This is a genomic window from Roseobacter sp. FCG-D35, assembly GCF_033436665.1.
In the GTDB taxonomy this organism is placed as follows: Bacteria; Pseudomonadota; Alphaproteobacteria; order Rhodobacterales; family Rhodobacteraceae; genus JAWQFO01.
The window spans coordinates 80,564-137,291 of record NZ_JAWQFO010000008.1; the positions used below are offsets into that span (position 1 = coordinate 80,564).

Annotated in this window: 47 protein-coding genes and 1 pseudogene (1 of these 48 only partly in view); 29 read left to right on the forward strand and 19 right to left on the reverse strand. The window is 66.1% G+C overall.

Going from position 1 to position 56,728, the window contains the following annotated elements; translation table 11 throughout:
- Positions 1–100: 100 nt before the first annotated feature.
- Positions 101–1,131, reverse strand: a pseudogene (locus tag R5H30_RS17555) (trans-3-hydroxy-L-proline dehydratase).
- Positions 1,132–1,288: 157 nt separating this feature from the next.
- Between R5H30_RS17555 and R5H30_RS17560 the strand changes: the two are divergent.
- The 4 genes from R5H30_RS17560 to R5H30_RS17575 all read left to right on the forward strand — a co-directional run bounded on the left by R5H30_RS17560 (position 1,289) and on the right by R5H30_RS17575 (position 5,578).
- Entirely contained in the window at positions 1,289–2,707 is a 1,419-nt protein-coding gene (locus tag R5H30_RS17560) for a homospermidine synthase (RefSeq protein WP_318329879.1), read from the forward strand.
- 77 nt (positions 2,708–2,784) lie between these two features.
- Positions 2,785–3,867, forward strand: coding sequence for a histidinol-phosphate transaminase (hisC, locus tag R5H30_RS17565; RefSeq protein WP_318329880.1), 1,083 nt, complete (start codon positions 2,785–2,787; stop codon positions 3,865–3,867).
- Positions 3,868–3,869: 2 nt separating this feature from the next.
- The gene (locus R5H30_RS17570; RefSeq protein ID WP_318329881.1) at positions 3,870–4,790 is read left to right on the forward strand and encodes a prephenate/arogenate dehydrogenase family protein; all 921 of its coding nucleotides are present in this window, start codon (positions 3,870–3,872) and stop codon (positions 4,788–4,790) included.
- Entirely contained in the window at positions 4,787–5,578 is a 792-nt protein-coding gene (locus tag R5H30_RS17575) for an extensin-like domain-containing protein (protein WP_318329882.1), read from the forward strand. The genes R5H30_RS17570 and R5H30_RS17575 overlap by 4 nt, the downstream gene beginning before the upstream one ends.
- Here the strand turns inward: R5H30_RS17575 and R5H30_RS17580 are convergent.
- Positions 5,575–6,576 carry a DUF2125 domain-containing protein gene (locus R5H30_RS17580; RefSeq protein ID WP_318329884.1) on the reverse strand — a complete coding sequence of 334 codons (1,002 nt, stop codon included), beginning with the start codon at positions 6,574–6,576 and terminating at the stop codon, positions 5,575–5,577. The genes R5H30_RS17575 and R5H30_RS17580 overlap by 4 nt on opposite strands.
- Before the next feature lie 65 nt (positions 6,577–6,641).
- On the opposite strand from R5H30_RS17580, the gene R5H30_RS17585 reads away from it, so the two are divergent.
- The 3 genes from R5H30_RS17585 to R5H30_RS17595 all read left to right on the forward strand — a co-directional run bounded on the left by R5H30_RS17585 (position 6,642) and on the right by R5H30_RS17595 (position 10,456).
- Positions 6,642–7,172, forward strand: coding sequence for a gamma-glutamylcyclotransferase (locus R5H30_RS17585; protein ID WP_318329885.1), 531 nt, complete (start codon positions 6,642–6,644; stop codon positions 7,170–7,172).
- A gap of 74 nt (positions 7,173–7,246) precedes the next feature.
- Entirely contained in the window at positions 7,247–8,473 is a 1,227-nt protein-coding gene (locus R5H30_RS17590) for a biopolymer transporter ExbB (protein ID WP_318329887.1), read from the forward strand.
- 3 nt (positions 8,474–8,476) lie between these two features.
- Entirely contained in the window at positions 8,477–10,456 is a 1,980-nt protein-coding gene (locus R5H30_RS17595) for a peptidoglycan -binding protein (protein ID WP_318329888.1), read from the forward strand.
- 1,078 nt (positions 10,457–11,534) lie between these two features.
- Here R5H30_RS17595 and clpA read toward each other — a convergent pair.
- Both clpA and gloB read right to left on the reverse strand, forming a co-directional pair.
- Positions 11,535–13,856, reverse strand: a complete 2,322-nt coding sequence (clpA, locus tag R5H30_RS17600) for an ATP-dependent Clp protease ATP-binding subunit ClpA (RefSeq protein WP_318329889.1) — start codon at positions 13,854–13,856, stop codon at positions 11,535–11,537.
- A gap of 179 nt (positions 13,857–14,035) precedes the next feature.
- Entirely contained in the window at positions 14,036–14,803 is a 768-nt protein-coding gene (gloB, locus tag R5H30_RS17605; RefSeq protein WP_318329890.1) for a hydroxyacylglutathione hydrolase, read from the reverse strand.
- 63 nt (positions 14,804–14,866) lie between these two features.
- On the opposite strand from gloB, the gene R5H30_RS17610 reads away from it, so the two are divergent.
- From R5H30_RS17610 to ptsP, 8 genes are all read left to right on the forward strand, one after another.
- The gene (locus R5H30_RS17610) at positions 14,867–15,601 is read left to right on the forward strand and encodes a methyltransferase domain-containing protein (RefSeq protein ID WP_318329891.1); all 735 of its coding nucleotides are present in this window, start codon (positions 14,867–14,869) and stop codon (positions 15,599–15,601) included.
- Positions 15,602–15,912: 311 nt separating this feature from the next.
- Entirely contained in the window at positions 15,913–16,473 is a 561-nt protein-coding gene (locus R5H30_RS17615) for a F0F1 ATP synthase subunit delta (RefSeq protein WP_318329892.1), read from the forward strand.
- Complete coding sequence (gene atpA, locus R5H30_RS17620; RefSeq protein ID WP_318329893.1) at positions 16,474–18,012, forward strand: F0F1 ATP synthase subunit alpha; 1,539 nt, start codon at positions 16,474–16,476, stop codon at positions 18,010–18,012.
- 15 nt (positions 18,013–18,027) lie between these two features.
- Positions 18,028–18,906, forward strand: coding sequence for a F0F1 ATP synthase subunit gamma (locus R5H30_RS17625; protein ID WP_318329894.1), 879 nt, complete (start codon positions 18,028–18,030; stop codon positions 18,904–18,906).
- A 19-nt stretch (positions 18,907–18,925) separates the two neighbouring features.
- Positions 18,926–20,350, forward strand: coding sequence for a F0F1 ATP synthase subunit beta (atpD, locus tag R5H30_RS17630; RefSeq protein ID WP_318329895.1), 1,425 nt, complete (start codon positions 18,926–18,928; stop codon positions 20,348–20,350).
- 12 nt (positions 20,351–20,362) lie between these two features.
- Entirely contained in the window at positions 20,363–20,788 is a 426-nt protein-coding gene (locus R5H30_RS17635) for a F0F1 ATP synthase subunit epsilon (RefSeq protein ID WP_318329897.1), read from the forward strand.
- A gap of 657 nt (positions 20,789–21,445) precedes the next feature.
- The gene (locus tag R5H30_RS17640) at positions 21,446–22,684 is read left to right on the forward strand and encodes an aspartate kinase (protein WP_318329898.1); all 1,239 of its coding nucleotides are present in this window, start codon (positions 21,446–21,448) and stop codon (positions 22,682–22,684) included.
- A gap of 47 nt (positions 22,685–22,731) precedes the next feature.
- Positions 22,732–24,972 (forward strand): phosphoenolpyruvate--protein phosphotransferase, encoded by a 2,241-nt coding sequence (gene ptsP, locus R5H30_RS17645; protein WP_318329899.1) that lies wholly within the window; start codon positions 22,732–22,734, stop codon positions 24,970–24,972.
- Between the two features lie 6 nt (positions 24,973–24,978).
- Here the strand turns inward: ptsP and R5H30_RS17650 are convergent, their stop codons facing one another.
- On the reverse strand, positions 24,979–27,033 hold the full coding sequence (locus R5H30_RS17650; protein ID WP_318329900.1) for an ATP-binding protein: 2,055 nt from the start codon (positions 27,031–27,033) through the stop codon (positions 24,979–24,981).
- 329 nt (positions 27,034–27,362) lie between these two features.
- Between R5H30_RS17650 and R5H30_RS17655 the strand changes: the two genes are divergently transcribed.
- The 5 genes from R5H30_RS17655 (at position 27,363) to R5H30_RS17675 (ending at position 33,091) form a co-directional block, all read left to right on the forward strand.
- The gene (locus R5H30_RS17655; protein ID WP_318329901.1) at positions 27,363–29,150 is read left to right on the forward strand and encodes an ABC transporter transmembrane domain-containing protein; all 1,788 of its coding nucleotides are present in this window, start codon (positions 27,363–27,365) and stop codon (positions 29,148–29,150) included.
- A gap of 147 nt (positions 29,151–29,297) precedes the next feature.
- On the forward strand, positions 29,298–31,193 hold the full coding sequence (locus R5H30_RS17660; RefSeq protein WP_318329902.1) for an acyl-CoA synthetase: 1,896 nt from the start codon (positions 29,298–29,300) through the stop codon (positions 31,191–31,193).
- Positions 31,194–31,306: 113 nt separating this feature from the next.
- Entirely contained in the window at positions 31,307–31,948 is a 642-nt protein-coding gene (locus R5H30_RS17665) for a hypothetical protein (protein WP_318329904.1), read from the forward strand.
- A 95-nt stretch (positions 31,949–32,043) separates the two neighbouring features.
- Complete coding sequence (locus R5H30_RS17670; protein ID WP_318329905.1) at positions 32,044–32,646, forward strand: DNA-3-methyladenine glycosylase I; 603 nt, start codon at positions 32,044–32,046, stop codon at positions 32,644–32,646.
- 16 nt (positions 32,647–32,662) lie between these two features.
- Complete coding sequence (locus tag R5H30_RS17675; protein WP_318329907.1) at positions 32,663–33,091, forward strand: acyl-CoA thioesterase; 429 nt, start codon at positions 32,663–32,665, stop codon at positions 33,089–33,091.
- Between the two features lie 7 nt (positions 33,092–33,098).
- Here the strand turns inward: R5H30_RS17675 and R5H30_RS17680 are convergent, their stop codons facing one another.
- The 8 genes from R5H30_RS17680 to R5H30_RS17715 form a co-directional block, all read right to left on the reverse strand.
- Positions 33,099–34,748 carry an ABC transporter ATP-binding protein gene (locus R5H30_RS17680; protein ID WP_318329909.1) on the reverse strand — a complete coding sequence of 550 codons (1,650 nt, stop codon included), beginning with the start codon at positions 34,746–34,748 and terminating at the stop codon, positions 33,099–33,101.
- Complete coding sequence (locus tag R5H30_RS17685) at positions 34,745–35,557, reverse strand: ABC transporter permease (RefSeq protein ID WP_318329910.1); 813 nt, start codon at positions 35,555–35,557, stop codon at positions 34,745–34,747. The genes R5H30_RS17680 and R5H30_RS17685 overlap by 4 nt, the downstream gene beginning before the upstream one ends.
- 94 nt (positions 35,558–35,651) lie before the next feature.
- Positions 35,652–36,608 carry an ABC transporter permease gene (locus R5H30_RS17690; RefSeq protein ID WP_318329911.1) on the reverse strand — a complete coding sequence of 319 codons (957 nt, stop codon included), beginning with the start codon at positions 36,606–36,608 and terminating at the stop codon, positions 35,652–35,654.
- Between the two features lie 13 nt (positions 36,609–36,621).
- Entirely contained in the window at positions 36,622–38,211 is a 1,590-nt protein-coding gene (locus R5H30_RS17695; RefSeq protein WP_318329912.1) for an ABC transporter substrate-binding protein, read from the reverse strand.
- A 112-nt stretch (positions 38,212–38,323) separates the two neighbouring features.
- Positions 38,324–40,318 carry a CocE/NonD family hydrolase gene (locus R5H30_RS17700; protein WP_318329914.1) on the reverse strand — a complete coding sequence of 665 codons (1,995 nt, stop codon included), beginning with the start codon at positions 40,316–40,318 and terminating at the stop codon, positions 38,324–38,326.
- A gap of 113 nt (positions 40,319–40,431) precedes the next feature.
- Positions 40,432–40,878 carry a D-aminoacyl-tRNA deacylase gene (dtd, locus tag R5H30_RS17705; protein ID WP_318329915.1) on the reverse strand — a complete coding sequence of 149 codons (447 nt, stop codon included), beginning with the start codon at positions 40,876–40,878 and terminating at the stop codon, positions 40,432–40,434.
- Positions 40,878–41,582 carry a nitroreductase gene (locus R5H30_RS17710; RefSeq protein WP_318329916.1) on the reverse strand — a complete coding sequence of 235 codons (705 nt, stop codon included), beginning with the start codon at positions 41,580–41,582 and terminating at the stop codon, positions 40,878–40,880. Before R5H30_RS17710 ends, dtd begins: the two co-directional genes overlap by 1 nt.
- On the reverse strand, positions 41,579–42,703 hold the full coding sequence (locus R5H30_RS17715; protein WP_318329918.1) for a TFIIB-type zinc ribbon-containing protein: 1,125 nt from the start codon (positions 42,701–42,703) through the stop codon (positions 41,579–41,581). The genes R5H30_RS17710 and R5H30_RS17715 overlap by 4 nt, the downstream gene beginning before the upstream one ends.
- 114 nt (positions 42,704–42,817) lie before the next feature.
- On the opposite strand from R5H30_RS17715, the gene R5H30_RS17720 reads away from it, so the two are divergent.
- Both R5H30_RS17720 and R5H30_RS17725 read left to right on the forward strand, forming a co-directional pair.
- Entirely contained in the window at positions 42,818–43,015 is a 198-nt protein-coding gene (locus R5H30_RS17720; protein WP_318329919.1) for a hypothetical protein, read from the forward strand.
- A gap of 3 nt (positions 43,016–43,018) precedes the next feature.
- Positions 43,019–43,477, forward strand: a complete 459-nt coding sequence (locus tag R5H30_RS17725) for a host attachment family protein (RefSeq protein WP_318329920.1) — start codon at positions 43,019–43,021, stop codon at positions 43,475–43,477.
- A gap of 11 nt (positions 43,478–43,488) precedes the next feature.
- On the opposite strand, the gene R5H30_RS17730 is transcribed toward R5H30_RS17725, so the two are convergent.
- The 5 genes from R5H30_RS17730 to R5H30_RS17750 form a co-directional block, all read right to left on the reverse strand.
- The gene (locus R5H30_RS17730) at positions 43,489–44,616 is read right to left on the reverse strand and encodes an SPFH domain-containing protein (RefSeq protein WP_318329922.1); all 1,128 of its coding nucleotides are present in this window, start codon (positions 44,614–44,616) and stop codon (positions 43,489–43,491) included.
- 24 nt (positions 44,617–44,640) lie between these two features.
- On the reverse strand, positions 44,641–45,603 hold the full coding sequence (locus R5H30_RS17735; protein ID WP_318329923.1) for a DUF2927 domain-containing protein: 963 nt from the start codon (positions 45,601–45,603) through the stop codon (positions 44,641–44,643).
- Between the two features lie 6 nt (positions 45,604–45,609).
- Complete coding sequence (locus R5H30_RS17740; protein WP_318329924.1) at positions 45,610–46,806, reverse strand: toxic anion resistance protein; 1,197 nt, start codon at positions 46,804–46,806, stop codon at positions 45,610–45,612.
- 27 nt (positions 46,807–46,833) lie between these two features.
- Entirely contained in the window at positions 46,834–47,718 is an 885-nt protein-coding gene (locus tag R5H30_RS17745; RefSeq protein WP_318329925.1) for a 5-bromo-4-chloroindolyl phosphate hydrolysis family protein, read from the reverse strand.
- 239 nt (positions 47,719–47,957) lie between these two features.
- Positions 47,958–48,848 (reverse strand): pseudouridine synthase, encoded by an 891-nt coding sequence (locus tag R5H30_RS17750; RefSeq protein WP_318329927.1) that lies wholly within the window; start codon positions 48,846–48,848, stop codon positions 47,958–47,960.
- Between the two features lie 62 nt (positions 48,849–48,910).
- Here R5H30_RS17750 and R5H30_RS17755 point away from each other — a divergent pair, with 62 nt between their 5' ends.
- On the forward strand, positions 48,911–49,360 hold the full coding sequence (locus tag R5H30_RS17755; RefSeq protein WP_318329928.1) for a nucleoside deaminase: 450 nt from the start codon (positions 48,911–48,913) through the stop codon (positions 49,358–49,360).
- Between the two features lie 16 nt (positions 49,361–49,376).
- Here the strand turns inward: R5H30_RS17755 and R5H30_RS17760 are convergent, their stop codons facing one another.
- Positions 49,377–50,063 carry a metal-dependent hydrolase gene (locus R5H30_RS17760; protein WP_318329929.1) on the reverse strand — a complete coding sequence of 229 codons (687 nt, stop codon included), beginning with the start codon at positions 50,061–50,063 and terminating at the stop codon, positions 49,377–49,379.
- A 172-nt stretch (positions 50,064–50,235) separates the two neighbouring features.
- Here R5H30_RS17760 and rpiA point away from each other — a divergent pair, with 172 nt between their 5' ends.
- The 6 genes from rpiA to R5H30_RS17790 all read left to right on the forward strand — a co-directional run.
- Positions 50,236–51,021: a ribose-5-phosphate isomerase RpiA gene (gene rpiA, locus R5H30_RS17765; protein WP_318329930.1), complete on the forward strand. Its 786-nt coding sequence runs from the start codon at positions 50,236–50,238 to the stop codon at positions 51,019–51,021.
- Positions 51,022–51,103: 82 nt separating this feature from the next.
- Entirely contained in the window at positions 51,104–52,564 is a 1,461-nt protein-coding gene (locus tag R5H30_RS17770) for an FAD-dependent oxidoreductase (RefSeq protein WP_318329931.1), read from the forward strand.
- Between the two features lie 75 nt (positions 52,565–52,639).
- Positions 52,640–53,866 carry an FtsH protease activity modulator HflK gene (gene hflK / locus R5H30_RS17775; RefSeq protein WP_318329932.1) on the forward strand — a complete coding sequence of 409 codons (1,227 nt, stop codon included), beginning with the start codon at positions 52,640–52,642 and terminating at the stop codon, positions 53,864–53,866.
- Entirely contained in the window at positions 53,866–54,990 is a 1,125-nt protein-coding gene (gene hflC / locus R5H30_RS17780; RefSeq protein WP_318329933.1) for a protease modulator HflC, read from the forward strand. The genes hflK and hflC overlap by 1 nt, the downstream gene beginning before the upstream one ends.
- On the forward strand, positions 54,990–55,187 hold the full coding sequence (locus tag R5H30_RS17785; protein ID WP_318329935.1) for a DUF2065 domain-containing protein: 198 nt from the start codon (positions 54,990–54,992) through the stop codon (positions 55,185–55,187). Before hflC ends, R5H30_RS17785 begins: the two co-directional genes overlap by 1 nt.
- A gap of 257 nt (positions 55,188–55,444) precedes the next feature.
- Positions 55,445–56,728: the 5' portion of a Do family serine endopeptidase gene (locus R5H30_RS17790; RefSeq protein WP_412105151.1), read on the forward strand. The gene runs 120 nt beyond the window's last position; 1,284 of the gene's 1,404 nt are visible here — the first part of the coding sequence; the start codon lies at positions 55,445–55,447; its stop codon lies off the right edge, out of view.

Genomic DNA, 56,728 nt, shown 5'->3' on the forward strand with positions numbered 1-56,728 from the left:
GGCCTTTTCTTGTTTCGGGCGTTGGCGGGGGCGCTGCCCCCGGCGCGCTGCGCGCACCTCCCCCGGGATATTTTCGAACCAGAGAAGGGCCGAGAGCCGGCTAGGTCTCGCGGGGCCAGGTGTCCGACAGGCGATAGCCCTGCGGGTAGGGGTCGTCGGGGTCGAGCATGTGCTGGTGGGTTCGGTGATCCAGGCGCGGCCGCTGATCTCGGGGCGGATGGCGGCGCGCACGCCGACCCGAGCGGGGCCGAGAATGCGGCCGTGGAATTCCGACCCGATGATGGAAACGCCGGTGAACCGGTCGGCTTCGCCCATCTCGCCGCGGGCCGCGAGCAGCGCCATGCGGGCCGAGACGGCGGTTCCGGTCGGTGAGCGGTCGATCTTGCCGGGGCGGATCGCGACAACGGATTTTGCGCGCAGGTCCGGGCCGTCACGGGTTACCGGCCCGGCGAAAAGGCAGAAGGAATGGTGACGCCAGTCGGGCTGTTCGGTATGTGCAAAGGCAAGCTGGTCATTGGCCGCGGCGGTGATGCGCATGCCGATTTCGGCGATGGCGCGGGCGTTTTCCGCCTCGAGCGGCAGGTCGAGTGCCGACGGGTCGACCACGACGAAGCTGTCGCCGCCGTAGGCCGTGTCGACGGTCAGGGTGCCGATCCCCGCGACCTCGAGCGGGACTGAGAGGCTGTGCGCGAAGGACGGCAGGGTCTCGAGCGTGATGCGGTCGGCCTTGCCGTTGCGGCAGGCGGCGGACACCCGGACCAGACCGCCGGGGGCTTCGAGCACCATGTCGGTCACCGGCTCGCGCATCGGCACGATCCCGGTGTCGAGCAGGACCGTGGCGACGCAGATCGCGTTCGAGCCGGACATCGGCGGCGTGTCCTCGGGTTCCATGATGATCCAGGCGGCGTCCGCTTCCGGGTGGCGCGGCGGGACCAGCAGGTTGACATGGCGAAAGACGCCGCCGCGCGGTTCGTTGAGTACGAAGGCGCGCAGCGCACCGTCTTCGTGGATCCAGCGGCGCTGGTCCCAGAGGGTTTCACCAGGCGTCGGAGCGACACCGCCGACGATGACGTCGCCGACCTCGCCTTCGGCATGGGCCGACACGACGTGGATGATCTTGGAACTGCGCATGTGGGTCCCTCGCAACGTTTCGCACGAGGCTGGGCTGCGCGCGCCGCCGTTGCAAGCCACCCTCGACCGCAGGGTCGGGACCGTCCCGGCGTTGACCTGCGGGACCGGCTCGGGCATCAGCGAAGGCGATCCGGATCAATCCCAGGAGGCCAGACCCATGACCACCTATCCGACCTACGGCCGCATCGACGGCCCGATCGCGATCATCGGCTTCGGCTCGATCGGGCGCGGCACGTTGCCGCTGATCGAGCGGCATTTCGACTATGACGCCGACAAGCTGGTGGTGATCGAGCCCGACCCGGGCGTGCACACTTTCCTCGGCCAGCGCAAGATTCGCCATCTGCAGACGGCGATTACCAGGGAGAACTATCGCGACGTGCTGGGCCAGGTCTTCGCCGAGGGGCAGGGGTTCTGCGTCAACCTCAGCGTCGACACCTCGTCGCTCGATATCATGCGGTTCTGCCGCGAGATCGGCGTGCTCTACATCGACACGGTTGTCGAGCCCTGGGCGGGCTTCTATTTTGAGACCACCGAGAACGCCGAGCGCACCAACTACGCGCTGCGTCAGAAGGTCCGCGACGAGAAGGCGGCCAACCCGGGCGGCCCCACGGCGGTGTCCTGCTGCGGGGCCAACCCGGGCATGGTGAGCTGGTTCGTCAAGGAGGCGCTGCTGACGCTGGCGAAGGATACCGGGCGCGAGGGCGACGCCCCGACTGACCGCGCCGGCTGGGCCGGGCTGATGCAGACGCTCGGCGTCAAGGGTGTGCACATCGCCGAACGCGACACCCAGGCGCGCCGGACGCCGCGGCCGCGCGGTACGTTCGTCAATACCTGGTCGGTCGAGGGCTTCATCGCCGAGGGATTTCAGCCTGCCGAGCTCGGATGGGGCACGCACGAGACCTGGATGCCGGAAAACGCGCATGGCTACGACACCGGCTGCCAGGCCGGCATATGGTTCGAGCGCCCGGGTGCGATCACGCGGGTGCATACCTGGTGCCCGACGCCAGGGCCGCAGTTCGGGTTCCTAGTGACGCACAACGAGGCGATCTCGATCAGCGACTACTACACGGTCGGGGACCCAGGCGCGCCGGAATTCCGGCCGACCTGCCACTATGCCTACCACCCGTCGGACGACGCGGTGCTGTCGCTGCACGAGATGTTCGGATCCGGTCGCCAGCAGACCCGGCACCACATTCTCGAGGCGGACGAGATCGTCGAGGGGATCGACGAGCTGGGCGTGCTGCTCTACGGGCACGAGAAGAACGCGCTCTGGTACGGCTCGCGCCTGTCGAACGCCGAGGCGATGGAGCTTGCACCCTACCAGAACGCGACCGGGCTTCAGGTCACCTCGGCGGTGCTCGCGGGGATGGTCTGGGCGCTGGAGAACCCGACGGCGGGCATCGTCGAAACCGACGAGATGGACCACGCGCGCTGTCTCGAGGTGCAGCGGCCCTACCTGGGGCCGGTTGAGGCGCATTACACGGACTGGACTCCACTGCAGGACCGCTGGGAGCTGTTTCCAGAAGACATCGACGAAAGCGACCCGTGGCAGTTCAGGAACGTGCTGGCAAGCTAGGCAGATTGCCCCGTGACAACGCCTGCGCCGCGATCTAGAGACGACGCGGGACAAGAGGTGAACAGGAAGACCCGCAAATGAATACCGCCATTCGCCCGCAACCGGGGATCATGGACATCGCGCTCTACAAGGGCGGCGCGAGCCATGTGGCGGGGGTCGAGAATGTCGTCAAGCTGAGTTCCAACGAGAACCCGCTTGGCGCGCCCGACGCGGCGGTCGAAGCCTACCGGCGCGCCTCCTACAACCTGCACCGCTATCCGTCGGCGGATCATGCGCAGTTGCGCGCGGCCATCGCCGAGGTGCACAGGCTCGATGCCGAAAGGATCGTCTGCGGCGCGGGCTCTGACGAGATCATCGCCTTTCTCTGCCAGGCCTACGCGGGTCCGGGGATGGAGGTGCTGCACACCGCGCATTCCTTCGGCATGTACCCGATCTCGGCCCGCGCGGCCGGGGCGACGCCGGTCGAGGTGCCGGAGCGCGAGCGTGTCACCGATGTCGACGCGCTGCTTGCGGCCACCACCGAGCGGACCGCGCTGGTCTTCATTGCCAATCCCAACAATCCCACCGGAACGATGATCGCCGCCTCCGAGATCGCGCGGCTGGCCGACGGACTGCCGAAACAGGCGATCCTGGTGCTCGACGGGGCCTATGCCGAATATGTCGAGGGCTACGACGGCGGCGCGTCACTCGTCGAGAGCCGCGAGAACATCGTGATGACCCGGACGTTTTCGAAGATCTATGGGTTGGGCGGCCTGCGGGTCGGCTGGGGCTACGCGCCGGCGGCGATCGTCGAGGTGCTGAACCGCGTGCGCGGGCCGTTCAACCTGTCGAATGCCGCGCTGGCGGCGGCCGAGGCGGCGGTGCGCGACACCGGCTGGACCGAACACTGCCGGGCCGAGAATGCGCGCTGGCGGACCTGGCTGGGCGATGCGCTGGCCGAGGTCGGGGTTCCGTCGGACGTGTCGCTTGCCAATTTCGTGCTGGCGCGGTTCTCGTCGCGCGACGAGGCCGAGGCCTGCAACCAGCATCTCATGGCCCAGGGTCTTCTGGTGCGCCATGCCGCGAGTTTCAACCTGCCCAACTGCCTGCGCATTACCGTGGGCGACGAAAGCGCCTGCCGGCGCATCGTGCACGCCGTGCGTCAGTTCAAGGACGGCTGAGCATGTCCGTTATCTATGACCGTGTCGCCCTGATCGGGCTGGGTCTCATCGCGTCTTCGATGTTCTGGGCGATGCGGCGCGCGGGCGTCGCCGGTGAGGTGGCAGGCTATGCGCGCAGCGAGGCCACGCGCGAGACGGCCCGGCGGATCGGGTTGTGCGACCGGGTCTGCGACACCGCCCGCGAGGCGGTCGAGGGCGCGGACCTTGTTGTCCTGTGCATCCCTGTCGGCGTCATGGGGGACGTGGCGCGCGAGATCGCCCCGGCGCTCAAGCCGGGTTCCACGGTCACCGATGTGGGGTCGGTCAAGCGCGACGTGATCGACAACGTGGCGCCGGAAATTCCCGATGGCGTGCATTTCGTCGCTGGTCATCCGCTGGCAGGCACCGAGCATTCCGGTCCCGAGTCAGGCTTTGCCGAGCTTTTCGACAATCGGTGGACCTTGCTGATTTCCGCCGATGACACCGACCCCCAGGCCCTTGCGAAGTTGCGGCGCTTCTGGGAGGCTCTTGGCGCAAATGTCGAGGAAATGGACGCCGACCATCATGATCTGGTGCTCGCCGTGACCAGCCATGCACCGCACCTGATCGCCTACACGATGGTGGGCGTGGCCGACGACCTGCGCCGCGTCACGGACAGCGAAGTCATCAAGTATTCGGCGGCGGGCTTTCGCGACTTCACCCGGATCGCGGCGAGCGACCCGACCATGTGGCGCGACGTGTTTCTCAAGAACCGCGAGGCGACGCTGGAAATCCTCGGACGCTTCACCGAAGAGCTGTTCGCCCTGCAGCGTGCGATCCGGACCGGCGACGGCGATCACCTGCATGCCTACTTCACCCGCACACGCGCCATTCGGCGCGGCATCGTCGAAGCGGGACAGGATACGGACGCGCCCGACTTCGGTCGAGCGAACCGGCCCAAGTGATCCGGCCGCTGGCACTGGCGCTGCTTCTGGCGGCGAGTGCGGCGGCGGCAGCCCCGGATCGATCCCTGCGCCCCGAGGCGCGCCCGGGCGCTAGCCTGGCCGGAACCGTCGTGACGACCCGGCGCGCCGGACCGCCCGGCACCCCCGCGCGCACGACAGTCGAAACCGCTCAGGCCGAAACGGACAGCCCGCGCTTTTCGCTGCGTCCGCTGTTGCGGTCTCTGGGTGTGGAGAACACCGCGCGCAAGCAGCGTGCGCTGCGCGCCAAGGGCGCGGTTTGTGGAACCCCCGAGATCCAGGGCGAACGACTGAACACCGTCGCCGGACGTGGCGCCTGCGGCGTGACCGACGCCGTGCGCGTGCGCTCGGTCTCTGGCGTCGTTCTGAGCCAGCAATCGGTCATGGACTGCCGGACGGCGCAGGTGCTGAACGCCTGGGTCGCCCAAAGCGCCAAGCCCGTGCTGCGCCGGCGTGGCGGCGGGCTTGCGCGGCTTGAGGTCGCGGCGCATTACGCCTGCCGGGGCCGCAACAACCAGAGCGGCGCGCGCCTGTCCGAGCATGGCAAGGGCCGCGCCATCGACATCTCGGGGTTCACCCTGCGCGACGGTTACACGATCTCGGTTCTGCGCGGCTGGAACTCGGCCGATTTCGGCCCGATGCTGCGAACGATGCACAAACAGGCCTGTGGACCCTTCGGCACCGTGCTGGGGCCCGGATCGGACCGCTTCCACAGCGATCATTTCCATTTCGACACCGCGCGCTACCGCAGCGGTTCCTACTGCCGCTAGCGCAGGTAGATGTAGGGCGCGGGACCGAGCGGCAGGAAGCCCATCTTGGTCCGGCCATCCTCGAACGTCAGCGTCACGTCGAAGTTCTCGGGATTGCCGCCGAGGTTGGCGAGCGTGCCGAGCACATTCTCGAGTTGCGGCCGGAAGTCGGAGTTCAATGCCCCGGCCGCTTCGGCCAGCGTCAGGATCTCGCGCCAGTTCTGGGCCTGCAACTGTACCTCGCCTTCGGGCACGCCTCTGGCGTCGATGTCAAGCTCGGCCGCCGCCTTCAGGCGCAGGTCGCCCCAGGCCGCTTCGGCAAGCTGAAGGTCGATCCTGCGCGGCTGCGGACGGCTGTCCGCCAGCGCGCTGCGATCCCAGGGCCGGTCAAAGCGCACATCGGCCTCGAGCGAGAAGCGGTCGAAGGTGACCGGCCAGTCCTCGGGCACGAAGAACCGGTCGCGCGCCTGAGCGCCGGGCTGGAAGCCACCGGCATCGAGCGTGAAGGCATAGGTCTCGGGCGAGGCCTCGGCCTGCTGCATCTCGAGGGTCAGACTGTCGGCCGAGACGAGGTTGCCCTCGGGGTCGTCAACTTTCCACGGCCCGGAGGTCAGCGACATGTGTTCAAGCTGCAGGCTGTTGCGCGGGTGGGTACGCAATGCCGCCTGGCCGCGCAGGGTCAGGAATGACCGGCCGGTTGGGTTGGCGAGGATGATCGGCTCGTCCGGCAGGTCGACCAGAACGTCTCCGGGCCACCAGGCCTTGGCCTCGATGTCGAGGCTGCGCAGGTCGACCGCGACACCGGTTTCCGGGTCTGCGACCGCGGGCAGGTCGATCGTCAGGTGCAGGCGTCCCGGAAACCCCTTGCGCGTGATCCCCGCGTAATCGGCCTGCCAGCCTTCGGCGCGGCGGGCCTCGAACCAGCCCGCGACGCCGCGCTCCATGCTCGAGACGGCGAACCACCACCAGCCGCACCAGGCCAGCACCGCGACCACGCAGATCTTCAGCAACAGTCTCATGCTCCGGCCCTTTCACTCACCCGCGTTTTGAGGTTTACGGGGTTGCGTCAAAGAGGACCAGAGCGATGACGATGTGGGTATTCGGCTACGGCAGCCTGCTGTGGAACCCCGGCTTTCCGGTCGCGGAATCGGTGATCGCGACCTTGCCGGGCTATGCCCGATCTTTCTGCATGCGCTCGATCCATCATCGCGGCACCGAGGAGAAACCCGGCCTGGTGCTGGCCCTCGACGCCGATCCACAGCACGTCTGTGAAGGCGTGGCGCTGGCCGTCGCCGACGGTCACGAGGACACAACGCTGGCCTACCTGCGCGAGCGCGAGCTGATCTCGTCGGCCTACGTCGAACGCGAACTCGCCATCGATCTACGCGACGGGCGCCGGGTCACCGCGCTGGTCTACGTCATCAACGCCGACCACGTGCAATACTGCGGCGGCCTGCCGCTGGAAGAACAGGCGCATATCATCGCCCGCGCCCGCGGCGGCATGGGTCCCAATAACGAATACCTTTTCAACACTGCCGCTCACTTGAGCGAAATCGGCCTGCACGATCCGGATCTGGAATGGCTGACCCGGCGCGTGCGCGATCTCGGCGCATAAACTCTTGGCGTCAATCGGGATTTTCGGTGTAGGTAGTGGTCAGAGCAGATAAAGAGGGGTCAGGAGCACCGCGCATGGCGCCGTCCGACCAGGAAAGCAGACCGGTCTTTTCGCAACCTGTCCGGCAGATCGTTCTCATGTTGCTGGTGCTGGGCCTCTCCGGTGCCGGGGCGTTTCTTGCGCTGCCGCGGGTCCTGCCGGTCTTCGAGGCCAATCCTTACCTCAACGGTTTCATCCTTTTTGTCTTCGTGATCGGTGTGCTGGCCTGTTTCTACCAGGTGTTCCAACTCATCGGATCGGTGCGCTGGATCGAGCGCTTCGCCGCAAGCACGCTGGACACCCGGGCCAGACCCCCGCAACTGCTGGCGCCACTGGCGTCGCTTTTGCGGTCGCGCGGGGCGCGGATGCAGATCGGGTCGACCTCGGCACGCTCGATCCTCGACTCGGTCGCCACGCGCATCGACGAGGCGCGCGAGATCACGCGCTACATCGTCAACATGCTGATCTTTCTCGGCCTTCTGGGCACGTTTTACGGACTGGCTACCACAGTTCCCGCTGTCGTCGACACGATCCGCAACCTCGCACCCGAGGAAGGGCAGGGCGGGGTGGCGGTTTTCAACCGTCTGATGAGCGGCCTGGAAAGCCAGCTCGGCGGTATGGGCGTGGCCTTCGCGTCCTCGCTGCTGGGCCTCGCAGGATCGCTGATCGTGGGCCTGCTCGAACTCTTCGCCGGGCACGGGCAGAACCGGTTCTACCGCGAACTCGAGGAATGGCTGAGCTCGATCACGCGGCTGGGTTTCCATTCCGGCGAGGAGGGCGGCGACCAGAGCGGTCTGACCGTCGTCATCGATCACATGGCCGACCAGATGGAGGCGCTGCAGCGACTCTTCGCGCGCTCGGAGGTCGACCGCAGCGCCAGCGACCAGCGCATGGAAGACCTGGCCGAGGCGATCCGGTCGGCGGTGACGGACGGCCCCGGCGATGACGCCGCAACCCAGGTTCTGACCCGGATCGCGGAAGGGCAGGAGCGTCTCGCCGACAGCCAGGAAAGGCTTGCGCAGGGTCAGGAACGGGTGATCGCGGCGCTCGAGGACCGTGAGCGAGGCGAAGGCATTGACGCCGAAAGTCGCATGCGCCTGCGCTCCATCGACGTGCAGATGCTGCGCATTCTCGAGGAGATCTCCGCCGGTCGGCAGGAAAGCATGAGCGAACTGCGGGCCGATCTTGCGGCCCTCACCGACGCGCTGAGCCAGCCGCGACGGTTCCGCACCATCGTCAAGCACGACGACCGGGAGCGGTGAGCCATGGCCTTGTCGCGCCGCACCGGAGCACGGTTCCAGGCCTCGATCTGGCCCGGCTTCGTGGATGCGATGACCGGGCTTCTGCTGGTGCTGATGTTCGTGTTGACGATCTTCATGATCGTGCAGTTTGTGCTGACTGAACGCATCACCGGGCAGGAGGACGAGCTTGACCAGCTGGCCGGAGAGGTCGCGGCACTGGCACAGGCGCTGGGCGTCGAACAGCGCCAGAACCGCACGCTCGAAGGACGCGTCGGCGAACTCGACGCCTCGCTCGACGATGCGCAGTCGCGCATCGCGGCGCTGACCGCGCAGACCGACCGGCTGGGTGCCGAACGCGACGCGCTGAGCGCCGAGCGCGATGCGCTGAGCGCCGAGCGCGACCGGCAGGCGGCCGATCTCGATGCCGCGCAAAGCCGGATCACCTCGTTCGAGGCCCAAGTCGCGGCGCTGTTGTCGCAACGCGACGATGCGCTGGAGAACGTCGCGGCGCTCGAGCAGCGCCGGGACGCGCTGGAAGGCGAGCGCGACGAACTGGCGGCGGCGCGCGACACGCTGATGAGCGAGCAGGAGGCGCTGAACCTCGCGCTTGCGGCCGCGCGCGGCGAGATCGACGCGCAGGCCGAGGCGGCGCGGCTTGCCGCCGCCCGGCGCGAGGCGCTCGAGGCGCTGGCCGCTGATCTGCGCGCACGGAATGCCGAGACCGAAGCGCAGGTCGCGACGCTGACCGAGGACCTCGAGGAAACCCGGACGGCGCTCAGCGACGAGGAGGCCGCCCGGCTAGCCGAAGCCGCGGCCGCCGAGGCCCTGCGCAACCGGCTGGAGGACGCCGATGCCGAACTGACAGCGATGACACTGGCGCTGGAGGAACAGCGCCGCGAGGCCGAGAACACGCTGACGCTCTTGGCCGCGGCCCGTGCCGCGGAGGAGAATCTCGACACCCAGCTTGCTGCCGCGCTGCTGCGGATCGCGGGGCTGCAGGAAGATGTCGCCGTGGGCGAGGAGGCGCAGACCGAGCTCTCGCGCCTCACCGAGGAAAACCTCGATCTCGAGACCCGGCTGCAGGCGGCGCTCGACCAGCTCGACACCGCGCAGGCCGAGGCGGCGCAAGACGAAGAGGCGTTGCGCGCGCAACTGGCCCAGGCACTGGCCGCGAAACTGGCCGCCGAAACGCTGGCTGAGGATACCTCCACCGAGGCCGAACGACAGGCTGCCCTGTTGGCGCAGGCCCGGACGGCGCTGGAGGACGAAGAGGCCGCCTCGGCCGAGGCGCAGCGGCAGACCGAGTTGCTCAATCAGCAGGTCGCGGCCCTACGCACCCAGCTTGGCGGTCTTCAGGCGCTGCTCGACGATGCCGTGGCGCGCGACGCGGCCAGGGAAGTGCAGCTGCAATCGCTCGGTACGCAGCTCAACACCGCGCTGGCGCGGGTCGCTGCCGAGGAACGCCGCCGGGCCGAACTTGAGGCTGCCGAGGTCGAACGCCTGCGCGCCGAGGCCGAACGCTTGGCGGAAGAAAGCCAGGACCTCGCGCAGTACCGTTCGGAATTCTTCGGTCGCCTGCGCCAGCTGATCGGAAATCAGGAAGGCGTACGCATCGAGGGTGACCGGTTCGTGTTCTCCTCCGAGGTCCTTTTCGATCCCGGGCAGGCGCTGCTGTCCGTCGAAGGCCGGCAGGAGGTCGCCAAGGTGGCGACGATCCTGCGCGGCATCATGGACGAGATCCCGCCCGAGATCGACTGGATCATCCGCGTGGACGGGCACACCGACGACGTGCCGCTGTCGGGGCGCGGCGAGTTCGCCGACAACTGGGAACTCAGCCAGGCGCGGGCGCTTTCGGTGGTCAAGTACATGTCCGAAGCGCTCGGTCTCCCGCCAAGCCGACTGGCGGCCAACGGTTTCGGCCAGTACCAGCCCGTCGATCCGGCCGACACCGAAGCCGCCCGCGCCCAGAATCGCCGGATCGAGCTGAAGCTGACCGAGCGCTGAGGTGTGGCGCTGCTCAGCCGCAGGCGGCGGTGGGATGACATGGTGGCTGCATTATCCGTGCCTGCCGAAACCGAGGACGACCGCGCCCGAGGTTGCGGATCCACGGGAGACAGACCGAGTGCTGTATCGGGGCGTGCTCTTGGGTACACGCGATCAAACCGACCTGACAACGTCCGAAAAGTGCTGCTGGTTACGCCGTCACGCGATATCTCTGTTCGGCTACTTCGGTTCCCGGGAACGCCTGCAAACGAGCGCCGGTGAGGAGCGCGTCCCTGCCGGCGCGACGCCTTGGGCCACGCCTTCGAGCGGTCGCCTTTTTTCTCAGTCCCGGCCGAATGCGTGATCCCTGCTACCCTTTCCTAGTCCACTGGTAGGATTGTTCGGCTGAGCAGGGGTTTACTTTGGCGACAACGCGCTCGGATCGTCGCGCCAAAGACCCAAGCGCGGCAGTACGGGTGCCTCTGCCCGGACACGCCGAGGTGCAACGACCTCGCCATCCCTGGACTTGCGACCGTGCCTCAGCCCGTCTTCTTGCGTCATCCCGCCGAACCCCTTGCTTGCGCGGAGACCTGCGTGCCCTGGCCACGAACGAAACTTCGGCACATACTTGAATCGACCTGTGCGGAATGGAAATCAGATTCCGAAGTTTAGCCGGCCAGATCCAGCATCTTCATTTTCTAAACTTCGATACCTGGGGGATCACACGACGGAAAACAGAGGCCAACAACTCTACCCCGCCTCGGCTGGCAAGCCTGCAAGGTCATTCGACAGGTGACTTCTGGCGATGTGTCAAATACGACGCCGATCCGGTCCGTGCTCTTCCGAAGCTCGACCGGGAGGTCACTAGGCAGGTTCGTCAGCGCGGGCAGCGATTATGGACGGTCCGGAGCCTGAGATACGTTCGACGCACGGGACATCCACGCGGCACGGCCGGTCAACTTTCGAATGGGGCTTGGCGAGCAAGATTTCCGATCGCTTGGCCGACTTTTTTGCAACGACACCTTTTTCACACTGACATGATCCGAAAACGTGAAAGGCGCCCGATTTCAGGCACCTTTCAAATGAGTTTTCAGCTTGTCTATTCCGCGGTCAACAGCGGTGGCTTGTTGCCGGAGATGCGCGGCTTGTCCGGGCCGTCGATCCGCAGGTCGATCTGGCCGTCCTTGACGCCGACGCGGACCACGCCGCCTTTCATCAGCTTGCCGAAGAGCAGCTCTTCTGCCAGCGGCTTCTTGATGTTCTCCTGGATGACGCGGCCAAGCGGACGCGCGCCCATCTTGGAGTCGTAGCCCTTGTCGGCGAGCCACTCGGCGGCAGGCTTGGTCAGCTCGATGGTCACGTTGCGGTCCATCAGCTGCGCCTCGAGCTGCAGCACGAATTTCTCGACCACCCGCAGGATCACCGACTTCGGCAGCGGCGCGAAGCTGATCACCGCGTCGAGACGGTTGCGGAATTCCGGCGTGAACGTGCGCTCGATCGCCGCTGTATCCTCGCCCTCGCGCCGCTCGCGGCCAAAGCCGATGGCCTCCTTGGCCTGCTCGGCAGCCCCCGCGTTCGAGGTCATGATGAGAACGACGTTGCGGAAATCGACCGTCCGGCCGTTGTGGTCGGTCAGCTTGCCGTGATCCATCACCTGCAACAGGATGTTGTAGACATCCGGATGAGCCTTCTCGATCTCGTCGAGCAGCAGCACGCAATGCGGGTGCTGGTCGATCCCGTCGGTGAGCATGCCCCCCTGATCGAAGCCGACATAGCCCGGGGGCGCACCGATCAGACGCGAAACCGCGTGTTTCTCCATGTATTCGGACATGTCGAAGCGCAGCAGCTCGACACCGAGCGTATCGGCCAGCTGCTTGGCGACCTCGGTCTTGCCGACACCGGTGGGGCCGGCGAAGAGGTAGTTGCCGATCGGCTTTTCAGGCTCGCGCAGGCCGGCCCGGGCCAGCTTGATCGCGGAGGACAGCGCCTCGATCGCCTTGTCCTGCCCGAAGACCACCCGCTTGAGCGAGCCTTCGAGATCCTTGAGCACCTCGGCGTCGTCCTTCGAAACGTTCTTGGGCGGGATTCGCGCGATCTTGGCGACCACCGCTTCGATTTCCTTCGTACCGATGGTCTTGCGGCGCTTGTTCGCCGTCACGAGATGCTGCGCCGCGCCGGCCTCGTCGATCACGTCGATGGCGCTGTCGGGCAGCTTGCGGTCGTTGATGTAGCGATGCGCAAGTTCCACCGAGGTCTTGATCGCATCGGCGGTGTATTTCACCGCGTGATGCTCCTCGAAATAGGGCTTGAGGCCGCGCAGGATCTTCACCGTGTCCTCGACGGAAGGCTCGTTCACGTCGATCTTCTGGAAACGGCGGCTGAGCGCGCGGTCCTTCTCGAAGTGCTGGCGGAACTCCTTGTAGGTGGTCGACCCCATCGTGCGCAGCTTGCCGCCCGCAAGCGCGGGTTTCAGCAGGTTCGACGCGTCCATCGCGCCCCCGGAGGTGGCACCGGCACCGATCACCGTGTGGATTTCGTCGATGAAGAGCACCGCGTCCTTGTGCTGCTCGAGCTCGCTGACCACGGCCTTGAGGCGTTCCTCGAAATCGCCGCGATACCGCGTCCCGGCCAAAAGCGCCCCCATGTCGAGCGAGTATATCGTGGTGCCCGCGAGAACCTCGGGCGTCTCGCCCGCGACGATCTTGCGTGCAAGACCCTCGGCGATGGCGGTCTTGCCGACGCCCGGGTCACCGACCAGAAGCGGGTTGTTCTTGCGCCGGCGGCAGAGGACCTGAATGCACCGCTCGACCTCGGGCTCGCGCCCGATAAGCGGATCGACATTGCCTTCGCGCGACTTGGCGTTGAGGTCCACGCAGTATTTCTCGAGCGCGGTTTCCTTCTTTTCACCGTCGGTGACGCCCTTTGCCTCTTCCTCGTGCTCCGGCGCACCGGAAACCGGGCGCGGCTCGCCGTAGGCGGGATCCTTGGCGACGCCGTGAGCGATAAAGTTGACCGCGTCATAGCGCGTCATCTCCTGCTCCTGCAGGAAGTAGGCGGCATTGCTTTCACGCTCGGCGAAAATGGCGACGAGCACATTGGCCCCGGTGACCTCGGTCCTGCCGGAGGACTGCACGTGGATCGCGGCGCGCTGGATCACGCGCTGGAAGGCGGCTGTCGGAACGGCTTCCGAGCCGTCGATGTCGGTCACGAGATTGCTCAGATCCTCGTCGACGAATTCGACGAGCGTGGCGCGCAGATCGTCGAGGTCGACGCTGCAGGCCTTCATTACGCGCGTCGCATCGGGTTCGTCGATCAGGGCCAGAAGCAAGTGTTCGAGGGTTGCGAATTCGTGGCGTCGCGCATTGGCCAAAGCCAGCGCGGAATGGATTGCCTGCTCAAGAGTCGTCGAGAATGAAGGCACGATTATGTGCTCCTTCTGGTCGGGGGTCGGTGAGGAGACCCGATGCGTGTCAGACCCTCATCCAACCATGGCCTCATAGTATTAGAGTTTGGTTGATCACCGGCGCGCTTCAAGTTTTTTCTTTGTTTACACGTTCACAATTTCCATTGACGTGTTTTTAGCGTCCGCGAATTGGGCTTTCAGAACGCGTCCTTGCGGGCGCGGATTTCCGCGAACACTTCCGCGTCGGTGGCGTCTTGCATGTCGAGACGCGCGCGGATGTCCGGGTTGCTGGCACGCAGGAACGGGTTGGTGGCCAGTTCCAGCGAGAGGGTTGAGGGAACGGTGGGCCGGTCGTGCGCTCTGTCACGGTCGACCTTGTTGATACGGGATATAAGGTCGGGATTTTCGGGTTCAATGGTCTGCGCGAACTTGCCGTTGGACTGGGTGTATTCGTGGCCGGAATAGACCATCGTGTCCGGTGGCAGGCCAGCCAGTTTCGACAGCGACGTCCACATCTGCTCGGCGGAGCCTTCGAACAGCCTGCCGCAGCCAAGCGCCATCAGGCTGTCGGCGGTAAACACGGCCTCGGCCCGGGGCATGTGAAAGGCGATGTGGCCCACCGTGTGGCCCGACACGTCCATCACCTCGACGGGCTGGCCGGCGAATTCGAAGCTGTCGCCGTCGCCGACCTCGCGGTCGAGATCCGGCAGCCGCTTGGCGTCGGCCGCGGCGCCCGTGACCTTGGCGGGGTGGCTTGACAGGATCTCGGAGAGGCCCTGAACGTGGTCCGAGTGATGATGCGTGATCCAGACCTCGCTCAGCGTCCAGCCGCGTTCGCCGAGCACCTTCGCGATCGGGGCGGCTTCGGGCACGTCGACGAGGGCGGTTTCGCCGCTGTCCGGGTCATGGACGAGAAAGGCGTAGTTGTCCGAGAGGCAGGGCACGGTCACGATTTCGACGGGCATGGTCATTTTCCTCCTGCTTTGCGAGACTGCGCCCCAGAGTGAACGAAGGCCGGGGCGGCTGCAATGCATGTGGATGTGCAGGACATGCGGAACTTCTACTATCGGAGCGCCCTGGGGCGCGCCGCGCAGGCCTCGCTGCGCCGCCGCATGACCGAGATCTGGCCGGAGGCGAAGGGCCAGACCGTCGTCGGCTACGGCTTTGCCGCGCCGCTTCTGCGTCCGTACCTGGCCGAGGCACGCCGGGTGATCGCCCTGATGCCCGGCCCGCAGGGCGTGATGCCGTGGCCGCCGAACATGCCCAACGTCTCGGTTCTGACCGAAGAGACCATGTGGCCGATGGAGACCGGGCGCGTTGACAAGCTGGTGCTGCTGCACGGGCTCGAGACTTCGGAGCGCGCCTCGGACCTGCTCGAGGAATGCTGGCGCGTGCTGGGGCCGGGGGGCAGGGCGCTTTTCATCGTGCCGAACCGCGGCGGCCTCTGGGCGCGCCGTGACCGGACGCCTTTCGGGTTCGGGCGGCCCTACAGCCCGGGTCAGCTCGACAGCCAGCTGCGCAAGCACCAGTTCCTGCCCGAACGCCACCTCGGCGCGCTCTACCAGTTCCCGTCGGCCAAGCGCGTCTGGATGAAATCCGCCGCGGCCTGGGAGAACATCGGGCGCCGGATGCCGACGATGATCGCCGGTGGTGCGTTCATGGTCGAGGCGACCAAGCTCGTCTATCCGCCGAAAGGGCGCATCGCGAAGGCGCACAAGCCAAGCCCCGTTGGCGTGCTGGAACCGTCGGCGAAACCGGTTTGACGCTGCGGCGCGGCGCCAGCTGGATCAGCGCTCTGCCGCGCTGCAGCGGGCGCGAGGATTCGAAGCGCGGGCGGAACGTTACGGCGCGGTGCCCAAAAAGCGTTTCGGGCCAAAGCGTCGCAGGAGCCGCAGAGCGCATAAAATATGGGCTATTGGGAAATTCCGCGGATCACTATACTGTGTTGCGGGGCGGTAATCGGTCTGCTACATCCCCCCTGATTTCGACGTCTTGATCATATTCAAGTCGCGCCAACACCCCCGGTGACGCGAGCGTTTCGCATACCCGGGGCCAGAACATCGGAAGGGTGGACGTGTCCGAAACAGCCTCGATTTCCACGAGCATAGCAGAGCGCTATGCAACCGCTGTCTACGATCTCGCCAAGGATTCCAATTCGGTCAAGGACGTCGAGTCGGATCTCGACGCGCTCGGCGCGGCGATTTCGGACAGCGCGGACCTGCGCGACCTGATCCATTCGCCAATCTACTCGCGCGAAGAGCAGACCGGTGCGATTTCGGCTATCGTCGACAAGATGGACCTGTCGCAGACTATGGCCAACACGCTTCGCCTCATGGCGTCCAAGCGCCGCCTGTTCGTCCTGCCTCAGCTGATCGCCGCTCTACGCGCGCTGATTGCCGAGGAAAAGGGCGAGGTGACCGCGGACGTGGTGTCGGCCAAGGCCCTGACCAAGTCGCAGGCCGAGAAGCTGTCCAAGACGCTCACCGCCAGCACCGGCAAGACCGTGACCCTGAATGCGACCGTCGATGAAAGCCTTATCGGCGGTCTTGTCGTCAAAGTGGGTTCGCGCATGATCGACACTTCGATCCGCGCGAAACTGAACTCCCTCCAGAATGCAATGAAAGAGGTCGGATAAATGGGTATCCAAGCAGCAGAGATTTCTGCGATCCTGAAGGACCAGATCAAGAACTTCGGCCAGGAAGCCGAAGTGGCCGAGGTCGGCCGCGTGCTCAGCGTCGGTGACGGCATCGCACGGGTCTACGGCCTCGACAACGTCCAGGCCGGCGAGATGGTCGAGTTCCCGGGCGGCATTCAGGGGATGGCCCTCAACCTCGAAGCCGACAACGTCGGCGTCGTGATCTTCGGCTCGGACCGCGACATCAAGGAAGGCGACACCGTCAAGCGCACGAACTCGATCGTGTCGGTGCCGACCGGTGACGCGCTTCTGGGGCGCGTCGTCGACGGCCTCGGCAACCCGATCGACGGCAAGGGCCCGATCAAGACCGACACCACCGGCATCGCCGACGTCAAGGCGCCGGGCATCATCCCGCGCAAGTCGGTGCACGAGCCGATGATGACCGGCCTCAAGGCCGTCGACTCGATGATCCCGATCGGCCGCGGCCAACGCGAGCTCATCATCGGCGACCGCCAGACCGGCAAGACCGCCGTCGCTCTCGATGCCATGCTGAACCAGCAGTCGGTCAACAAGGCCGCCGGCGACGACGAGAGCAAGAAGATGTACTGCGTCTACGTCGCGATCGGCCAGAAGCGCTCGACCGTGGCGCAGCTGGTCAAGAAGCTCGAAGAGACCGGCGCCATCGACTACTGCATCGTCGTGGCCGCCACCGCCTCCGAGCCGGCGCCGATGCAGTTCCTCGCACCGTATTCCGCCACCGCGATGGCCGAGCACTTCCGCGACAACGGCCGTCACGCGCTGATCATCTACGATGACCTTTCCAAGCAGGCCGTCTCCTACCGCCAGATGTCACTGCTTCTGCGCCGCCCGCCCGGACGCGAAGCCTACCCGGGCGACGTCTTCTACCTTCACTCCCGCCTGCTGGAGCGTTCGGCCAAGCTGAACGAAGAGCATGGCGCGGGCTCGCTGACGGCGCTGCCGATCATCGAGACACAAGGCGGCGACGTGTCGGCGTTCATTCCGACCAACGTGATCTCGATCACCGACGGCCAGATCTTCCTCGAGACCGAGCTTTTCTATCAGGGCATCCGCCCTGCTGTGAACACCGGTCTGTCGGTGTCGCGCGTGGGCTCCTCTGCCCAGACCAACGCGATGAAATCGGTTGCTGGTCCGGTCAAGCTCGAGCTGGCCCAGTACCGCGAGATGGCGGCCTTCGCCCAGTTCGGCTCTGACCTCGACGCCGCAACCCAGCAGCTTCTGAACCGCGGTGCGCGCCTGACCGAACTGATGAAGCAGCCGCAGTACTCGCCGCTGACCAACGCCGAGATCGTCGCCGTCATCTTTGCCGGCACCAACGGCTATCTCGACAAGATCGACGTGAACGAGGTCGGCCGGTTCGAGCAGGGCCTGCTGTCGCACCTGCGCTCCAAGCACCAGGACCTTCTCGACTGGATCACCAAGGAAGATCCGAAGATCAAGGACGAGGCCGCGGACAAGCTCAAGGCAGCTATCGACGAGTTCGCCGCCGATTTCTCTTAAGGAGGGGCTGGGCATATGCCGAACCTCAAGGACCTGAAAAACCGGATCGCGTCGGTCAAGTCGACCCGCAAGATCACCAAGGCGATGCAGATGGTCGCCGCGGCGAAACTGCGTCGCGCGCAGGAGGCCGCCGAGCAGTCGCGCCCCTACACCGAGCGCTTCAACGCGGTCATGTCTCGTCTCGCCGGCTCGGTCGGCGGGTCGGACACGGCACCGAAGCTGCTTAGCGGGACCGGCAGCGACAAGGTGCACCTGCTGGTGGTCATGACGGCCGAACGCGGGCTCTGCGGCGGTTTCAACACCAACATCGCGCGTCTCGCCAAGCAGAAGGCGCGCGAGCTTCTGGCCGAGGGCAAGGAGGTCAAGATCCTGACCGTCGGCAAGAAGGGCCGCGACCAGATCAAGCGCGACTTCGGCAAGAACCTCGTCGGCCACGTCGACCTGTCCGAGGTCAAGCGCGTGGGTTACGCCGATGCGCAAGGCATCGCCAAAGACATCCTCGGCCGTTTCGACGCGGGCGAATTCGACGTGGCGACGATCTTCTACTCGAAGTTCGTCAACGTGGTCTCGCAGATCCCGACCGCGCAGCAGATCATCCCGGCGAAGTTCGAAGAGGAAGAGGGCGGCGACGAGGCCGGCACGCTCTTCGACTACGAACCGTCCGAGGAGGCGATCCTCGCCGACCTGCTGCCGCGCGGCGTGGCGACGCAGATCTTCTCGGCGCTGCTGGAAAACGGCGCATCCGAGCAGGGCGCACGCATGTCCGCGATGGACAACGCGACGCGCAACGCCGGCGAGATGATCGACAAGCTCACGATCGAATACAACCGTTCGCGTCAGGCCGTCATCACCAACGAGCTGATCGAAATCATTTCCGGCGCGGAAGCGCTGTAAGACAAATCGGAGACACGACATGGCAAATGCAGTCGGAAAAATCACCCAGGTCATCGGCGCCGTCGTTGACGTCCAGTTCGAGGATGCCCTGCCGGAAATTCTCAACGCGCTGACCTGCGACAACCAGGGCAAGACGCTCGTGCTCGAGGTCGCTCAGCACCTCGGCGAGAACACCGTGCGCGCGATCGCGATGGACTCCACCGAAGGCCTCGTGCGCGGCCAGCCCGTGACTGACACGGACGGCCCGATCTCGGTGCCGGTGGGCAACGCAACGCTCGGCCGCATTCTGAACGTCGTCGGCGAGCCGGTGGACGAGCAGGGCGAAGTCAACGCCGACGAGCAGCGTCCGATCCACCAGCCCGCACCCGATTTCGCGTCCCAGTCGACCGCCTCGGAAGTGCTGGAAACCGGCATCAAGGTGATCGACCTGCTGGCACCCTACGCCAAGGGCGGCAAGATCGGCCTCTTCGGCGGTGCCGGCGTGGGCAAGACGGTTCTGATCATGGAACTGATCAACAACATCGCCAAGGTGCACTCGGGCTTCTCGGTCTTCGCCGGTGTGGGTGAGCGGACCCGCGAGGGCAACGACCTCTACCACGAGATGATCGAATCCGGCGTCATCGTGCCCGACAACCTGACCGACTCGAAAGTGGCGCTGGTCTACGGCCAGATGAACGAGCCGCCGGGGGCCCGTGCCCGCGTCGCCCTGACCGGCCTGACGCTGGCCGAGCAGTTCCGCGACCAGTCCGGCACCGACGTTCTGTTCTTCGTCGACAACATCTTCCGCTTCACGCAGGCGGGCTCCGAGGTGTCGGCGCTTCTGGGCCGTATCCCGTCGGCCGTGGGCTACCAGCCGACGCTGGCCACCGACATGGGCGCGATGCAGGAACGCATCACCTCGACCAAGGCTGGCTCGATCACCTCGATCCAGGCCGTCTACGTTCCCGCGGACGACCTCACCGACCCGGCCCCGGCCACGACCTTCGCCCACCTCGACGCGACCACGGTTCTCAGCCGCGCGATCTCCGAGCTTGGCATCTACCCGGCCGTGGACCCGCTCGACTCGACCTCGCGCCTGATGGACCCGGCGATCCTGGGGGACGAGCACTACAAGGTGGCGCGTGACGTTCAGGGGATCCTGCAGCGCTACAAGTCGCTTCAGGACATCATCGCGATCCTCGGCATGGACGAACTGTCGGAAGAGGACAAGCTGACCGTGGCCCGTGCCCGGAAGATCCAGCGTTTCCTGAGCCAGCCGTTCGACGTCGCCAAGGTCTTTACCGGTTCCGACGGCGTGCAGGTGCCGCTGGCCGACACCATCTCGTCCTTCAAGGCGGTTGTCGCCGGCGAATACGATCACCTGCCCGAAGGCGCCTTCTACATGGTCGGCGGCATCGACGAGGTGAAGGCCAAGGCCGAGCGCATGGCCGCGGCAGCAGCCTGAGGAACCTGAAACATGGCTGAGACAATGCAGTTCGACCTCGTGTCGCCAGAGCGGCGCCTCGCCAGCACGAAGGTGCGCGCGGTGCAGATCCCTGGCGCCGACGGCGACATGACGGCGATGCCGGATCATGCGCCGACCATCACCACCCTGCGCCCCGGCGTCCTGCGCGCCGAAGGCCCGGACGGCGAGGCGGAATACGTCGTCACCGGCGGCTTCGCCGAGATCGGTGCCGAGGGCGTCACGGTGCTGGCCGAACGCTCGCTGCCACGCGGCGACGTGACCGCCGAAGACGTCAAGGCGATGGTCGAGGAGGCCAAGGCCGCCTACGAGCAGGCCAAGGAGACTTACGTCAACGAACCCGGCCCGGTCGACGACGCGGCGAAGCTTCTCGCCGACATGGTCGCCATGGGACAGCACATCGGGCTCTACAACAACTGAGCCTTTGACAAGCGAAATGCGAAGGGCCCCGCCGAGCGGCGGGGCTTTTTTGATGATTGGTAATTCGTCTCGGTTGCTGCAGTCTCAGCTCCGGTGTCTCCGAAAAAAAGACTGGTTGTGATCTTCCGCGGTTCGCGGCTTCCGTTCCAGTTGATCGAGATCCGCCAGCCGTTCTGTCAAGTAGAAGATGACGGAGAAGCCAAATGAGGGTGCATCAGCCTCTCCAAGCCTTGTCCAGTACAGGCTTCCCGGCAAATCATCGCGCATGTAGAAGTGGATGCTGCGCAAGTTCGGGATAGTCGGTGGCGTATCGCTCCTGAAAACCATTTGCGATCCACACATTGTTGGTGAATTCCATCAACTCTTGATCTGCGATGAATTGTGCCGCCAGAAGCATAATGTCGTCGTGGTCAGGATGCACCCGTCGTTCTGATCGGGGATCAAATGACACCCTTGCATAGTGAATGTGTTCGTGTGGGCTGGACACCTGCTAGAACTCCCTTCTTGAAACTGCCACCAAAGTCCCACAGATCCTGACGATTGTCGCGCAGGTTTCTAATTGAAAATGCCGGCTTAGGCGCGGTCTCCGGAACGCTCTCTCTTGCCCCCGTCCGCACCCTCGCGTAAACCGCGCGCTGTATTGAAGATGGGGACTCCATGCCGGTTCTGGTGATGAAATTCGGCGGCACTTCGGTGGCGACGCTGGACAGGATCCGGCGTGCCGCCAAGCGGGTCGGCGTCGAGGTGGCCAAGGGCTACGACGTGATCGTGATCGTCTCGGCGATGTCGGGCAAGACCAACGAGCTTGTCGGCTGGGTCAACGAGACGTCGCCGCTGTTCGACGCGCGCGAATACGACGCCGTCGTGTCCTCGGGCGAGAACGTGACCGCCGGGCTGATGGCGCTGACGCTGCAGGAAATGGATATTCCCGCGCGCAGCTGGCAGGGCTGGCAGGTGCCGGTCAAGACGACCTCCGCCCATTCCGCGGCCCGGATCGAGGAGATCCCGACCGACAACATCATGGGCCGGTTCGGCGCCGGAATGCGCGTGGCGGTCGTGGCGGGGTTCCAGGGCCTGTCGCCCGAGGGCCGCATCACCACGCTGGGCCGGGGCGGGTCCGACACGACGGCGGTGGCCTTCGCGGCGGCTTTCGGGGCCGAACGCTGCGACATCTACACGGACGTGGACGGTGTCTATACCACCGATCCGCGGATCACCTCGAAGGCGCGCAAGCTCGACAAGATCGCCTTCGAGGAAATGCTCGAACTGGCGAGCCTCGGGGCCAAGGTGCTCCAGACCCGCTCGGTCGAGCTGGCGATGCGCTACAAGGTGAAACTCAGGGTGCTTTCGAGCTTCGACGAACAGTCGGACGAAGCCGGAACGCTGGTCTGCGACGAGGACGAAATCATGGAAAGCAACGTGGTGGCAGGGGTCGCGTTCAGCCGCGACGAGGCGAAGATGACGCTGGTCAGCGTGGCCGACCGGCCCGGTATCGCCGCGGCGATCTTCACCGCTCTCAGCGAGGGTGGCGTGAACGTCGACATGATCGTTCAGAACATCGCCGAGGAAGGCCGCACCGACATGACCTGGTCCTGTCCGACCGACCAGGTGATGCGGGCGCAGAAGGCGGTCAAGGAGGCCAAGGAGAAGGGCGTCATAAACTTTGCCGAGGTGATCGCCGACACCGACGTCGCCAAGGTTTCGGTCGTCGGGATCGGCATGCGCAGCCACACCGGGGTTGCCGCGAAGATGTTCCAGGTGCTTTCGGCTGAAGGCATCAACATCAAGGTCATTACCACGTCGGAGATCAAGATTTCCGTGCTGATCGACCGGAAATACATGGAACTCGCGGTGCAGGCCCTGCATGATGCCTTCGAGCTTGAGAAGGCAGCCTGAGGTCCCTGCGGGATCGGCAGACTGCGGATTGCAAAGCGGGCGCTGGCATGGCGGAAAGTTTTGAGACCGAGTCCCGCAAGCTGCTGGGACGGCTGCGCGACACGATGGCCTCGAACGAGGCCGGGCAGGAGCGTCTCAACCGCATCACGCATCTCATCGCCGACAGCATGCGCTGCGAGGTCTGCTCGATCTACCTGTTCCGAGACGAGGAAACGCTCGAGCTCTGCGCCACGGAAGGGCTGAACAAGCAGGCCGTCCACCAGACACGGATGCGGCTCGGCGAAGGCCTGGTGGGTCGCGTGGCCAAGCGCCGGCAGGTGGTCAATACGCCCGACGCGCCATCGGCCAAGGGCTTTCGCTACATGCCCGAAACCGGCGAGGAGATCTATTCGAGCTTCCTCGGAATCCCGATCCAGCGCATCGGCGAGGCACTCGGTGTGCTCGTGGTCCAGTCCAAGATCAAGCGCGAGTTTTCCGCCGACGAGGTCTACGCGCTCGAGGTCGTCGCGATGGTCATCGCCGAGATGGCCGAGCTTGGCGCCTTTGTTGGCGAGGGCGCGGCGATGTCGGCGCGGCATTCGCAGCCGGTGATGTTTCGCGGCACCGTGGGACAGGAAGGTGCCGCAGAGGGGCGCGTCTGGCTGCATGAGCCGCGCGTTGTCGTGACAAACCCCATCGCCGACGACCCGCAGCGTGAACTCGAACGCCTGTTCGACGCCGTCGAGCAGCTGCGCGTCGGGGTCGACAAGATGCTCGAGGTCGCAGGCGGCGACGGCGACCAGATCCAGGTGCTCGAGGCCTACCGGATGTTCGCCAACTCCAAGGGCTGGATGCGCCGGATGGAAGCGGACATCGGGCGCGGTCTGTCGGCGGAGGCGGCGGTCGAGAAGGAACAGTCGCTGGCCCGTGCGCGCATGGGGCAGGTCTCGGACCAGTACCTGCGCGAACGCCTGAGCGACCTCGACGACCTGTCGAACCGCCTGCTGCGGATCCTGACCGGCCAGGGGCGCGACACCGGCGCCGACATGCCCGCCGACCCGATCCTGGTGGCGCGCAACATCGGGCCGGCCGAACTGCTCGAATACGGCCGGTCGCTGCGCGGCATCGTGCTTGAGGAAGGTTCGGTCGGCAGCCATGCCGCCATCGTCGCCCGGGCGCTGGCGATCCCGCTGGTGGTTCATGCCGAGCGCATAACCGCCGAGGCGCTGAACGGCGATCACATCATGGTCGACGGCGAGCAGGGCGTGGTCCATCTGCGGCCCGAGGACAATGTGAAGTCCGCCTTCCGCGACAAGATCGCGATGCTGGCCGCGGCGCAGGAACGGTACGCTTCGATCCGCGACAAGCGCGCCGAGACGCTCTGCGGGCACACCATCGGGCTGCACATGAACGCAGGACTCATGGCCGACTTGCCGTCCCTGCCGAGTTCGGGCGCCGAGGGCGTGGGTCTGTTCCGGACCGAGCTGCAGTTCCTGGTGCGCAACCAGATGCCGAAACGCTCGGAGCTGGTGGCGCTTTATGCCCGCGTGCTCGATTCCGCGCGCGGCAAGCGCGTGCAGTTCCGCACCCTCGATATCGGCTCGGACAAGGTGCTGCCCTACATGAAGCCCAATGACGAGCCGAACCCGGCGTTGGGCTGGCGCGCGATCCGGGTCGGGCTCGACAAGCCCGGGATCATGCGTATGCAGCTGCAGGCGTTGATCCGGGCCTGCAACGGGCGCCCGCTGACGGTGATGTTTCCCTTCGTCGCCCAGTTCGAGGAGTTCCGCGAGGCCCGCCGCCTGCTGGACAAGACGCTGGCGGCAGAGGAAAGCCTTGGTCACGTCCTGCCCTCCGAAGTCGAAGTCGGCGCGATGCTCGAAACCCCGAGCCTTGCCTATGCGCCTTACAAGTTCTTCGAGGAAGTCGACTTCATCTCGATCGGCGGCAACGATCTCAAGCAGTTCTTCTTCGCCGCGGACCGCGAGAACGAACGCGTGCGGCGGCGCTACGACACGCTCAACGTCTCATTCCTCAGCTTTCTCGAGCGGGTCGTCGAACGCTGTGCGCAGGCTTCCACGCCGCTGTCCTTCTGTGGCGAAGACGCCGGGCGCCCTGTCGAGGCGATGTGCCTTGCCGCCATCGGGTTCCGCACGCTGTCGATGCGCCCGGCCTCGATCGGGCCGGTCAAGAGCCTGCTGCGACGCTCGAATCTCGACGAGGTGCGCCAGATCATCGCCGGGGCGCGGCATCGCGGCGAGATGTCGGTGCGCCCCGCCGTCATGGACTGGCTGCGCGATCAGGGCTGAGCAGGCTCAGGACTTCCGGTCCCCGAGCGCCTCGTGGATCGCGGTGCGCAGCGCGCTGACGTCGATCGGCTTGCCCAGGAAGGGAATGGGGCGTCCCTTCGCGTCGAAGAACTGCGAGGACCTCGGGGCCCGGCCCGAGATCACGATGATCGGCAGGTCGGGGTAAAGCTCGCCGATGCCGGCAGCCAGCATGTCCCCCTGCACCCGCCCGGGCATCGCAACGTCCGAGATCACGAGGTCCGGGTTGATGCCAGTGGTCAACAGCGACAGCGCGTCTTCGCCGTCGGTCGCGATGATGACGTCAAATCCCATCCGTTCGAGTTTTCGCGCAAGAACGTGCGACACTTCAGGGTGGTCGTCGACGAAGAGGATGCGCGTCTTGGTGGAGGGTACGGCGGCGGTTCTGGCCGGTTCCGGCGCGGGTATCGCCGTGGCATGTCCCACGGCAGGAAACCAGAAGGTCACTTCGGTCCCGGTGCCCGGTTCGCTTTCTATCGTCATGGCGCCGCCCGACTGCTCACTGAAGCTGCGCGCCATGGACAGGCCGAGGCCCGAGCCCATGCCTGCGTCCTTCGTCGTGAAAAAGGGCTCGGTGGCGCGTGCGCGGGCTTCGGCGCTCATGCCGGTTCCGGTGTCGCCGATGCTGATCGTGACATAAGTCCCATCGCGCCCAACGTCTGGCGCGGCATCGTCATTGGCGGTCCGTTCGTCGGCACGGAATTCCTCGACCGCGCTGGCAACCCGCAGAACACCACCGGAGGACATCGCGTCACGGGCGTTGTTCAATACGTTGAGCAGGGCCTGCTGGAAAACGGCGGGGTCGATGCTGGCTTCGGCGCTTCCGGCACGCAGATCGACGTCGATCGAGATGTTCGGCGGGCAGACCCTGCGGAACATCTCCAGCGCGTCGCCAATCAGCCTGTCGGGCGCGGCCCGCACGGCATCGAGCGGCGCTGTCCCGGCGTAGTTGAGCAGTTTGGAGGTCAGCCGCGCCGCCTCTCCTGCGGCCTTTCTGGCGGACTTAATGTGTGCATCTATCCGGCTCTGATCCTTCTCGAGCGCGATTATATCGAGGTTGCTAGTGATAATTTCGAGTAGGTTGTTGAAGTCGTGCGCCACGCCGTCCACGAGCTGGCCGAGGCTTTCGGTGCGCTGTCTGCGCAGATCGTCGATCTTGTCGACCATCCGCTGCTTTTCGCTGTCGCGGTAAGCGCGTTCGGCCTCCGCGGCACGCCGTTCGGACAGGTTCACCCGGCTCGCATAGTAGATCTGCGCAAGGCAACTCAGCGCGATGAGCGTGAAGGCCAGGATCGAAACGAGCAGCGCCAGATCGACGCCGTTGCCAAGCTGGAAGTGGTAAGCGGCGGCGCACAGACCGAGGATCAGCGTGGCATGTACCGGTAGCAATCGGCGCGCCAGCTTGCTGCCGGCCTCGGGCGCCAGCAGAACGCGGGTCCAGCCGTGCTCGGGCCGCAGCAACAGCAGGGCGAAGAACAGCAGGAACAACGCGAGCGCCGTATGCAGCGCCATCGCGGCGAAAAACGTCGTGCCGAAAAGCGGATGGCCGGTCAGCAGGTAACCGACCAGCGGAACGCCGCAGAGCGCCAGCCCCAAGGTGTCGCAGACCGGTCCGAGCCAGCGCACGTTCCGCAGCCCCTGGGCCACGAGGCTCAGCGCCAGCACCATGCAGGCCAGCTGCGTGGCCATCGACATGGCGTCGCCGGAGGCATCGGTGGTGAAGCCGGACGACGACCACTGCCCCAGCGCCACCGTGACCGCGACCAGGATGCCGCAGCCCGCAGCGACAGGTGGCGGCGCGTCCGTCGCGACGGCGATGGTCCCGAGCGCGCCGACCAGAAGACTGGCCGCGGTGGGCATTACCATTGCGGGGAATCCGGGCAGCAGGCGGGTCATGCGGTCGATGCCGAGACCCCAGCCGAAAACGAGAACCGCGGCGGCAACCGCGGCAACCAGGACGGCGATCCAGAACGCGAGCCTGTTGTGCGCGCGCAGCAGGCGTGGTCCCCGGCTTTCGGCCAAAATTGTCGCGACAGACGTCATAGGGAGATACCGTGCCGCGCGCGCCTTTCGCAGCGGCGGGCGGCGGGGCAAGGGCGGGCACTCGACGGAGGTCTTTCGAGCATGTCTGCAGCCATCCCAAGAGTTTCGGGACGCATGGACGATGCCGGCGGCTTATCGTTCAGGTTGCGTCACTTAAGTTTATATTTACGAATGCGGGTGCGATCAAGGCATCTCGGGTGCCGGATACGCAGATGCGTGCGGGGCGCATCGCTGCGGCGCGCCGCCCTGTCACATCGACGCGCAAACGCGCGCGGCCTTGTCGGCATCCGGGCCTTCCACTATTCAGTCCGGACCCGAAGGGAGACCGCATGGCCGACGTCAAGACCAAGGAAGAGCGCGAAAAATCGCGTCGCATCGGCGCGCTGGGGGCCCTGTGGCCTTTCCTTTTGCCCTACCGGGGTCTCATCGCGCTGGCCGCTCTGGCTTTGGTCAGCACGGCAATGATCTCGCTGACGCTGCCGCTGGCGGTGCGCCGCGTGGTGGACAACTTCGGCGCGCGTGACGCGGTGATCCTCGATCAGTATTTCGGCGCTGCCATCGTAATCGCGGCGCTCCTGGCCATCGGCACCGGCCTGCGATATGCGCTCGTCACCCGTCTAGGCGAACGGGTCGTCGCAGATATCCGCAAGGCGGTCTTCGACCGGGTGATCGGGATGAGCCCGTCGTTCTACGAGCGCATCATGACCGGCGAGGTTCTCAGCCGCATCACCACCGACACGACGCTGATCCTGTCCGTGGTCGGATCAAGCGTATCCATCGCCTTGCGCAACCTGCTGATCTTCGTGGGCGGCATGGCCCTGATGCTGCTGACCTCGGCCAAGCTGACCGGGCTTGTTCTGCTCATCGTACCGGTCGTCGTGGTGCCGATCCTGACCTTGGGCCGTCGCCTGCGCGTTCTCAGCCGCGAGAACCAGGACTGGATCGCGGCCTCCTCGGGTCAGGCTTCCGAGGCGTTGGGCGCGGTCCAGACGGTGCAGGCCTATACCCATGAGAACGTTAGCCGGAGCGCCTTCGCCGGCGTGACCGAGAAATCCTTCGATGCCGCCATGCGCAGGGTCAACACGCGGGCGCTGATGACGGTGATCGTGATCTTCCTGGTGTTTTCGGGCGTGGTCGGGGTGCTCTGGGTCGGCGCGCGCGACGTGCGCGCCGAGGACATGTCCGCAGGGGCGTTGGTGCAATTCGTGATCTACGCGATCATGGTCGCGGGCGCGGTGGCGGCGCTGTCGGAGATCTGGGGCGAATTGCAGCGCGCCGCGGGAGCGACCGAGCGCCTCGTGGAACTGCTGCGCAGCATTGACGCCGTCTCCGACCCCGCGACCCCCGCCCAGCTGGCCCCCCCGGTGCGCGGCCGCATCGACTTCGAGGACGTGTCGTTTGCCTACCCGGCGCGACCCGGCACGCAGGCGCTCGACCATGTGAGCCTGTCGATTTCGCCAGGCGAGACGGTGGCCTTCGTCGGCCCCTCGGGCGCGGGCAAGACCACGATCATCCAGTTGCTCCTGCGATTCTACGATCCCGACACCGGGCGCATCACGCTCGACGGCGTCAACCTCGCTTCGCTGCGGCGCGACCATTTCCGCCGTCACGTCGCGCTGGTGCCGCAGGATCCGGTGATCTTCGCTGCCTCGGCGCGCGAGAACATCCGCTTCGGCCGCCCCGACGCGACAGATGCCGAGATCGAGGCGGCCGCGAAGGCGGCGGCGGCGCATGACTTCATCATGGCCCTGCCGGAGGGGTATGACAGTGGGCTCGGAGAGCGCGGCGTGATGCTGTCGGGCGGTCAGAAACAACGCATCGCCATTGCCCGTGCGATCTTGCGCGATGCGCCGGTGCTGCTGCTCGACGAAGCGACGAGCGCGCTCGATGCGGAAAGCGAGCGCGCGGTCCAGCATGCCGTCGACGAGGTCAGTTCCGGGCGTACCACCCTCATCGTCGCGCACCGCCTCGCCACGGTGAAGAAGGCCGACCGGATCGTCGTCATGGACGAGGGGCGGATCGTCGCCGTCGGATCGCATGGCGAGCTGGTGTCGGGCGGCGGGCTTTATGCCCGTCTCGCGCAACTGCAGTTCACGGACGGGCTGGCCGCGGAATAGCGCGGGCAACATCGTCGCCGGAACGCCACGTCATGACCTTGCGATTACGCGACGTTGGCCGGCGTCGCGCCCTTGCTCTTTCCGGGGACCGCCGCCATCCTTCCGCTCGCGCAGGATGTGCGCCTTTCGGCTTTGGGAGGAGGACCGATGACGTTTGCCGGTATCGAGGATCGCAACGCGATCGAGGCGGAAATGCCGTGGTCCAACCGTGACCTGCCCAAGACACTTTACGCGATGCTCGAACGCACGGCGAAGAAGTTCCCGTCGCACCGCGCGGTAAGCTACCAGCTTCTTTCAGGACCGACGGACAAGGCGGAAACGCTGACCTGGACCGATCTGCACGCGCAGGTGACGCAGGCGGCGAACCTCTTTCGTAACCTCGGGGTCGGTCCGGACGACGTGGTGGCCTACGTCCTGCCCAACTGCAACGAGACAGTCATCACCATGCTCGGCGGCGCCGTCGCGGGCATCGTGAACCCGATCAACCCGCTGCTCGACGCCGAGCAGATCGGCTCGATCCTGCGCGAGACCAACGCCAAGGTCGTCGTCACCTTGCGCTCTTTCCCGAAGACCGACGTGGCCGACAAGACCGCCGAGGCGGTGGCGCTGGCGCCCAACGTGTCGACCGTGCTGGAAGTTGACCTGCTGAGCTACCTGACCCCGCCGAAGTCGTGGATCGTGCCGCTGATCCGCCCCAAGCGGAAGGTCAAGAACCAGGCGAAATACCTGAACTTCCGGGCCGAGCTTTCGCGCCAGCCGAAGTCGCTGTCCTTCGAGGATCCGCAGGAAGATCGCGTGGCCTGCTATTTCCATACCGGCGGCACGACCGGCATGCCGAAAGTGGCGCAGCACCGCTATTCCGGGCTGCTCTACAACGGCTGGATCGGCACCAAGCTCCTTTTCACCGAAGAAGACAACATCATCTGTCCGCTGCCGCTGTTTCACGTCTTCGCCTGCCACGTGATCCTGATCGCAGCGGTGGTCTCGGGCGCGCATGTCATCTTCCCGACGCCGCAGGGGTACCGCGGCGAGGGTGTCTTCGACAATTTCTGGAAACTCGTCGAGCGCTGGAAGGTCACCTTCATCATCACCGTACCCACCGCGATCTCGGCGATGATGCAACGGCCCATCGATGCAGACGTGAGTTCGGTCAAGACCGCGTTCTCGGGTTCGGCCCCGCTGCCACTGGAGCTGTTCCGGCGCTTCGAGAAAGCCACCGGCGTCACGCTCGTCGAGGGTTACGGTCTGACCGAAGCGACCTGTCTCGTCTCCTGCAACCCGGTCGACGGCGAGAAGAAGGTCGGCAGCATCGGCGTGCCGTTCCCCTATTGCGACGTGAAGATCTACAAGACCACCGAGGATGGCCCGATCGAGGCCGGGACCGACGAGGTTGGCGAGATCTGCGTGTCGAACCCGGGCGTCTACGTCGGGCACACCTACACCGAGGACGCCAAGAACCGCGATCTTTTCTACGGAGACTTCCTGCGCACCGGCGACCTCGGCCGGGTGGACGCGGACGGCTATCTCTGGATCACCGGGCGCGCGAAGGACCTGATTATCCGCGGGGGTCACAACATCGACCCCGCCGAGATCGAGGAGGCGCTGCTGCATCACGATGCCGTCGCCTTCGCGGGTGCCATCGGCCAGCCCGACGCGCATTCCGGCGAGGTGCCCTGCGCCTTCGTCGAACTGGTCGATGGAGCCAGTGTGACCGAGGCTGAGTTGATGGAGTTCTGCCAGAGCCGCGTGCACGAGCGCGCCGCCCGGCCAAAGCATCTGACGATCATGCCCGAACTGCCCAAGACCGCCGTCGGCAAGATCTTCAAGCCCGATCTCAGGAAACATGCGATCACGCGGGTCTACAACGACGCGCTCGAAAAGGCCGGGGTCGCCGCGCGCGTCGCGCAGGTCATCGACGACCGCAAGCGCGGACTGGTGGCGCAGGTCGCACCGAACGGCGCCAGCGAGGCGGCGATCGGCGAGGTGCTCAACGCCTTCGTTCAGCGTTGGGAAGTTACCGAAAGCTCGGTCGAAGCGGCCTGACGGTTTCGCCCGCGCGTCCTCGGAAACGTGATGGCCTGACTGGTCTCGCGGCTCGACAGGCGCAGAGGTCCACGCTACCAACCCCGCAGGACGAGGCAGCACGGGCAGGTGACATGCTGACTGACATCGGAAAAGCCGCCGTGGCGGTTCTTTGCGCCGCGGTGCTCGCAGGCTGCGCGGAGCAGGGGCCTCAGGTTGCGCCCGGGACGCCCAGCCTCGCGGTGGCGCAAGCCTCACCGTCGGCAGTCGAGACCAGCGCCGACGAACAGGAAATCGCGACACTGGCCGGGCTGATCCGCAGTCTGGGCCCTTCCGTCGATGCCGAAGAGGCCGCGCGCGCCGCGCGGATCTCGCTGCTCTACCCGCGAGAGTTGCGCAGCCGCTACGGTGTCACCGACCCCCCGATCATTCACAACATCAAGGTCAACTCGGGCCAGCGGCCGCGCGGGCTGTGCTGGCACTGGGCCGAGGACATGGAAAAGCGGCTGAAGTCCGAGAACTTCCGCACCCTCGACATCCAGCGCGCCATCGCCAACGCCGGCAACCCGCTTCGGCTCGAGCACTCGACGGCTTTGATCACGGCCAAGGGCGATCCGTGGGATGCCGGGGTTGTGGTCGACCCGTGGCGCGACGGTGGCGACCTCTACTGGTCGACCGTGCCGCAGGACACGCGCTATCCCTGGCGTGCGCAACGCGAGGTGCTGGCCGAAAAACGCAAGCGCAAGGCCGCGGGCACCCAGCGCAACGGGGCCTGACGCGTCCGCCAGAAGCCCGAAGCTTTGACAGACGACCGGGGCTGGCCTATCCCGAATTGCGGGGACAGGAGGCGATAAATGCGTTCGGCCAGGTCATGAGCAGGCTCGTCGAAGGGCCGGACGGGCAGCCGCGGTGCGGCTGGTGTGCAGCGGCGCCGGAGTTCTTCGACTACCATGACCGCGAATGGGGCTACCCGGTCGGCGACGATACCCGGCTGTTCGAAAAGCTCTGTCTCGAGAGTTTCCAGTCGGGTCTCAGCTGGCGCACGATCCTGGCCAAGCGCGAGAATTTCCGCGCGGCCTTCGCAAGGTTCGACTTCGGCGCGGTCGCGCGCTTTGACGACACCGACCGGGCCCGGCTGCTCGCGGATGCGGGCATCGTCCGGCACCGCGGCAAGATCGACGCAGTCATCAACAACGCGCAGCGTTGCGTCGAACTGGTGAAAGCCGAGGGATCGCTCGCGGACTTCGTGTGGCGCTACGAATCCGACGACGGCGCCCCGCCACAAAGCCGCTCGACCTCGCCCGCTTCGGTTGCCCTGTCGAAAGAGCTGAAGAAACGCGGCTGGAAATTCGTCGGACCAACCACCGTCTTCGCCTTCATGCAGGCGATGGGACTGCTCAACGACCACGCCGAGGGCTGCGCGATGCGTTCGAAGGCCGAGGCCGCGCGACAGGCATTTGTCAGGCCCCAATGACCCGGGAGCGCAGAAGATGACCGCCATGATAACCTATCGCGCCGCCGTCGACCCGGCGGATTGCGATTTTCTGGGGCACATGAACGTCTCGCGTTACTTTGCCGCCTGTTCGGATGGGGTGTTCAACCTGCAGGCCGAACTCGGGCTGACGGCGCAGGACATGCGACACGGGCGGCGATTGTCCTTCGCCGTCGTTCATGCCGAAAGCGACTTCCGAGCCGAATTGTCGGCGGGCGACTCGATCTATCTCGAGACGGCGATCCTGGCCGTCGGGTCGAAGTCGATGACGTTCCGACATCGGCTTTGCCGCGTGGCGGATCGCAAGCTTGCCTTCGAGACCGTGTTCAAATGCGTGATGCTTTCACTCGATAGCCGAACGGCGCAGCCGATCCCGGACGACGTCCGCGAGAAGGCGAGCGCGTTCCGGATCGAAGCGGACAGTTGAACTTCGGTTAGTGCCCCGCGCTTTCCATCTTGCGGTGTTCGATGACCTCTTCCAGCCAGCCCAGTTTCATTTCCGGAACCGATGATAGAAGCAGGTCGGTGTAGTCGTCGAAAGGCGGCGACAGGACCTGGCTTTTCGGCCCGTAGCGCACGACCGAGCCCTTGTACATCACCGCGATGCTGTCGGCGATGGCGCGCACCGTGGCGAGGTCATGGGTAATGAAGAGATAGGCCACGTCCTCGATCTTCTGCAGGTTCAACAGCAGCTTGAGGATACCGTCGGCGACCAGCGGGTCGAGCGCCGAAGTGACCTCGTCGCAGATGATCATGCGTGGCTTGGCCGCCAGCGCCCGGGCGATGCAGACGCGCTGCTTCTGCCCGCCCGACAGTTCCGCGGGGTAGCGGTCCTGGAAGCCGCTGCCGAGCTCGATCTCGTCGAGCAGTTCCTGGATCCGCTTCTGCTTCTCTGCGCCCTTGAGGCCGAAATAGAACTCCAGCGGCCGTCCGATGATCGTGCCGACGGTCTGGCGCGGGTTCATCGCCGTGTCGGCCATCTGGTAGATCATCTGCAACTCGCGCAGGTCTTCCAGAGGCCGCGCCGCGAGATCCGGCGTCAGTGTCCGCCCGGCGAAGGTGATCTGTCCGGTCTTCGGCGGCAGAAGTCCGGTGATGACCCGCGCGAGCGTGGATTTGCCCGACCCGCTTTCGCCGACGACGGCGAGGGTCTGGCCCGGGTGCAACTCGACGCTGACATCCTTGAGCACGTCGAAGCTGGTGCCGCGGTAGCGCGCGGTCACGTTCTCGACTTTCAGCACCGGCTCGGGCGTCGGCTGCTTTTCCTCGTGGCGGATCGAGCGGACCGAAACCAGCGCCTTGGTGTAGTCTTCGCGCGGGGCGTTGATGATCTGGTCGGTGGTGCCGTATTCGACCATAGTGCCCTGCTGCAGAACCATGATGTGATCGCTGACCTGGGCGACCACGGCGAGGTCGTGGGTGATGTAAAGCGCCGCGACGCCGGTGTCGTGGATCGCTTCCTTGATCGCCGCCAGAACGTCGATCTGTGTCGTCACGTCGAGCGCGGTCGTGGGTTCGTCGAAGACCACGAGGTCGGGCTGCGGACACAGGGCAAGGGCGGTCATGCAGCGTTGCAGCTGCCCACCCGAAACCTGGTGCGGATAGCGGTTGCCGATGCGTTCGGGGTCGGGCAGGCCGAGCTTGCGGAACAGTTCGACCGCGCGTGCCTCGGCTTCCTTGCGCGAGAACTTGCCCTGGAAGATCGCGGCCTCGGTGACCTGCTCCATGATCTGCTTGGCCGGGTTGAACGAGGCGGCGGCGGATTGCGAGACGTAGGTGACCTCGGCCCCGCGCAACCGGCGCACGTCGCGGAAGCCGGATTTCAGGATGTCGCGCCCGTTGACCCAGACCTCGCCGCCGGTGATCTCGACTCCGCCGCGCCCGTAGGCCATCGAGGCGAGGCCGATGGTCGATTTGCCGGCCCCGGATTCACCGATCAGGCCCAGTACCTTGCCGCGTTCGAGATCGAAATCGACGCCATGCACGATCTCGATCTCGCGCGGGCGCTCTCCCGGCGGGTAGATCGTCGCGCCGATCTTGAGGTCGCGCACCTTCAGAAGCGGCTGGTTTGCGTCGATGGTCATCCGCGGCCTCCTTTCAGCGAGGTGGTGCGGTTCAGGATCCAGTCCGCCACCAGGTTGATCGAGATGCACAGCACGGCGATGGCATAGGCCGGGTAGAGTGCCGCCTGGATGCCGTAGTTGATGCCTTCCTTGTTCTCCTTCACGATGCCACCCCAGTCCGCCTGCGGCGGTTGCACGCCGAGACCGAGGAAGGACAGAGTCGAGACGAAGAGCACCGCGAAGATGAAGCGCAGGCCCATCTCGGCGATCAGGGGCGACAGCGCGTTGGGCAGGATCTCGCGGAAGATGATCCAGCCGATCTTTTCGCCGCGCAGGCGCGCCGCCTCGACGTAATCCATCACCGTGATGTCGACAGCCACGGCCCGGGCAAGGCGATAGACCCGCGTGCTGTCGAGCAGGCCCATGATCAGGATCAGCATGAAGATCGTCGAGGGCATCACCGACAGCACGACCAGCGCGAAGATCAGCGTCGGAATCGACATCACGAGATCGACGAAGCGCGACAGCGCCTGGTCGACCCAACCGCCGGAGACGGCGGCGAAGAAGCCCAGCACCGAGCCGGTCACGAAGCTGAGGATGGTGGCGGCGGTGGCGATGAAGATCGTCGTGCGCCCTCCGTAGATCATCCGGGTCAGCAGGTCGCGCCCGATACTGTCGGTGCCGATCAGGTGTTCGGGCGAGGACGGCTCCCAGACGTCGCCGACCACTTCGGCCATGCCATAGGGTGCGATCAAGGGCGCGAAGACCGCCATCAGGAAGAAGACCGCGGTGAAGAAGAGGCCGATGAGAGCCCCGAGGGGGATCCTCATGCGATGGCCTCCCATGCCTTTGCGGGGGTCGGTGCGCCGGAGTGCGGTGCGCTAGTGCAACCCCGCGCTTTCGCAAGATATGACTGCGCGGCCTTCATTTGGGGTGCCTCAGGCGCGGGTTCGCGAGGATCGACACGATGTCGGCGATCAGGTTCAACCCGATGTAGACGGCGGCGAAGATGAGCCCGCAGGCCTGCACCACAGGCACGTCGCGCTTGGAGACGTGATCGACGAGGTACTGGCCCATGCCGGGATAGGCAAAGACCACCTCGACCACGACGACGCCGACGATGAGATAGGCGAGGTTCAGCATCACCACGTTCACGATCGGGGCGATGGCATTCGGAAAGGCGTGGCGGCGGATGATCTTGAGCATGCCGAGACCTTTCAGCTCGGCAGTCTCGACATAGGCCGATTGCATCACGTTCAGGATCGCGGCGCGGGTCATGCGCATCATGTGGGCAAGCACGACGAGGATCAGCACCATGACCGGAATCGCGATGGCGTTGAGCTTCTGGCCCAGCGTCATGCTGTCATTGATGATCGACACCGAGGAGAACCAGCCAAGCTGGATCGCGATCCAGTAGACCAGCAGGTAGCCGATCATGAATTCCGGGATCGAGATAGTGGTCAGCGTCACTGCCGAGATCAGCCGGTCGGGCCAGCGGTCCTTGAAGCGCACGGCGATGAGGCCGAGAAAGATTGCCAGCGGCACCGCGATCAGCGCGGCCCAAAAGGCGAGGAACAGCGTGTTCTTGAGCCGCGTGCCGAGGCTTTCGGCGATGTCGCGGCCATTGGTCAGCGCCGTGCCGAGATCGCCCTGCAGGAAGTTGCCGAGCCATGTGAAGTAACGGCTGAGCGCCGGTTCGTCGAGACCAAGCTCGCGACGCAGGTTCGCGAGCGCCTCGGGGGTCGCGGACTGACCGAGAATGGATTGCGCCACGTCGCCGGGAAGGATCGAGGTGCCCCAGAAGATCAGGGCCGAGGCGGCGAAGAGCAGCAGAAGGCCCAGCGCAAGGCGCTGGGCGATCAGTTTCAGGATGGGGTGCATACGCCGAGAACCCTCAGGCGTTGATCCAGCACCGGGTGGCGGCGAAGCCGTGCATCGTCTCGCCGATCGGCGAGCCGGTGTAGCCGCCGACGCGGTCCGACGTTGCCTCAATGAAGTTGTTGAACATCGGAAGGATCAGGCCGCCCTCGTCGCGCACCATGTACGCCATCTTGGTGTACATCTCCTTGCGCTTTTCGGCGTCGAGCTCGCCGCGCGCTTCCACGAGCAACTTGTCGAACTCGGGGTTGTTGAAACGGGTGTCGTTCCAGTCCGCGGTCGACAGGTAGGCGGTGGTGTACATCTGGTCTTGCACCGGGCGTCCGCCCCAGTAGGAGGCACAGAACGGCTGTGCATTCCAGACCTCGGACCAGTAGCCGTCATTGGGTTCACGCTTGATCTCGAGCGGGATGCCGGCCGCCTGCGCGGTCTGCTGGAACAGCGCCGCCGCGTCGACCGCACCCGGGAAGGCGCCGTCGGCGGTGCGCAGGATGATGGGCGAGCCGTCGTGGCCGGAAGCCTTGTAATGCTCGGCCGCCTTTTCGAGGTCGAACGGACGCTGCGGGATGCTCTCGTCGAAGAGCGGGTAGGCGGCATTGATCGGGAAGTCGTTGCCGACCGAACCGTAGCCGCGCAGGATCTTGTCGACCAGTTCCTCGCGGTTGATGGCGTATTTCAGTGCCATGCGCAGGTCGTTGTTGTCGAAGGGCGCGGTGTCGACGTGCATGATGAACACGTAATGTCCGGCACCCGCGGTGCTGACGACCTCGAGGTTCGGCGCGCGGCCCAGCAGTTCGGCGATCTTGGGCTCGACCCGGTTGATGATGTCGACCTGGCCCGACTGCAGCGCCGCGGTGCGCGCGGTGGCGTCGTTGAGAACGATGACCTCGATCTCGTCGACGTGGCCAGTGGTCTCGTCCCAGTGGTTGGCGAACTTCTTGTAGGTGTGACGGATGCCCGGATCGTCGACCTCGACCGTGTAGGGGCCAGTGCCGACACCCGCTGCCGGGTTGTCGAAGCCGCCATCGGGCTGGATCACGAGGTGATAGTCGGCCATCAGGTAGGGCAGGTCGGCGTTCGGGCCGTCGAGCGTGACCGAGAAGACGTCGCCATCGACCTTCATCTCCTTGATGCCGCGCATGATGCCGAGCGCACCCGACTGGCTGTCCTCGTTCGAATGACGTTCCATCGTGCGCATCACGTCCTCGGCGGTCAGCGTCTTGCCGTTGTGAAACTCGACGCCCTGGCGGATCTTGAAGTTCCAGGTGGTGGCGTCGGCGGAGGCCTCGATCTCTTCGGCGAGGCGATTGTCGATGGTGCCGTCCTTGTTCACGTTGACCAGCGTGTCGCCGAAGTTGCGCAGGTTCATGATCGGCACTTCGGACGCCGCCAGTGCCGGGTCGAGGCTCGACGTGCTTTCGCCGCCGGCCATGCCGAGCTTGAGCGTGCCGCCCTTCACCGGATCCTGCGCGCGCGCGCCGGTGGCCAGCATCGCGTTCGCGGCGGCGGCAGTGACTCCGAGCGCCGCGGCGCGGCCGACGAATTCGCGGCGCGTCATCAGGCCCTTGGCCACACGGCTGCTGAAGTAGTCGAGTTGATCTTTCATGATGCTCTCCCGTTGGTTTTTTGCATCTGCTGCATTTTTATTGATTGGCGAGTCAAGCTTGCCGATTTTCCCCCGCGTCGCAAGGTTTAATACCCCGCGACGGCGGCGGTGGCTACAGGTGGTCGCGTGGCACCGAATCCTCGACGCTTCGGTCGTAGATCCGTTTGTCGTTTTCCCACGCCTCGAGCCGCGCGTTGAGGTAGAAGGTCTCGGCATCCGACCACATCTCGCAGGAGGCTTCGGTGCGCAGCAGGATGTCCTCGCGCTCGAGCTCGTCGGTCCAGTGGCACCAGCCGCGCGCGCTGAGCGGGTCGTCGGGGTGGATGTCCCAGCGCTCGCGGGCGACCGAGCCCGAAACGATGCCATGCCCGGCATCCCGGGTCTTGCCGAAATCGTCCTCGATGACGAGGCTGACGATACCGGTGACCAGATCGGTTTCCTGCCTGCGCGTGCTACGGTTTTCGCGGAGTACCTCGTGCGACCAGGGCGGCGCGGCGACGGGCGGCTCGAAGACATGTTCGTCCCGCGTCGCCGTGTCCCGGACCGGCAGGTCGACGCGACCCGATGACAGGGCGAGCGTGACCGGTTCGGGCGACGGCCAGACCAGCGGCCAGTAGGCCGAGGAGACCGCGACGCGCAGGCGATGGCCCTTCGGCACGCGGTAGGCGATGTGGTCGAGATCGAGCGCCACCTCGACACGCGTGTCTATCGGCATCGCACGCGGCGCGGCAGAGCCGTCGCGGTGGCTGAGGTTCAGCACGCCATAGGTGATGCGGGTCGAAGCTCCGTCCGGATGGACGTGGCACAGGCGCACGGCGATCTGCGCTTGGGGCCGGTCGCTGGAAAGGGTCAGCGTCACGCGCGGCGCGCCGACGATGTCGGTATCCGCCTCCAGGGCAGCGCCGTCGAAACAGGCGGAGAGCGCGTCGTCGCCCCGCTGGTCGCCGGGCATTTCGGGACCGAGCCAGATGGCGCAGTATTCCCCGGACGCCGCGCCGCAATGCTGTGGCGAACCTACCGTCGCCGCCAATGTGTCCGGCGCGGGCACCAGACCCGCATCGGTCAGGTGCAGCGTCCGCCTGGGAAGGTGCCCGGTCGCGCCATCTTTCTCGGCGATCCAGCGCCCCGGGCGTTCGGTGTACCATGTCGCCGGTCGCACACCATCCATCAGGTAGGCGCGGTAGTCCGGATCGGCCTCGACGCCGGTGTCGCGGTCCTTGAGCCAGCGATCCCACCACCTCAGCGCTTCCTGCAGGAACCCGATCCGCGGCTCGGGTACGGCGAAATGTGGGTACTTGTGCACCCAGGGCCCGACGATGCCCTTGGCGCCGGGCAGGTTCTCGACGAGCTGCGGCACCGCATTCTTGTAGGCGTCGCCCCAGCCGCCCACGGCCAGCACCTTCGCCGTGATCGCGGCGTACTCCTCGATCACCGAACCATGACGCCAGTAGGCATCCCGGCGCTGGTGGCGCAGCCAGACCGACGGCAGGAACGGCTCGTTCTCGAGCCGCTCCAGCCAGACCGCGCGCCAGTCCTCGGGTCGCAGCGCCGGGTCGGGCGCGCGCGAGGAATAGGACCACATGGTCGCGCCCCAGCCGAGATTCTCGTTGAGCAGGCAGCCGCCCTTGTAGTGGATGTCGTCGGCGAAGCGGTCCACGGTCGAACAGAGCGTGATGACCGCCTTCAGAGGCTCCGGGGCGAGGGCGGCGACCTGCAGTCCGTTGAAGCCGCCCCAGCTGATCCCCATCATCCCGACCGCGCCCGAGCACCAGTCCTGCGCCGCAAGCCAGTCGATCACCTCGACGGCGTCGGAGAGTTCCCGCGGCGTGTACTCGTCCGCCATCAGCCCGTCGCTGTCGCCGTTGCCGCGCATGTCGACGCGGATGCAGGCATAGCCGCGCTCGGCGAACCACGGGTGGGTGAGCGCATCGCGCACCACGGTGCCGTCACGCTTGCGATAAGGCAGGTATTCCAGGATCGCCGGAACCGGGTCGCTGCCGGCGTCCACGGGGCGCCAGACACGGGCCGAAAGACGGCAGCCATCCGACAGCGTGATGCCGAGATCGGCGATCTCTTCGATGTCGCGCAGCGTGTTCCGGGTGGTCATGCGCGGAACCTCAAGGCTGGCCCGCCGGGTGTCAAGTGGGCTGACGCGGCGACAGGATCAGATTCAGGAGAGAGGAGAAAATAAAGTTTGATCAGTTTCTTATGAGGTGAAATTCAACCTACGTCCGTGTTGAGCCAGATCGTGACTGGTCCGTCGTTGATTAGCGACACCGCCATGTCCGCCCCGAAGCGACCGGTCTCGAGCGGAACACCGAGCGATCCGAGATGCTGCGCGAAGTGCAGGTAAAGCGCCTCGGCTTTGTCGGGTTTCGCCGCCCCCGAGAATCCGGGCCTGTTGCCGCGCGAGGTGTCGGCGGCCAGGGTGAACTGGCTGACGACCAGCGCGGCCCCCTCGGTCTGCGGGATCGACAGGTTCATCCGCCCGGCGTCGTCCCGAAACAGCCGCAGCTTCGAGATCTTGACGGCCAGTGCCTCGGCGGTCGCGGCGTCATCGCCGGGCATGGCGCAGACGAGGATCAGAAGGCCCGCGCCGATCCCGGCGATGCGGGTGCCGTCGACATCGACGGCGGCATTCGTGACCCGTTGCAGCAAGGCGCGCATCAATTTCTCCAGTCGATGATTTCGTCGAGCGGCGCGCGCTCGGTCCGGAAGGAATTCGCAGGGTGATCTTCTACCGCGTAGCCAAACGAGATGGCGCAGAGGATCATCCGGTCTTCGGCGATCTTGAAATGGTCGCGCACAGCGTCGGCGTAGAAGGCAATGGCGGCCTGCACGATGGTGTCAACGCCAAGCGCCGTCGCAGCGAGCGTGAAGGCGGTGACGAACCCGCCGCAATCCATCGCGCCGTAGCCAGCCAGTTCGCGCGGCGAGGTGACGATGGCGACATGCGGCGCGTCGAAGAGGTCGTAGTTGCGCATCATCTGCGCGCCCGACGCAGCCCGATCGCCCTTCTGCACACCCACCGCATCGTAGAGCGCCCAGCCGCAGGTGCGCCGCCGCTCGGCATAGGCGCCGGAATAGCCCGACGGGCCCTCCAGATCGAGTTTGCTCGCGTTGTTTGCAACGGCGTCGCGCAACATGTCGCGAAAGCGGTCCGTGGCTTGCGGCGTTGCGGTCACCGCCACCTGCCAGGGTTGGGCGTTGCACCACGAGGGCACCCGGCGCGCTGTTCTCACGATCCGCTCGATGGTGTCGCGCGGCACCGGGTCGGGCCGGAAGGCACGGCAGGAATAGCGCGCGGCGAGAATGTCCTCGAGCGCGTCGATCCGATTTTCCGCCTGCTCCGTTTCGAATGTATCCGTCATTGTTGCGCCATCCCGTAGCCGATCAGGGCAGCGGCAAGCAGTCCGAGGATCACGGCGAATGCCACCTTGATCTTCGAATAGGGCCGTTCGCCCTGCACCTTGCCGGTCTGGCCATTGACCACGAAACGGTAGGTGCGGCCGCGGAACTTGTAGGCGGCAAGCCAGACCGGCAGCAGCACGTGCTTGAAGGTGATCCCGCCGATCTCGGTGCGGATGTCATGCACGCGCTGGCGGTCGCCGCCGATGTCGAAGCGCACGTCACGGGCGATCACCCGGTCCATAATCTCGCGGGCCTCCGTAAAGCCTTCTTCCAGCGTCACCCCATAGCCTTCGGCCCGGAACCCGGCCAGGAACTCGGGCGCGTAGGGTTGCAGCCCGGATAGGTCCCAGGGCTGCAGCGCGTCTGTGAAGGTTTTCGGCAGGCTTTTCGAGGCCAGCACCAACACGTCGTCGAAGAACCGCGCGACGCGGCCCGAGGCGGGACGCCAGCGCACGCGCGGCACCTGCTGACGCATGCGCTTGCCGTCGCGGACCACGGTGACTGTCTCGAAATAGACCGTGCCGCGTTCGCCGCTGTAGGCCGATCGCGTGTCGGCGTCGAAGGTCCAGTAAGGCACGTAGATGCCCTGCATCCGACGCCCCTTGCGGGCGTAATCCTTGAGCCCGCCGGGCGCGAACCAGAGCCGTCCCAGCCAGTCGGTCATCGCCTGCCGCGCGACCGTTTCGGACAGCACGAAGGGCAGCACGCCGCGCGGTTTGATGTGGCGGTGTACACCGGTATCGGTGACGAGCGGCGTGGCGCAGAACGGGCATTCTGTGGCGTGGATCTTCTCGTCGACTTCGACCTCGGCGCCGCAATTTGGGCACTTGTCGACCCGGGTCTCCTCGAACTCGGCCTCGGGCAGGGCCTTTCGCGTGGCGGCGCGAAAGTCGAGCTCGGCGATGGGATGGACCGGCGCGCGATCGTTGAGCACGGCGGTGTTGCCGCAATGATCGCAGAGCATCGTGCCGGTGCCGGGATCGAAGCGCATGTCGGCACCGCAGGTGTCGCAGGGAAAGCGGTGATCCCGTGTCTGCTCGCTCGCCGCCATGCCGCCTGCGTCCTCTGCCGTGTCGTCCATCTCTTCGCCCGCCGAACCGGGGCAGTCAACCCGGCGCGACGCCCCGCGCCGGCGCGGAACAAGCCGGTTCGGCAAGCGTTTTCCAGGTAACCGTCAGCAGACATGGAGGACGTCATGACCGACGACACCGACCGCAAGGGCGACCGCGAAACCGACGAGGTGCTCGGCGCCGAGGGGGCTGTCTCTCAGGGTGGCCGCGCAGGCGGGCGTCTGGCCCGCAAGATCGGCACGCGAGACGAGCTCAAGCGCGCATTCGAGCGTCCCGCCGGCGCGACGCGCGTCACGAAGTCAGATGAGAAAGAAGAGGACTGAACGATGGCCGAGCCGAAAAACGAAACCTGGATTCTTGTCGCTGACGGTGAAAAGGCGCTGTTCCTGCGCAACGAGGGGGACGCGGACTATCCGAACTTCCAGGTCGAGCGTCAGGAAGAACAAGAGAACCCTTCGACCGGCGAACAGGGAGCGCACCCGCCGGGTCGGATGCACGACGGCGGCCCCGGCCAGAAGTCGGCGCTGAGCGACACCGACTGGCATGCGCTGGAGAAAGAGCGCTTCGCACATGACCTTGCCGACATGCTCTACAAGATGGCGCACAAGGGGCGGTTCGACCGCATCGTTCTGGTCGCCAGTTCGACGGTCTTGGGCGAGTTGCGCGATAAGCTTCACCAGGAGGTGACCGAACGTGTCGTCGGCGAGATCGACAAGGTTCTGACGAACCACCCGCTCGACGAGATCGAGAAGCTGGTCCAGAAGGAGCTTCAGAGCGCCGCCTGACGCGGCGGCTCTTAGCTGCCGGGTGGCGGTGGTGGCAGGATGGTAAAGAGCCGCGCCAGTTCTTCCACGTCCTCGGCGCGTTTCCAACCGTCCTGGCCGGCCGTCCAGACGTAGGTGTCGCGGGTCAGGCTGCCGCCGGCGACCATGCGCCCCATTGCGGCCCGCGAAAACGGACCCTTCGTCTCGCCGTTCTCGGCGGTATGCCAGACCTTTTCGACCGGTGGCGGCGGCGGCGCTGGAGGGGCCGCACTCGGGGCCGGGGCTTGCTGCGGCGCGGGCCGGGGCCCCCAGGGGCCGGATTCGGCTACGCTGCGCCCGACCTGCATGCCGAGCCCAGCGCCGATGCCCGCTTGGATCGCCGCCGATCCGGCGCCGTCGCGTCCGAGCGCCTCGGCCGTCTGGAATTGCGTGTACTTGTCCAGATCACCGACCATGCCCATCGACGTGCGCTTGTCGAGCACCGCCTCGACCGCCGGCGGCAGCGAGATATTCTCGATGTAAAGCTCGGGCATCGACAGCCCGTATTCCGCGAGTTGGGGGTCGGTTTCCTCGGCGACCAGCTTGCCCAGTTCGCGGGTGTTCGCGGCCATGTCGAGCACCGAGATGTTCGACCGCGCCAGCGTCCTCGAGACCTCCTGCACCAGCACGTTGCGGATCTGGAACGTGATCTCGTCGGTGGTGAACTCGCCATCCGTGCCGACGATCTCGGTCATGAAATGCGCCGGATCCGAAACGCGGATCGAATAGGTGCCGAAGGCGCGCAGGCGCACCGCGCCAAACTCGGGGTCGCGGCAGATGATCGGGTTCTTCGTGCCCCATTTCAGGTCGTTGAAACGGGTGGTGTTGACGAAATAGATCTCGGACTTGAACGGGCTGCGGAACCCATGATCCCAATGCTGCAGCTTGGTCATGATGGGCATGTTGTTGGTCTCGAGCATATAGAGACCCGGCGAGAAAACGTCGGCGATCTGCCCCTCGTGTACGAAGACCGCCGCCTGACCCTCGCGCACCGTCAGCTTCGCGCCATACTTGATCTCGTGGCCCTCGCGCTCGAACCGCCAGACGATCGTGTCGCGGGTGTCATCGGTCCAGTGAATGACGTCGATAAATTCGCCGGAAAGAAAGTCGAAGATGCTCATGACGGTCGGTCCTTTGTCGTGAAATCAGAGCGCCGGGCGCCCGACGAGTTCGTTGGCGATGGTCCGGGTCACCGGGCGCGCTTCGTTCGCGGTCATCCCGGTCGACAGGCGCGCATCGTACAGCATTTTCAGCAGCAACTCGTCTTGCCGGGTGAGCAGGGCGAATTCGTCGTCGTCGTTGAAGATCGACGGACGCGCCTCGGGGCTGTCGTTGGCGATGCCGAGACCCTGGGCCAGTTCCTCGTGGATGCAGCTCAGCCGCAGCAGGTCGGGGTTCTCGCCACGGATCAGCGCCACGGCGGCGGTATAGGCGTTGGGATCCGAGCCGAGCGCGAAGGCCGCCACCACGCAATAGGTGTCCCGGCGCAGGTCGACCAGGGCCGAGAGGCTGTCGGCGGTCAGGCCCGGAATTTCCGCTGCCGCCTGTCTCAGCGCATCGGCGCGGTCGTCCTCGCCGGCGAAGATCACGGCGAAGTTGGGCCGCCCGCCGACCGAGACGGGATGGCCGGTCAGGCGTGACAGGCGTGCGGCATAGGCCGCAACGTCCTTGCTGTCCTGCATGCGCTGCGACGGCATCACGGCGGTTCCAAAAAACACCTTCATGCGCACCGGTGCATTCCAGCGTCGCAACGGGCTGGGCCCGCCGCGTCCGCGAAACGCACTGTCATATTCGTTGTAAAAGACCAGACGCTCGAAGTTGCGCGCGAGCATTTCGGCCGTGAACGGCGTGTCCGGCCCGCCGCCGTCCTGGCGCAGCAACCCTTGGGTCAGTTGCGCCGACTGCACCTGCGCGAGATAGCTGCGCAGCTCGGCGCTTTCGGCCGAGGTCGGGGTGACCTGCACCGGCACGCCGCCAGAGCGCTCGGGCGGGCGCTGCGGCGGGGCGCTGACCGCAGGGGCGGCGGTCTCCACCGGGTCGCAAGCGGCCAGCAGCAAGGCCGCGCAGCCCGCCAGCGCCGTCCGGAGGATGAGCCTGCCCCGTGCCATGGTGCCTCAGGTCGGAACCGAGGTCGCCGCGGTGTCGCCGGTGCCCGTCGCGCGCGCCTTGGCCGAGGCCAGCGTGTCGCGCAGCTTGGCTTCCATCTGCTGCAGCTCCGCCTCGGCCGCCGCACGCCGCGCCTTGCCCTCGTCGGCGATCTGCAGGCTTTCCTCGATCGTGCCGATCAGGTCGGCATTGGCCTGCCGCACCGCCTCGATGTCGAAGACGCCGCGCTCCATCTCCTCGCGGACGATCTTGTTGCTGTCGCGCAGGTTCTTGGCATTGGCAGTCAGCAGGTCGTTGGTCAGGTCGCTGGCCTCGCGGACCGCCCCCGCGGCTTCGGCCGAGCGCTGGATGGTGACCGCCTGGGCCAGCTGCGTCTCCCAGAGCGGGACGGTGTTGACCAGCGTCGAATTGATCTTGGTGACGAGGCTCTTGTCGTTCTCCTGCACAAGCCGGATCGAGGGCAGGGACTGCATCGTGACCTGCCGGGTGAGCTTGAGGTCATGCACGCGCCGCTCGAGATCGTCGCGCCCGGCGCGCAGGTCGCGCAACTCCTGCGCCACCATCACCTGGTCGTTCTCGGGCGCGGCATCGACTTTCTTGGCCTTGGCTGGGATCACGTCGGTGTCGAGTTCGGCAAGCTTTGCTTCACCGGCAGAGATGTAAAGAGCCAGTTCGTCGTAGAATTGCAGCGTCTTCTCGTAGAGCAGGTCGAGCGACTTGATATCCTTCAGCAGCGTGTGCTCGTGTTCCAGCAGCTCACCGGTGATCTTGTCGATCTGGCCCTGCACGTCCTCGAACTTCGCGGTGAACTTGGCGAAAGGAGCCGCGCGACCTAGCAACTTTTCCCACCAGCTGCGTTCCCGCCGGACGTCGAGTTCCGAAACCGAAAAGCCGCGCAGTGTGGTGACGATCTCGCGCAGGGAATCTCCCGCCGGACCGACGTCCTTGTTGCGAACGCCGCCCAGCATCGCCTGGCTGATTTCCTGCAGTTCCGCCTGTGCGCGTGATCCGAAGGACACGATGGAGTTGGTGTCGCCGATGTCGATCTCTTCCATGCGCTTGCGGATTTCGGCGCTGGCCTCGGGACCGGCCTTCTCCAGCGGCACGACCTCGCCCGCATCCGCGGGTTCGGGCAGGACGACCGCGTTGACCTCGTCGACAAGTGCCGCGGACTGCTCGGCTTTTTCGCGGGGCGTGTCAGGCATGGTGAAATCCTTTCGTGGGCGAGGCGGTCATTCGGGCCGGACCCCCTCGCGTTTCAGTCGGTCCCGCAGGACCTCGATCTCGATGTTCAGGTCCGACCTGTCGTCGAGCAGCAGTTTCTTGGTCCGGCTGTCGAAGTTCCGTTCCAGATCGTCGAGCAATTCAAGGTAGTCGGCGCGCGCCTGGGCATCGCGGTTGCGCGCATAGATGTCCGCGAACTTGACCGTCGCGTCGCGCGCGCCCATCAGGTAGACGCCAAGGTACTTGCGCGCCGCGGTCAGGTCGCGCGGGTCTTCCTCGACCGTGCGGATCAGGGTGCGCGCGGAGGCCTGGAAGCGCTGCATGCGCGCCTCGACCTGCCGGTCTCCCGCGCGTTTCAGCGCGTCGCTCATCGCCTTGAGGTAGGCTTCGGCCTCGTCGACGACGCGCGCCACGCGATCCTGCTGGAAACTGTCGACGCCATCCATGCCCTTGTTCTTCATCGGGTCGAGCCCGAAGGCGAGGATGTGAAGCACCAGCGTCGCACTACCGAAGATCACCGGCGCGACAAGACCGGGTTCGTGGCTCCAGGCCGACAGGGTGATGCCGAAGCCGGCGAGGACCGCCGCCAGCATCTTGCGCGGCAGTGCCGGGCGGCGCGCGACCTTGCGATCGGCATAGGCGGCCTCGGCCTCGAGACCGCCGCGTATCAGCCAGGCGCCGAGCGCGAGGCTGCCTGCCCCAGCGAGTCCCGCCGCAAGGCTCACGGCACCGCCGCCGAAGGCAAAGACCAGAGCCGCGATCGGCGGCAGGAACATCAGGTTGGCGCGCGCGCCGACCGGGTCGATCCGCGCGCCGTCGAAAGTCCCGCGCGGGTCGTGCGCATCGTCCCCTTGTGGCTGCGGGCTGTATTTTCCGCCGTAGCGCTGGGCCATGCCGTCAGAGTCCCCCGATCAGTCCCGTGGTGACGCCAAGCATGAGCACGATCAGGGCGAGATAGGCTATTTTCTGGAACGACGTCGGTGTCATCTGCCCCCCAAGGCGCCCGGTCCGGTACATCTTCCGATATAGGGGGTGTCGCAGCGTCGCGCCAGTTCAAACCGGGTGCAAGGCCCTGCAACGGATGGAATAAGCCGGCGAGGCGCCCACGGCGGCGGCTAGATCTGCGACAGGGTCAGCCGGGTTTGCGCGGCGACCGGCGCGACGCACCGCGGCCCGGGCCGCCCGACATTTCGCGCCGCGCGCGACCGCCCGTGCGATCCTTGGCCGGTTTCGGGCCGCCCGGGCGGCGGGGCTTGGGTTTTGCCGTGCCGACCGGCTCCGGTGTTTCGAGGCCAAGCTGGTCGCGCACGATCTTGCGCCGCACTTCCTCGACCGCGCCGGGAGCCAGCTCGCCCAGCTGGAACGGGCCGTAGCTGATCCGGATCAATCGGTTCACGGTCAGCCCGACGGCGGTCATCGCGCGCCGGATCTCGCGGTTGCGTCCCTCGCGCAGCCCGACGGTCAGCCAGGCATTCGCCCCCTGCTGCCGGTCGAGCGCCACGGTCATCGGCTGGAAGCGTTCGCCGTCGATTTCCATACCGCTTCGCAACGGCTCCAGCGACGCCTCGTCGGGCCGGCCGTTGATGCGCACCCGGTAGCGCCGCAACCAGCCGGTCGCGGGCAGTTCCAGCCGGCGCTTGATCGCACCGTCGTTGGTCAGCAGCAGCAGGCCCTCGGAGTTGAGATCGAGCCGCCCGATGCTCATCACACGCGGCATGTCCTCGGGCAGCGCGGAGTAGATCGTGGCGCGCCCCTTCTCGTCGGAATCGGTGCTGACCAGCCCCGCAGGCTTGTGAAACAGCCAGATCCGCGGCGGCTCGGCCTCGGCGATGGGCTGGCCGTCGACATGGATGCGGTCGACGTCGGTCACGTTCAGCGCCGGGCTGTCGATGGTCCGGCCGTTCACCGCCACGCGACCCTCGGCGATCATGCGTTCGGCCTCGCGCCGGCTGGCGACGCCGGCGCGGCTAAGGACCTTTGCGATGCGGTCGCCGTCCTGGGACGCTGGGGGCTTGTTGCTCATGGCCTCGCCTTAGCCTGTTTGCCCGGCTTGCGGAAGGGCGCGCTTTGCGGGCATTGAGGGCCATGACCTTCACCTCGCACATGCAGGATGCCCTCGCCGAAGCACGCGCCGCCGCCCAACGCGGCGAGGTGCCGGTGGGCGCGGTGGTGGTGGATCCCGCGGGGCAGGTGGTCGCCCGTGCCGGCAACCGGACGCGGGAGGCGAGCGACCCGACAGCGCATGCTGAAATCCTCGCCCTGCGCGACGCCTGTGCCGCCGCCGGATCGGAACGCCTGCCGGGGCACGCGCTCTATGTGACGCTGGAGCCTTGCGCGATGTGCGCCGCGGCCATCGCGGCGGCCCGGATCTCGCGGCTTTACTACGGGGCCGCGGACCCGAAATCCGGCGGCGTCGCCCACGGCGCGCGCGTCTTCGCGCATCCGCAGGCCCACCACGCGCCCGAGGTCTATGACGGGATCGCCGCGGACGAGGCCGAGCGGTTGTTGCGCGACTTTTTCGCCGCGCGCCGCTAGGCGACGCCTGGCCGGCTCAGACCTCGATCGCGATCATTACTTCGGGCTCGATCACCCGGACCCCGGGCAGCGCTTCGAGCAGGTCTGCGGCCGACTGCTCGAGAAGTGGGAATGTCTTGTAGTGGCAGGGGATGAGCGTTTCGAACGAGAAGTATTTCTTCGCGGCATAGGCCGCCTGCGCCATGTCCATGGTGAAATGCCCGCCCGCCGACAGGATGCCGATGTCGGGCCGGTAGTAGTCGCCGATCCAGTCCATGTCGGCCATCAGGCCGGTGTCGCCCGACAGGTAGATCGTGTGACCCTCGCCGCGGATCACGAAGCCGGTTTCGCGTCCCGCCGGTGCGGAGCCGTCTGGCAGCGAGTTGGAGTGCATCGCCGGCACCATCGACACGGCGACACCGCCCAGTTTGATCGTTCCGCCGATATTGAACCCGGTGGTCTCGAGCCCCTCGGACTCGCCGAAATGCGTCATCAGCTCGACCATGCCCGAGACCGGTGCGTCGGTCCGCTTCGAGATTTTCACGATGTCGGAGGCGTGATCGAAATGGCCGTGGGTGAGCAGGATGTTTGTCGCGCCTTCGATGGCCTCTGCATGGCGGTCCTCGGGCAGCATGGGATTGCCCGAGAGCCACGGGTCGATCAGCAGGACCTGGTCCTCGATCTCGATCCGGAAACTGCCGTGGCCGAGCCAGATGATCTTCATGAAATGTCTCCCTCGTCTGTATCCTCATCGCAGCATAGCGCCCCGGACGCGGGAATCGACCGCGCAGGGGCGGAGTGACGGCGACATCGCGCGCGCCGCAATCTCCCCGCCGCCCCTCGCGCCCGGGGCCGGGCTTGCCTATAACCCGGCAAACGGTATGGGGAATCGGATCATGGGCGAAGAACTGGCGCCGATCGACAAGGCCAAGTACGCGGCGGCGCGGAAGGCTTCGGAAATGATCGAGGACGGGATGCGGGTCGGTCTCGGCACCGGCTCGACGGCGGCCTGGCTCGTCAAGTGCCTTGGCGAACGGGTCCGGGGTGGGATGCGCATTCGCGGCGTTCCGACCTCGTCGCGCACCGCCGATCTCGCCCGCGAGGTCGGCATCGACGTGGTGACGCTCGACGAAGCGCGCTGGCTCGACGTCACCGTCGACGGGGCCGACGAGTTCGACGCCGATCTGAACCTGATCAAGGGCGGCGGCGGGGCGCTTCTGCAGGAAAAGATCGTCGCCACCGCCAGCGACCGGATGGTCGTCATCGCCGATGCCGGCAAGGCGGTCGAAACTCTCGGCGCCTTTCCCCTGCCGATCGAGGTCATCCCCTTCGGCTGGCAGGTCACCCGAGCACTGGTCGAGGAGACGCTGGTGTCGATGGACGTGCTGGGCCGCGAGACCGCGTTGCGTATGGACGGCGACGCGCCCTACCGCACGGACGAGGGCAATCACATCCTCGATTTGCACCTCAAGCGGATCGGCAACCCGCGCCAGCTGGCCCTGGTGCTGAACCAGATGCCGGGCGTGGTCGAGAACGGGCTCTTCATCGACATCTGTGACACAGTGGTCATCGGCCACGGCGACGGGCGCGTCGAGGTGCGCGACATCACCGACGGGACGATCTCGGCGGGACGGGTCGAGGTCGACGAGGCGGACAACCTGTTCAGCGACCTGTCGGAGTGAGGCGCGGCGGCGCGGCGTATGGCCTTCGCGGACGCATGTGCCTATACCTGCGCCGCGTGGCCCGGACTGAGCGAGACGAGCGATGAGTGAATTCGACTATGACCTGTTCGTGATCGGCGGCGGCTCGGGCGGGGTGCGCGCGGCACGTGTCGCGGCCGGCGAGTGCGGGGCATCGGTGGGCCTTGCCGAGATGGACCGCTACGGCGGGACCTGCGTGATCCGCGGGTGCGTGCCGAAGAAGCTGATGGTCTTCGCCTCGGAATACGGCGCCATGGCGGACGAGGCCCGCGCCTACGGATGGGACATGACATCCGGCAGCTTCGACTGGAGCGCATTCCACGGCCACCTGACGTCCGAGCTTGACCGGCTCGAAGCGGTCTATCGCAGCCTGCTGAAGAACAGCGGCGTCGAGACCTTCGACGCGCGGGCCGAGATCGTCGATCCGCATACCGTGAAACTGTCGACCGGCGAGACCCGGCGTGCCAAGCACATCCTGATCGCCACGGGCGGTCGCCCGGTCCGGCCGGAAATGTCCAACGCGCATCTAGGCATGGTGTCCGACGATATCTTCCATCTCGAGAAGCTGCCGAAATCGCTGCTGATCGTCGGCGGCGGCTACATCGCCTGCGAATTCGCCGGGATCATGAACGGGCTCGGCGTCGAAGTGACGCAGTTCTACCGCGGCGCGCAGATCCTGCGCGGTTTCGACGAGGAGGCGCGGGGGCTTGTCGCCGAATCCATGCGCGACCGCGGGATCGACCTGCATGTCGGGACCAACGTGCTCGAGATGGGCCGCAAGGGCGACGCATCCAGCGGCGACGGCGGGCCCGGCTCGGACGCGGCGATGGGCATGCCGGCGCAGGAAAGAGATCACGGCGCCGGCGTCGATGAGGCCGGGGACGGACCGATCCGCGTGAAATCGACTCACGGGCACGAGCGCGACTTCGATGCGGTGCTCTTCGCGACGGGTCGGGTGCCAAACACCGCCGACATGGGGCTCGCTGCGGTCGGTGTCGAGCTTGGGCGCAACGGACAGGTCGTGGTCAACGAGTACAGCCAGAGCTCGGTGCCCTCGATCTACGCCATCGGCGACGTGACCGACCGCGTCGCGCTGACGCCGGTGGCGATCCGCGAAGGCATGGCCTTTGTCGAAACCGTGTTCAAGGGCAACCCGACACCGGTGGATCACGACCTGATCCCCTCGGCCATCTTCACCCAGCCCGAGTTCGGAACCGTGGGCCTGAGCGAGGAAGCCGCGCGCGACCAGGAGCCGGTCGAGATCTACTGCACGTCGTTCCGGCCCATGCAAAGCGCCTTTGCAGGCAGCGACGAGCGTGTGATGATGAAGCTGGTGGTGTCCAAGGAGAGCCGCAAGGTTCTGGGCTGTCACATCGTCGCACCCAACGCGGGCGAAATGATCCAGCTGGCCGGGATCGCGGTCAAGATGGGTGCCACAAAAGAGGATTTCGACCGGACGGTCGCGGTCCATCCGACCATGTCGGAGGAGATCGTGACCATGCGGAACCCCGTGCGAACAGCTTGATTTCGCGGGCTTCGATCACACCTAGGAACCAGGCGGCAGTGCAGGGACACGCTGCGCAGGAGGGAAAGTAGATAGATGGCAGGTAACTCAGGCGGCCCCTGGGGGGGCGGCGGAAACTCCGGCAACGACAAGCCCGGCGGGTCGGACCGCCCCGGCGGCAACGGCGGTGGACGCGGTGGCGGCGGGCGTGGCCCGCGCGGAGACGGACCGCAGATTCCCGAGATCGACGAACTGGTGAAGAAAGGCCAGGAACAGTTGCGCGTGCTCATGGGCGGGCGTGGCGGCGGCCCGCGCCAGCCCAACGGCGGTGACGGCGGCGGCAATGGCCCGCGCTTTACCCGTGGCACCATCGGGCTTGCCCTGCTGGGCGGGATCGTGCTCTGGGGCATGGCGAGCCTTTACACCGTGCGGCCAGAACAGCAGTCGATCGAGCTGTTCCTGGGCGAATTTCACGACATCGGCACCGAGGGTCTGAACTTCGCACCCTGGCCTTTCGTGACGGCGGAAGTCTTCGACGTGACGACGAACCGCACCGAAGAGATCGGCGTGCGCCGCGCCGGTGGTGGCAACGACGGGCTGATGCTGACCACAGACGAGAACATCGTCGACATCGATTTCCAGGTGGTCTGGAACATCAAGAACGCCCGCGACTTCAAGTTTTCGCTCCGCGAGCCCGACGAATCCGTGCGCGCCATTGCCGAGTCGGCGATGCGCGAGGTCATCGCGCAGTCCGAGCTGGCGCCGATCCTGAACCGCGACCGCGCCTCGGTCGAAGCGCGCGTGCGCGAGCTGATCCAGGGCTCGCTCGACGACAAGGAGACCGGGATCAACATCATCCGCGTCAACTTCAACAAGGTGGACCCGCCAAGCCAGACGGTCACGGTCACGGATGCGCAGGGTCGCACCAGCACGGTCTCGGTCATCGACGCGTTCCGCGACGTGCAGGCCGCCGAGCAGGAGCGTGACCGGGTCGAGCGCCAGGCCGACGCCTACGCCAACCGGCGCACCGCCGAGGCGCGCGGTGAAAGCGCGCGGTTGCTGGAAGCCGCCGAAGGCTATCGAGCCCGCGTCGTCAACGACGCCGTCGGTGAGGCCAGCCGCTTCGAGGCGGTGCTTGCAGAGTACGAAGAGGCGCCGGAAGTGACCCGCAAACGCCTCTATCTCGAAACCATGGAAAAGGTACTGGGCGACGTGGACAAGGTGATCCTCGAGAGTGATGGAGGCGGCGGCGGCGGACAGGGTGTCGTGCCCTACCTGCCGCTCAACGAGTTGCGCCGCGGCGCGGCCGGAGGGTCGAACTGATGCGGCGTGGTGGATTTCTGATACCAGTCCTGATCGTCGCGCTGGTCGTGGTGCTGTCGTCGATCTTCATCGTCGACGAACGCGAGAAGGTCCTGGTTCTGCGCTTCGGCCAGATCAAGCAGGTTCGGACCGATGCCGGGCTCGGCTTCAAGCTGCCGCTGCTCGACGAGGTAGTGCGCTTCGATGACCGTATCCTCAGCCTCGAGACCGAGCTGATCGAGGTGACGCCGGCTGATGACCGGCGCCTCGAGGTGGACGCCTTCGTGCTCTACCGCATCGGCGACATCGTGCAGTTCCGCCAGGCGCTCGGCGCCGACGGGGTGCGGCAGGCGCAGATCCAGCTTGCCGGCATTCTCGACGGTCAGATCCGGGCGGTGCTCGGTGCGCAGGGTGTCACGTCGAACACGATCCTGTCGCCGGAACGGGCGGCGCTGATGGAGCAAATCCGCGAACTTGCGGATTCGCGTGCCGAGGCACTTGGGCTCGATATCGTCGACGTGCGTCTGCGCCAGACCAACCTGCCCGAGCAGAACTTCGACGCGACTCTGCAGCGGATGATCGCGGAACGCGAACGCGAGGCGACCGACGAACGCGCCCGCGGCCGCGAGGCGGCGCAGCGGGTGACGGCACTTGCCGACCGGACCTACGAGGAAATCCTCTCGGAAGCCCGCCGCGACGCGCGCATCATCGAGGGTGAGGCCGACGCCGAGCGCAACCGCATCTTCGCGGATGCCTACACCAAGAACTCGGAGTTCTTCGAATTCTACCGGTCGCTGACCGCCTACGAGCAGGCGCTCAAGGGCGAGAATTCGAGTATGGTGCTGTCGCCCGACAGCGAGTTCTTCAACTACCTGCGCAGCGATCAGGGTGCGCGGTCGGCAGAGGGCGAACTTGGCGCGCGGCGGGGCACCCAAGGTGGAAGCCGCGCCTCCGTCGAAGCGACCTCTGCGTCCTCGGAAAACACTGCCGAGGAGACAACGGCGGCGGACACGCCCGGCACCGACCCGGTCGGCAACACCGATGGCGCCGTCGACGGCGACGCTTCGGAAACGGGCAACGATGACACCGCGACCGACACCTCGGAGGGGGACGCGGCGACGGATCCGGCGACCCAGAGCAACTGATGTCGACCGTCCTGCTTGCCCTCGGGCTGGTGATGATCGTGGAGGGGCTGGCCTATGCGCTGGCCCCTTCGCTTGTCGAGCGCATGCTCGAGATGCTGCGCAGCCTGCCGGAGGCCGCGGTGCGGCAGGTCGGGATGCTCTGCGTGGTCGGCGGGCTGATCTTCGTCTGGTTCGCCTCGCGGCTCGGCGCGTTCTGAGCGGTGCGCGCGCCCTGTGCGACGCGTTCACGCTTTGGTAAACTCGTGTTGAAACTGTCCCGGGCGACCGCATCTTTGCTGTTGCATGCGCAAATGGCCGGAGTCAGGCTGTTGCCATGCTTGAATTAGAAGTGCGGGCCCGTCCGGCCCATGACCCCGCGACGTTCAGGAGAATACCCATGCAGCCACAGGCGCTTTCCACCAGCTTACCGGCCCGCGGGCCTCGGACGGGGGCGCCGGTGCTGGCATTCCTGTCGATGGTGTTACTGCTGGTCTGGTCGCTGGCGGCGTCCGCCCAGCAAACCAGTCTCGCGCCGCTGGCAGAGCAGATCAGCCCTTCGGTGGTGAACATCACGACCTCGACGACGGTCGCCGGGCGTACCGGGCCGCAGGGGATCGTGCCCGAAGGCTCGCCGTTCGAGGATTTCTTCCGCGAATTCCAGGACCGCAACAACGACGGCAACCGCGCGCCGCGCCGGTCCTCGGCGCTGGGATCGGGTTTCGTGATCTCCGAAGACGGCTTCGTGGTCACCAACAATCACGTCATCGACGGCGCCGACGAAATCACCATCGAGTTCTTCTCGGGCGAGGAACTTCCGGCCGAGGTGGTGGGCACCGATCCCAACACCGACATCGCGCTTCTGAAGGTGGAAACCGACGAGCCGCTGCCGTTCGTGAGCTTCGGCGACAGCGACGTCGCGCGGGTCGGCGACTGGGTGATCGCGATGGGCAACCCGCTGGGGCAGGGCTTCTCGGTCTCCGCCGGGATCGTCTCGGCCCGCAACCGGGCGCTCAGCGGCACCTATGACGACTACATCCAGACCGATGCCGCGATCAACCGCGGCAACTCGGGCGGGCCGCTCTTCAACATGAACGGCGAAGTGATCGGCGTGAACACCGCGATCTTGTCGCCCAACGGCGGCTCGATCGGCATCGGCTTCTCGATGGCCTCGAACGTGGTCACGCGCGTCGTCGACCAGCTGCGCGAGTTCGGGGAAACCCGGCGCGGCTGGCTGGGCGTGCGCATCCAGGACGTGACCGAGGACGTGGCCGAGGCGATGGGCCTCGAGAAAGCCGCCGGTGCGTTGGTAACGGACGTGCCCGACGGGCCGTCGAAGGACGCCGGGATCGAGGCCGGGGACGTGATCGTGAGCTTTGCGGGGACCGAGGTCGAGGACACGCGCTCGCTTGTGCGCCAGGTTGGCAACAGCCCCGTGGGCGAGTCCGTGCGCGTCGTTGTCATGCGTGACGGTCAGACCCAGACGCTGAAGGTCGTGCTTGGGCGTCGCGAGGACGCTGAATCCGACGATCCGGAGGTGTCGGAGGAAGAGCTTGAGGACAGTGCCGCGCAAAGCAAGGACATGCTCGGCCTGACGATCTCTCCGCTCAACAGCGACCTGCGCGAGGAACTCGAGCTCGACTCCTCGGTTCAGGGGCTTGCAGTGACGGCGGTCGACGAGGTCTCGGAGGCCTTCGAGAAGGGGCTGCGCATCGGCGACGTGATCACCGAGGCCGGCCAGCAGAAGGTCACCACCATCGCG

What these genes read in the sequence shown, in the direction of transcription:
- R5H30_RS17725 (WP_318329920.1), top strand. Translation starts at nt 43,019, where the DNA reads ATGGCCGAGCCGAAAAACGAAACCTGGATTCTTGTCGCTGACGGTGAA.
- R5H30_RS17625 (WP_318329894.1), top strand. Translation starts at nt 18,028, where the DNA reads ATGCCGAACCTCAAGGACCTGAAAAACCGGATCGCGTCGGTCAAGTCG.
- hisC (WP_318329880.1), top strand. Translation starts at nt 2,785, where the DNA reads ATGAATACCGCCATTCGCCCGCAACCGGGGATCATGGACATCGCGCTC.
- R5H30_RS17640 (WP_318329898.1), top strand. Translation starts at nt 21,446, where the DNA reads ATGCCGGTTCTGGTGATGAAATTCGGCGGCACTTCGGTGGCGACGCTG.
- R5H30_RS17580 (WP_318329884.1), bottom strand. Translation starts at nt 6,576, where the DNA reads ATGAGACTGTTGCTGAAGATCTGCGTGGTCGCGGTGCTGGCCTGGTGC.
- R5H30_RS17670 (WP_318329905.1), top strand. Translation starts at nt 32,044, where the DNA reads ATGAGCAGGCTCGTCGAAGGGCCGGACGGGCAGCCGCGGTGCGGCTGG.
- gloB (WP_318329890.1), bottom strand. Translation starts at nt 14,803, where the DNA reads ATGCCCGTCGAAATCGTGACCGTGCCCTGCCTCTCGGACAACTACGCC.
- R5H30_RS17695 (WP_318329912.1), bottom strand. Translation starts at nt 38,211, where the DNA reads ATGAAAGATCAACTCGACTACTTCAGCAGCCGTGTGGCCAAGGGCCTG.
- R5H30_RS17595 (WP_318329888.1), top strand. Translation starts at nt 8,477, where the DNA reads ATGGCCTTGTCGCGCCGCACCGGAGCACGGTTCCAGGCCTCGATCTGG.
- R5H30_RS17770 (WP_318329931.1), top strand. Translation starts at nt 51,104, where the DNA reads ATGAGTGAATTCGACTATGACCTGTTCGTGATCGGCGGCGGCTCGGGC.
- R5H30_RS17590 (WP_318329887.1), top strand. Translation starts at nt 7,247, where the DNA reads ATGGCGCCGTCCGACCAGGAAAGCAGACCGGTCTTTTCGCAACCTGTC.
- R5H30_RS17655 (WP_318329901.1), top strand. Translation starts at nt 27,363, where the DNA reads ATGGCCGACGTCAAGACCAAGGAAGAGCGCGAAAAATCGCGTCGCATC.
- R5H30_RS17635 (WP_318329897.1), top strand. Translation starts at nt 20,363, where the DNA reads ATGGCTGAGACAATGCAGTTCGACCTCGTGTCGCCAGAGCGGCGCCTC.
- R5H30_RS17585 (WP_318329885.1), top strand. Translation starts at nt 6,642, where the DNA reads ATGACGATGTGGGTATTCGGCTACGGCAGCCTGCTGTGGAACCCCGGC.
- R5H30_RS17735 (WP_318329923.1), bottom strand. Translation starts at nt 45,603, where the DNA reads ATGGCACGGGGCAGGCTCATCCTCCGGACGGCGCTGGCGGGCTGCGCG.
- hflK (WP_318329932.1), top strand. Translation starts at nt 52,640, where the DNA reads ATGGCAGGTAACTCAGGCGGCCCCTGGGGGGGCGGCGGAAACTCCGGC.
- ptsP (WP_318329899.1), top strand. Translation starts at nt 22,732, where the DNA reads ATGGCGGAAAGTTTTGAGACCGAGTCCCGCAAGCTGCTGGGACGGCTG.
- R5H30_RS17610 (WP_318329891.1), top strand. Translation starts at nt 14,867, where the DNA reads ATGCATGTGGATGTGCAGGACATGCGGAACTTCTACTATCGGAGCGCC.
- R5H30_RS17680 (WP_318329909.1), bottom strand. Translation starts at nt 34,748, where the DNA reads ATGACCATCGACGCAAACCAGCCGCTTCTGAAGGTGCGCGACCTCAAG.
- R5H30_RS17750 (WP_318329927.1), bottom strand. Translation starts at nt 48,848, where the DNA reads ATGAGCAACAAGCCCCCAGCGTCCCAGGACGGCGACCGCATCGCAAAG.
- R5H30_RS17690 (WP_318329911.1), bottom strand. Translation starts at nt 36,608, where the DNA reads ATGCACCCCATCCTGAAACTGATCGCCCAGCGCCTTGCGCTGGGCCTT.
- R5H30_RS17675 (WP_318329907.1), top strand. Translation starts at nt 32,663, where the DNA reads ATGACCGCCATGATAACCTATCGCGCCGCCGTCGACCCGGCGGATTGC.
- R5H30_RS17740 (WP_318329924.1), bottom strand. Translation starts at nt 46,806, where the DNA reads ATGCCTGACACGCCCCGCGAAAAAGCCGAGCAGTCCGCGGCACTTGTC.
- R5H30_RS17730 (WP_318329922.1), bottom strand. Translation starts at nt 44,616, where the DNA reads ATGAGCATCTTCGACTTTCTTTCCGGCGAATTTATCGACGTCATTCAC.
- hflC (WP_318329933.1), top strand. Translation starts at nt 53,866, where the DNA reads ATGCGGCGTGGTGGATTTCTGATACCAGTCCTGATCGTCGCGCTGGTC.
- R5H30_RS17715 (WP_318329918.1), bottom strand. Translation starts at nt 42,703, where the DNA reads ATGGACGACACGGCAGAGGACGCAGGCGGCATGGCGGCGAGCGAGCAG.
- R5H30_RS17710 (WP_318329916.1), bottom strand. Translation starts at nt 41,582, where the DNA reads ATGACGGATACATTCGAAACGGAGCAGGCGGAAAATCGGATCGACGCG.
- R5H30_RS17560 (WP_318329879.1), top strand. Translation starts at nt 1,289, where the DNA reads ATGACCACCTATCCGACCTACGGCCGCATCGACGGCCCGATCGCGATC.
- R5H30_RS17570 (WP_318329881.1), top strand. Translation starts at nt 3,870, where the DNA reads ATGTCCGTTATCTATGACCGTGTCGCCCTGATCGGGCTGGGTCTCATC.
- atpA (WP_318329893.1), top strand. Translation starts at nt 16,474, where the DNA reads ATGGGTATCCAAGCAGCAGAGATTTCTGCGATCCTGAAGGACCAGATC.
- R5H30_RS17665 (WP_318329904.1), top strand. Translation starts at nt 31,307, where the DNA reads ATGCTGACTGACATCGGAAAAGCCGCCGTGGCGGTTCTTTGCGCCGCG.
- dtd (WP_318329915.1), bottom strand. Translation starts at nt 40,878, where the DNA reads ATGCGCGCCTTGCTGCAACGGGTCACGAATGCCGCCGTCGATGTCGAC.
- R5H30_RS17745 (WP_318329925.1), bottom strand. Translation starts at nt 47,718, where the DNA reads ATGGCCCAGCGCTACGGCGGAAAATACAGCCCGCAGCCACAAGGGGAC.
- R5H30_RS17685 (WP_318329910.1), bottom strand. Translation starts at nt 35,557, where the DNA reads ATGAGGATCCCCCTCGGGGCTCTCATCGGCCTCTTCTTCACCGCGGTC.
- R5H30_RS17660 (WP_318329902.1), top strand. Translation starts at nt 29,298, where the DNA reads ATGACGTTTGCCGGTATCGAGGATCGCAACGCGATCGAGGCGGAAATG.
- atpD (WP_318329895.1), top strand. Translation starts at nt 18,926, where the DNA reads ATGGCAAATGCAGTCGGAAAAATCACCCAGGTCATCGGCGCCGTCGTT.
- R5H30_RS17785 (WP_318329935.1), top strand. Translation starts at nt 54,990, where the DNA reads ATGTCGACCGTCCTGCTTGCCCTCGGGCTGGTGATGATCGTGGAGGGG.
- R5H30_RS17755 (WP_318329928.1), top strand. Translation starts at nt 48,911, where the DNA reads ATGACCTTCACCTCGCACATGCAGGATGCCCTCGCCGAAGCACGCGCC.
- rpiA (WP_318329930.1), top strand. Translation starts at nt 50,236, where the DNA reads ATGGGCGAAGAACTGGCGCCGATCGACAAGGCCAAGTACGCGGCGGCG.
- R5H30_RS17760 (WP_318329929.1), bottom strand. Translation starts at nt 50,063, where the DNA reads ATGAAGATCATCTGGCTCGGCCACGGCAGTTTCCGGATCGAGATCGAG.
- R5H30_RS17720 (WP_318329919.1), top strand. Translation starts at nt 42,818, where the DNA reads ATGACCGACGACACCGACCGCAAGGGCGACCGCGAAACCGACGAGGTG.
- R5H30_RS17700 (WP_318329914.1), bottom strand. Translation starts at nt 40,318, where the DNA reads ATGACCACCCGGAACACGCTGCGCGACATCGAAGAGATCGCCGATCTC.
- R5H30_RS17650 (WP_318329900.1), bottom strand. Translation starts at nt 27,033, where the DNA reads ATGACGTCTGTCGCGACAATTTTGGCCGAAAGCCGGGGACCACGCCTG.